Origin of the sequence: Streptomyces sp. NA02950, from assembly GCF_013364155.1 — a bacterium.
In the GTDB taxonomy this organism is placed as follows: domain Bacteria; phylum Actinomycetota; class Actinomycetes; order Streptomycetales; family Streptomycetaceae; genus Streptomyces.
The window spans coordinates 2450654-2508324 of the sequence record NZ_CP054916.1 but is presented as its reverse complement, the minus strand read 5'-3'; the positions used below and the strand labels follow the sequence as shown (position 1 = coordinate 2508324).

Annotated in this window: 39 protein-coding genes and 1 pseudogene (1 of these 40 cut by a window edge); 34 read left to right on the top strand and 6 right to left on the bottom strand. The window is 71.5% G+C overall.

Translation table 11 applies throughout. From position 1 onward, the window contains the following. Positions 1-420: 420 nt before the first annotated feature. The 11 genes from HUT19_RS10480 to HUT19_RS10435 all read left to right on the top strand — a co-directional run bounded on the left by HUT19_RS10480 (position 421) and on the right by HUT19_RS10435 (position 19538). Positions 421-1899, top strand: a complete 1479-nt coding sequence (locus HUT19_RS10480; RefSeq protein ID WP_176180204.1) for an ATP-binding protein — start codon at positions 421-423, stop codon at positions 1897-1899. Then, positions 1896-2324: a roadblock/LC7 domain-containing protein gene (locus HUT19_RS10475; RefSeq protein ID WP_176180203.1), complete on the top strand. Its 429-nt coding sequence runs from the start codon at positions 1896-1898 to the stop codon at positions 2322-2324. The genes HUT19_RS10480 and HUT19_RS10475 overlap by 4 nt, the downstream gene beginning before the upstream one ends. Further along, positions 2321-2677 carry a DUF742 domain-containing protein gene (locus HUT19_RS10470; RefSeq protein ID WP_176180202.1) on the top strand — a complete coding sequence of 119 codons (357 nt, stop codon included), beginning with the start codon at positions 2321-2323 and terminating at the stop codon, positions 2675-2677. The genes HUT19_RS10475 and HUT19_RS10470 overlap by 4 nt, the downstream gene beginning before the upstream one ends. Continuing rightward, positions 2655-3260, top strand: coding sequence for an ATP/GTP-binding protein (locus tag HUT19_RS10465; RefSeq protein ID WP_176180201.1), 606 nt, complete (start codon positions 2655-2657; stop codon positions 3258-3260). Before HUT19_RS10470 ends, HUT19_RS10465 begins: the two co-directional genes overlap by 23 nt. A 2-nt stretch (positions 3261-3262) precedes the next feature. Continuing rightward, complete coding sequence (locus tag HUT19_RS42920) at positions 3263-4756, top strand: cytochrome P450 (protein WP_254885521.1); 1494 nt, start codon at positions 3263-3265, stop codon at positions 4754-4756. Beyond that, positions 4738-5856, top strand: coding sequence for a cytochrome P450 (locus tag HUT19_RS10460; RefSeq protein ID WP_254885520.1), 1119 nt, complete (start codon positions 4738-4740; stop codon positions 5854-5856). Before HUT19_RS42920 ends, HUT19_RS10460 begins: the two co-directional genes overlap by 19 nt. An 88-nt stretch (positions 5857-5944) precedes the next feature. After that, a complete protein-coding gene (locus HUT19_RS10455) occupies positions 5945-8014 on the top strand; it encodes an APC family permease (protein ID WP_176180199.1) in 2070 nt (689 codons plus the stop codon). A gap of 171 nt (positions 8015-8185) precedes the next feature. Then, positions 8186-9556 carry a class I SAM-dependent RNA methyltransferase gene (locus HUT19_RS10450; RefSeq protein ID WP_176180198.1) on the top strand — a complete coding sequence of 457 codons (1371 nt, stop codon included), beginning with the start codon at positions 8186-8188 and terminating at the stop codon, positions 9554-9556. A gap of 87 nt (positions 9557-9643) precedes the next feature. Beyond that, positions 9644-10822 carry a serine/threonine-protein kinase gene (locus tag HUT19_RS10445; RefSeq protein WP_176180197.1) on the top strand — a complete coding sequence of 393 codons (1179 nt, stop codon included), beginning with the start codon at positions 9644-9646 and terminating at the stop codon, positions 10820-10822. A gap of 141 nt (positions 10823-10963) precedes the next feature. Beyond that, the gene (locus tag HUT19_RS10440; protein WP_176180196.1) at positions 10964-13948 is read left to right on the top strand and encodes a helicase-related protein; all 2985 of its coding nucleotides are present in this window, start codon (positions 10964-10966) and stop codon (positions 13946-13948) included. Position 13949: 1 nt separating this feature from the next. After that, complete coding sequence (locus HUT19_RS10435) at positions 13950-19538, top strand: DNA methyltransferase (RefSeq protein ID WP_176180195.1); 5589 nt, start codon at positions 13950-13952, stop codon at positions 19536-19538. A gap of 48 nt (positions 19539-19586) precedes the next feature. Here the strand turns inward: HUT19_RS10435 and HUT19_RS10430 are convergent, their stop codons facing one another. Both HUT19_RS10430 and HUT19_RS10425 read right to left on the bottom strand, forming a co-directional pair. Then, complete coding sequence (locus tag HUT19_RS10430) at positions 19587-19772, bottom strand: DUF397 domain-containing protein (RefSeq protein WP_176180194.1); 186 nt, start codon at positions 19770-19772, stop codon at positions 19587-19589. Continuing rightward, positions 19769-20656 (bottom strand): helix-turn-helix transcriptional regulator, encoded by an 888-nt coding sequence (locus HUT19_RS10425; protein ID WP_176180193.1) that lies wholly within the window; start codon positions 20654-20656, stop codon positions 19769-19771. The genes HUT19_RS10430 and HUT19_RS10425 overlap by 4 nt, the downstream gene beginning before the upstream one ends. 207 nt (positions 20657-20863) lie before the next feature. Between HUT19_RS10425 and HUT19_RS10420 the strand changes: the two genes are divergently transcribed. From HUT19_RS10420 to HUT19_RS10385, 8 genes and pseudogenes are all read left to right on the top strand, one after another. Beyond that, positions 20864-21268: an ATP-binding protein gene (locus tag HUT19_RS10420; protein WP_176180192.1), complete on the top strand. Its 405-nt coding sequence runs from the start codon at positions 20864-20866 to the stop codon at positions 21266-21268. A 79-nt stretch (positions 21269-21347) separates the two neighbouring features. Further along, on the top strand, positions 21348-22664 hold the full coding sequence (locus tag HUT19_RS10415) for a DUF262 domain-containing protein (RefSeq protein WP_176180191.1): 1317 nt from the start codon (positions 21348-21350) through the stop codon (positions 22662-22664). Further along, on the top strand, positions 22657-23850 hold the full coding sequence (locus tag HUT19_RS10410; protein WP_176180190.1) for a DUF3696 domain-containing protein: 1194 nt from the start codon (positions 22657-22659) through the stop codon (positions 23848-23850). Before HUT19_RS10415 ends, HUT19_RS10410 begins: the two co-directional genes overlap by 8 nt. 179 nt (positions 23851-24029) lie before the next feature. Then, the gene (locus HUT19_RS10405; protein ID WP_176180189.1) at positions 24030-24905 is read left to right on the top strand and encodes a hypothetical protein; all 876 of its coding nucleotides are present in this window, start codon (positions 24030-24032) and stop codon (positions 24903-24905) included. 184 nt (positions 24906-25089) lie between these two features. Continuing rightward, a complete protein-coding gene (locus tag HUT19_RS10400; RefSeq protein ID WP_176180188.1) occupies positions 25090-31875 on the top strand; it encodes a DEAD/DEAH box helicase in 6786 nt (2261 codons plus the stop codon). Further along, positions 31872-34169 (top strand): UvrD-helicase domain-containing protein, encoded by a 2298-nt coding sequence (locus HUT19_RS10395; RefSeq protein ID WP_176180187.1) that lies wholly within the window; start codon positions 31872-31874, stop codon positions 34167-34169. Before HUT19_RS10400 ends, HUT19_RS10395 begins: the two co-directional genes overlap by 4 nt. A gap of 76 nt (positions 34170-34245) precedes the next feature. Continuing rightward, positions 34246-34566, top strand: a pseudogene (locus tag HUT19_RS10390) (RNA methyltransferase); the annotation flags it as partial. A gap of 177 nt (positions 34567-34743) precedes the next feature. Beyond that, positions 34744-35694 (top strand): CPBP family glutamic-type intramembrane protease, encoded by a 951-nt coding sequence (locus HUT19_RS10385; RefSeq protein ID WP_176180186.1) that lies wholly within the window; start codon positions 34744-34746, stop codon positions 35692-35694. 12 nt (positions 35695-35706) lie between these two features. Here HUT19_RS10385 and HUT19_RS10380 read toward each other — a convergent pair whose 3' ends face one another. Then, positions 35707-36381, bottom strand: coding sequence for a GntR family transcriptional regulator (locus HUT19_RS10380; RefSeq protein WP_254885519.1), 675 nt, complete (start codon positions 36379-36381; stop codon positions 35707-35709). 146 nt (positions 36382-36527) lie between these two features. On the opposite strand from HUT19_RS10380, the gene HUT19_RS10375 reads away from it, so the two are divergent. Beyond that, the gene (locus HUT19_RS10375) at positions 36528-37484 is read left to right on the top strand and encodes an ornithine cyclodeaminase family protein (protein ID WP_176180185.1); all 957 of its coding nucleotides are present in this window, start codon (positions 36528-36530) and stop codon (positions 37482-37484) included. A 7-nt stretch (positions 37485-37491) separates the two neighbouring features. Here HUT19_RS10375 and HUT19_RS10370 read toward each other — a convergent pair whose 3' ends face one another. Together HUT19_RS10370 and HUT19_RS10365 are read right to left on the bottom strand one after the other, a co-directional pair. Beyond that, the gene (locus HUT19_RS10370) at positions 37492-38016 is read right to left on the bottom strand and encodes a hypothetical protein (protein WP_176180184.1); all 525 of its coding nucleotides are present in this window, start codon (positions 38014-38016) and stop codon (positions 37492-37494) included. Continuing rightward, entirely contained in the window at positions 38009-38557 is a 549-nt protein-coding gene (locus tag HUT19_RS10365; protein ID WP_176180183.1) for a DUF402 domain-containing protein, read from the bottom strand. The genes HUT19_RS10370 and HUT19_RS10365 overlap by 8 nt, the downstream gene beginning before the upstream one ends. A 211-nt stretch (positions 38558-38768) precedes the next feature. Here HUT19_RS10365 and HUT19_RS10360 point away from each other — a divergent pair, with 211 nt between their 5' ends. The 12 genes from HUT19_RS10360 (at position 38769) to argF (ending at position 54102) form a co-directional block, all read left to right on the top strand. Next, positions 38769-39923: an ATP-binding protein gene (locus HUT19_RS10360; protein WP_176180182.1), complete on the top strand. Its 1155-nt coding sequence runs from the start codon at positions 38769-38771 to the stop codon at positions 39921-39923. Continuing rightward, the gene (locus HUT19_RS10355; RefSeq protein ID WP_368661684.1) at positions 39907-40365 is read left to right on the top strand and encodes a nucleotide pyrophosphohydrolase; all 459 of its coding nucleotides are present in this window, start codon (positions 39907-39909) and stop codon (positions 40363-40365) included. Before HUT19_RS10360 ends, HUT19_RS10355 begins: the two co-directional genes overlap by 17 nt. A gap of 132 nt (positions 40366-40497) precedes the next feature. Next, positions 40498-40983, top strand: a complete 486-nt coding sequence (locus tag HUT19_RS10350; RefSeq protein ID WP_176180181.1) for a DUF6099 family protein — start codon at positions 40498-40500, stop codon at positions 40981-40983. Between the two features lie 18 nt (positions 40984-41001). Further along, positions 41002-41925: an LLM class F420-dependent oxidoreductase gene (locus HUT19_RS10345; protein ID WP_176180180.1), complete on the top strand. Its 924-nt coding sequence runs from the start codon at positions 41002-41004 to the stop codon at positions 41923-41925. A 43-nt stretch (positions 41926-41968) separates the two neighbouring features. Further along, the gene (gene mmuM / locus HUT19_RS10340; protein WP_176180179.1) at positions 41969-42931 is read left to right on the top strand and encodes a homocysteine S-methyltransferase; all 963 of its coding nucleotides are present in this window, start codon (positions 41969-41971) and stop codon (positions 42929-42931) included. A 125-nt stretch (positions 42932-43056) separates the two neighbouring features. Beyond that, a complete protein-coding gene (locus tag HUT19_RS10335) occupies positions 43057-44643 on the top strand; it encodes a 3' terminal RNA ribose 2'-O-methyltransferase Hen1 (protein WP_176180178.1) in 1587 nt (528 codons plus the stop codon). Then, complete coding sequence (locus HUT19_RS10330) at positions 44640-47258, top strand: polynucleotide kinase-phosphatase (RefSeq protein WP_176180177.1); 2619 nt, start codon at positions 44640-44642, stop codon at positions 47256-47258. Before HUT19_RS10335 ends, HUT19_RS10330 begins: the two co-directional genes overlap by 4 nt. A 416-nt stretch (positions 47259-47674) precedes the next feature. Beyond that, complete coding sequence (locus tag HUT19_RS10325; RefSeq protein WP_176180176.1) at positions 47675-48394, top strand: Crp/Fnr family transcriptional regulator; 720 nt, start codon at positions 47675-47677, stop codon at positions 48392-48394. A gap of 285 nt (positions 48395-48679) precedes the next feature. Beyond that, a complete protein-coding gene (locus HUT19_RS10320) occupies positions 48680-50749 on the top strand; it encodes a hypothetical protein (protein WP_176180175.1) in 2070 nt (689 codons plus the stop codon). Between the two features lie 14 nt (positions 50750-50763). Beyond that, positions 50764-51573 (top strand): hypothetical protein, encoded by an 810-nt coding sequence (locus HUT19_RS10315; protein ID WP_254885518.1) that lies wholly within the window; start codon positions 50764-50766, stop codon positions 51571-51573. A gap of 160 nt (positions 51574-51733) precedes the next feature. Continuing rightward, positions 51734-52963, top strand: coding sequence for an arginine deiminase (locus HUT19_RS10310; protein WP_176180174.1), 1230 nt, complete (start codon positions 51734-51736; stop codon positions 52961-52963). A gap of 134 nt (positions 52964-53097) precedes the next feature. Further along, positions 53098-54102, top strand: coding sequence for an ornithine carbamoyltransferase (gene argF, locus HUT19_RS10305; RefSeq protein ID WP_176180173.1), 1005 nt, complete (start codon positions 53098-53100; stop codon positions 54100-54102). Positions 54103-54177: 75 nt separating this feature from the next. Here argF and HUT19_RS10300 read toward each other — a convergent pair whose 3' ends face one another. Then, complete coding sequence (locus HUT19_RS10300) at positions 54178-54651, bottom strand: ATP-binding protein (protein ID WP_176180172.1); 474 nt, start codon at positions 54649-54651, stop codon at positions 54178-54180. Positions 54652-54918: 267 nt separating this feature from the next. Here HUT19_RS10300 and HUT19_RS10295 point away from each other — a divergent pair, with 267 nt between their 5' ends. Together HUT19_RS10295 and HUT19_RS10290 are read left to right on the top strand one after the other, a co-directional pair. Further along, on the top strand, positions 54919-55746 hold the full coding sequence (locus tag HUT19_RS10295) for an enoyl-CoA hydratase family protein (RefSeq protein WP_176180171.1): 828 nt from the start codon (positions 54919-54921) through the stop codon (positions 55744-55746). Then, positions 55743-57671: the 5' portion of a bifunctional salicylyl-CoA 5-hydroxylase/oxidoreductase gene (locus HUT19_RS10290; protein WP_254885517.1), read on the top strand. 417 nt of this gene lie beyond the right edge of the window; 1929 of the gene's 2346 nt are visible here — the first part of the coding sequence; the start codon lies at positions 55743-55745; its stop codon lies off the right edge, out of view. The genes HUT19_RS10295 and HUT19_RS10290 overlap by 4 nt, the downstream gene beginning before the upstream one ends.

Sequence of the window (57671 nt, the reverse complement as noted above, 5' to 3'; positions counted from 1 at the left end):
CGCCGGTGCTCCAGCGGGGACGGACTGTCGTCGCCGCGGCGCTAGTCCCCACCGTATCCGTACCGATGGGAAAGTTCCCCGGGGCGGTGGAGAGGGCGTCGGGCCCACGTGGAATACTGATCATTTCCGATAGGGGCGAACTCGTGGAAATGCGGTGGACGATCACATCGGCCCCCATGGTGAGAAGTGGACCGGGGGTTCTTTCCGAGTCGCATTCGCGTCATCTTCGCCCCGCGTCCAGGACCTTCACTGAACCATCACGGCAAATGGCAATAGAGTCCCCTGCGTTCGAACCGTGTTCCGGGCGTCGGACGCTCGGTCATGGCGTGGCTAAGATGATCGCCGTATGCCGTTTCCGGACGGGACATCGGGGCTCTGAATCGTTCCTTCCGCGCCCGCGTTCTCTGTACGAGGTTCCTGATGACTGATCACATAACGGAGGCGGTGAGCTGGTGTCTGGCCGTCGTCGCCCTTGTCGTTCTGGTGCTGTTGATGCGCCAGCGGCAGATCACCGCGGGTGTGCGCAGGCGCAACGCCACACTCGAGGAAGGTCTGCGGGCCCGGGACGAGGAGGTGCGCCATCTGGTCGATATCCGGCTTCCCGCCGTCGCGGACGGGGTGAACCTGCCCACCCCGCTGCCGGGGCTGAAGGACGAGAAACTGGCGGGCACCACCTTCGCACAGGGCCTGCACGCCGTCATGGAGCAGTTCACCCGGGCGGTGGACAAGGCACAGGCGCGGGCCGACGCCTCGGCCAAGTCCGCGCTCAAGGCGTCGATGCGCGCCCTCCAGGGGCTCGCCAATGAGCAGCAGGTGGCCATCTCGCAGATGCAGGACCGGCACGACAACCCCGATGTGCTGCGGGACCTGCTGGAGATCGATCACGCCAACTCCCAGTTCGGCCGCCGTGCCCAGGCCATCGCCGTGCTCTGCGGCTCCTGGCCGGGACGCCAGCGGCTGGCCTCCTCGCTGACCGATGTCGTCCGCGGTTCGAAGTCGCGCATCCGCGACTACCAGCGGGTGCAGGTGCACAGCCTGATCGACGTCGCCGTGGTGAGCCGGGCGGTGGAGCCGGTGGTGCTCGCCGTCGCCGAGCTGCTGGACAACGCGGCCCGCCACTCGCAGCCCAACACCAGCGTCGAGGTCAGCCTGCAACCGGTGCACAACGGCGCCTGCATCGTGATCGACGACGCGGGTGTCGGCATGGACGGCCTGGAGGTGCAGCGCGCGGCCACCCTGCTGTCCGGACAGCGCGCCGTGGACGTCTCCCGGCTCGGCGACCCGCCGCAGTTCGGCTTCGCCGTCGTCGGGCTGCTCGCGGCCCGGTACGGCTTCAGCGTCTCGGTGGACACCCGGTCGCCGTACGGCGGCGTGCGCGCCGTGTTGTTCCTTCCCTCCGCGCTGCTCACCCATATCGAGACCGGCACTCAGAGCGCGGCCGCGGCGCCGGAGGCGCAGCAGGCCGCCCCGCCGCGCACCCTCCCCTCCCGCCCGAGCCGCCGCCGTGCCGAGCCCCGGACCCCGGCGCCCGGATCCGCACCGGCCTCCGCAGGCACACCGGCCCAGGCCCGGCCCGCCGCTCCCGTCGCCACCCCCGATCCCGCGCCCGCGACGGCCCCACCCGCCGCGGACGACGAGGCAGCGGCCAGTTTCGGTGTGACGGCCGGCGGTCTGCCCAAGCGCCGCCGCCGTCAGGCCTCCGCCGCGTCCGGACCGCAGCCGGTCGGCCAGACCGAGCCGGACACCGGCTCGCACCGGGTCCGCTCGGCCGAGGAGACCGCCCATCGGATGGGTGCCTTCGCCCGGGGCACCCGCTCCGGCCGAGCGGCCCATCAGGAAACCGCCCCCCACCCCGAGGACGCCGCCCCCCACAGTGAAGAAGGGAATCGCCAGGCATGAACGACCACATGAACAACGAGTTGGGCTGGATGCTCGACGAGGTCGTCAAGATGCCGGACGCGCGGCATGCGATCCTGCTGTCCGCGGACGGGATGCTGCGGGCGCACTCCGCGGGCATCCCCCGCGACGAGGCGGAGCGTCAGGCCGCCGCGCTCTCCGGGCTGCAGTCCATCAGCCGCAGCACCTCCGAGTTCTGCGATCCGTACGAGACCCCGTGGCAGCAGACCCTGGTGGAGTTCGTCGGGGGCTATGTCTTCCTGATCGCCGCCGGACCCGGCGCCTATCTCGCGGTCTCCGCCACCGAGGCGGTGGACATGGAGGCGGTCAGCTACCGGATGCAGAAGGTGGTAGACCGGCTCGGCAAGGAACTCACCAGTCCGCCGCGGCAGGACTTCGGGCGGCAGGGCCTCGGCAGCTCCGCATGAGCCCCGGCCGGCGCGAACGAGGACTGGTACGGCCGTATGTCGTGACCGACGGCCGTGCCTACCCGACCCGCAACACCTTCGACCTGGTGACCCTGGTCATGGCCCACACCGACCGTCCGCTCACCGGGCTCAGCCCGGAGAAGCGGCGGGTGATGGAGCTCTGTCTCGGTGGCGCGCTCTCCGTCGCCGAGGTCGCCGGCTATCTGGAGCTGCCGGTGAGCGTCACCAAGGTCCTGCTCGGCGACCTCGTGGACAGCGGCCACATCACCACCCGGTCCCCGATTCCCCCCGCCGAACTTCCCGAGACACAGCTGCTGCAGGAGGTGCTCGATGGACTCCGCGCTCGCCTCTGAGCAGGCGGTCTATCTGCCCGGAACCGTGCGAACGGCCGTCAAGCTGCTGGTGGTGGGTCATTTCGCGGTCGGCAAGACCACGTTCGTGGGCTCGCTCTCCGAAATCCGCCCGCTGCGCACCGAGGAGACGATGACGCAGGCCGGAGCGGAGGTCGACGACCTCGCCGGCACCGAGCGGAAGACCACCACCACGGTCGCCATGGACTTCGGGCGGCTCACCCTCAGCGATTCCCTGGTGCTGTATCTGTTCGGTGCCCCCGGACAGCACCGGTTCACCCGGCTGTGGAAGGACATGACCCAGGGCGCGCTGGGCGCGCTCGTCCTCGCCGACACCCGGCGGCTGGAGCAGTCCTTCCCGGTGATGGCCGTACTGGAGGAGCGGGGCCTGCCGTACGCGGTGGCCGTCAACCGCTTCGAGGGGTCCCCGGTCTTCGCCGAGGAGGAGATCAGGGAGGCGCTCGACCTGCTCCCCGAGACTCCCCTGGTGATCTGTGACGCCCGCAACCGGATCTCCTCCACCCGCGCTCTGATCGCCCTCGTCCAGTACCTCCAGTCCCTCCACACCCGTACCCCGCAGGAGTAAGCGTGACCTACAGCTCAGACGTCGGGGCCCGCTCGGGAGCCGTACCGCCGCCGGGGTGCCCCGCGCACCCCGGCGGCGGTACGGCCCAGGGGAGCTCCGCCGGTGGCCACGGCGTGTCCGTGCCGCTGTACGGAGCCGACTTCGTCGCCGATCCGCACGCCTTCTACGCGCGGCTGCGGGCCATGGGGCCGATCGCGCCGGTCGAGCTCTCGCCGGGTGTGTTCGCCTCGCTCGTCACCAGCTATTCGCTCGGTCTGGAGATCCTGCGCGACACCGAGCGGTTCGCCAAGGACCCGCGCGGCTGGCGAGCGATGAACGACGGGACCATCCCGCCGGACAGCCCGGTGGTCCCCATGATGGGGTACCGGCCGAACGCCCTGTTCTCCGACGGTGAGGCGCATGCCCGGCTGCGCGGGGCGATCACCGACAGCCTGGACCGGGTGGATCCGCACGCGCTGAGCGAGTACGTGGAGCGCAGCGCGGAGACCCTGATCGACGCCTTCGCCTCCAAAGGTGAGGCCGACCTGCTGAGCGAGTATGCCTCGGTCCTCCCGCTGCTCGTCTTCAACCAGCTCTTCGGCGCGCTCGCCGCGGACGGGCCGAAGCTGGTCGAGACCATGGGGAAGGTCTTCGACAGCGGGGAGGATGCCGTCCAGGCCAACGAGGACCTGCTCCGCTGGATCGCGGGCCTGGTGGCGGGCAAACGGCAGCAGCCCGCTGCCGACGTCACCTCCTGGCTGATCGCCCACCCCGCGCAGCTGGCCGACGACGAGATGATGCAGCAGATCATCCTGCTGATGGCCGCCGGCATGGACCCTCAGCAGAACCTGATCGCCAACGCGCTGCGGCTGCTGCTGTCGGACGACCGCTTCGCCGGTGAGCTGTCCGGGGGAAGCATGCCCGTCCAGGACGCCCTCGACGAGGTCCTGTGGAACGACCCCCCGATGGCCAACTACGGCACTCGTTTCCCCCGGTACGACTTCGACTTCGGCGGCGTACGGCTGCGCAAGGGCGAGCCGGTGCTCATCAGTTATGCCGCCGCCAACCACGAGGCCGCCCTCGCCTCCGACCGCCGTTCCGGCAACCGCGCCCATCTGGCGTGGAGCGCGGGCGCCCACCGCTGCCCCGCGGACCGTCCCGCCCGCGTCATCGCCTCCGTCGCCATCGAGCGGCTCCTCGACCGTCTTCCGGACATGGAGCTGGCCGTCCCCGCCGACCGGCTGACCTGGCGGACCGGTCCCTTCCACCGCGCCCTGGCCTCGCTGCCGGTGCGCTTCCCCGCCCAATTGGCAAGTCCCACCGAACAGTCTGCAGCGTCCGTACCCGGAACCCCCCGTTTCGCCGAGACCCAGGGAGACAGCCAGTGGAACCCAGCCAGTGCCCCATCGTCATCGACCCTGCCGGACACGACATCCACGCCGAGGCAACCCGAATCCGCGAGCGGGGGGAAGCGACGCTTGTTGAGCTCCCTGACGGCGTGGTGGCGTGGGCTGTAAGCCGCCAGAGCCTGCTCAAACAGCTTCTGACCGACCCCCGCGTCTCCAAGGACCCGCGGCAGCACTGGCCCGTGTGGATCAACGGTGAGATCTCGCCCGAGTGGCCGCTGTTCACCTGGGTCGCGGTGGAGAACATGTTCACCGCCTACGGCGCCGACCACCGCCGGCTGCGCACCCTGGTCTCCAAGGCGTTCACCGCGCGGCGCAGCGCAGCCCTGCGGCCGCGTATCGAGGAGATCTGCGACGAGCTCCTCGACGGGCTGGCCGCCACCGCGCCGGGCGGGACGGTCGATCTGCGGGAGGGGTACGCGTACCCGCTTCCCATCAAGGTGATCTCCGAGCTGTTCGGGCTCGAGGACGAAAGCCTGCGGGAGCGGATGCGCAGGGTCGTCGACAGCGTCTTCCACACCTCCGCCGAGCCCGAGGAGGTCACCGCCACCTACGCCGAGATGTACGACGTCCTGGGCACGCTGGTCGCCATCAAGCGGGAGCAGCCGGGCGACGACCTGACCAGCAGCCTGATCACCGTGCGGGAGGAGGAGAGCGACTCCCGGCTGAGCGAGAAGGAACTGGTCGACACCCTCGCGCTGATGCTCAGCGCCGGTCACGAGACCACCGTGAACCTTCTGGACAACGCCATCCACCTGCTGCTCACCCACCCCGAGCAGCTGGAGCATGTGCGGTCCGGCCGCGCTTCGTGGGACGACGTCATCGAGGAGACGCTGCGGCACTCCGCCCCCGTCGCCAGCCTGCCCCTGCGCTACGCCGTCGAGGACATCGAGCTCGGGGACGGCGTGGTGCTGCGCAAGGGCGACGCCATCCTGGCCGCGTACGCGGCCGCCGGACGGGATCCGCAGGTGCACGGCGAGAGCGCCGAGCGCTTCGACGTCACCCGGCGCCTGAAGAGCCATCTCGCCTTCGGCCACGGCGTCCATCTGTGCCTCGGAGCGCCGCTCGCGCGCCTGGAGGCCGCTATCGCGCTCCCCGCCCTCTTCGAGCGCTTCCCCGGGCTCTCGCTCGCCGCCGGAGAGGATGAGCTGGAGCCCGTGGAGTCGTTCATCTCCAACGGTCACCGGACCCTGCCCGCCCGGCTGTCCTGACCGCTGCAAGGAGCGGGTCCCCGCCCGTTCACCGCCCGAAGGGTGGGCGGGTGGGCGGGGCTCGCGCCGACCCCTTACGATCCTCTGCGTGTCCAAACTGACCGACGTCCCGAAACGGATCCTGATCGGGCGTGCGCTGCGCAGCGACAAACTGGGGGAGACCCTCCTCCCCAAGCGCATCGCGCTCCCCGTCTTCGCTTCCGACCCGCTGTCCTCCGTCGCGTACGCGCCGGGGCAGGTGATGATCGTTCTGTCCGTGGCGGGGGCGTCGGCCTACAGCTACAGCCCGTGGATCACGATCGCGATCATCGTGCTGATGTTCACCGTGGTCGCCTCGTACCGCCAGAACGTGCACGCGTATCCCAGCGGAGGCGGCGACTACGAGGTCGCCACCACCAACCTCGGCCCCAAGGCCGGTCTCACCGTCGCCAGTGCCCTGCTGGTCGACTACGTCCTGACGGTGGCGGTGTCGATCTCCTCCGGAGTGGAGAACCTCGGCTCGGCCGTCCCTTTCGTCGTCGAGCACAAGACGCTGTGCGCGGTCGGCATCATCCTGCTGCTGACGCTGATGAACCTGCGCGGGGTACGGGAGTCGGGCAAGCTCTTCGCGGTCCCCACCTACGTCTTCGTCGGCGGCGTCTTCGCGATGATCATCTGGGGCGCCTACCGGGGGCTGGTCCTCGGTGACGACATGAAGGCCCCCACCGCCGGTTACGAGGTCCACGCCGAGCACACCGGGCTGGCCGGTTTCGCGCTGATCTTCCTGCTGCTGCGGGCCTTCTCCGACGGCTGTGCCGCGCTGACCGGTGTCGAGGCGATCAGCAACGGCGTACCCGCCTTCCGCAAGCCCAAGAGCCGGAACGCGGCGACGACGCTGGCGCTGATGGGCGGACTGGCCGTCACCATGTTCGTCGGCATCATCTCGCTGGCCCTGGTCACCGACGTCAAGATGGCCGAGGACCCGGCCCGGGACCTGCTGGACAAGGGGGTCGCGCTCGGCTCCGACTACACCCAGAACCCGGTGATCTCGCAGGTCGCCGCCGCCGTCTTCGGCGACGGCTCGATCCTGTTCGTGGTGCTGGCAGCGGCCACCGCGCTGGTGCTGTTCCTGGCCGCCAACACCGCGTACAACGGCTTCCCGCTGCTCGGCTCGATCCTGGCCCAGGACCGCTATCTGCCCCGCCAGCTGCACACCCGCGGCGACCGGCTCGCGTTCTCCAACGGCATCGTGCTGCTGGCCTCGGCCGCGGCGGTCCTGGTCTACCTCTACGGCGCCGACTCGACCCGGCTGATCCAGCTCTACATCGTCGGCGTCTTCGTCTCCTTCACCCTCAGCCAGACCGGCATGGTGCGGCACTGGAACCGCCATCTGGCCACCGAGCGCGATCCGGCGGCGCGCCGCCGGATGGTCCGTGCCCGCGCCATCAACACCTTCGGTGCCTTCTTCACCGGTCTGGTGCTGGTCGTGGTGCTGCTGACCAAGTTCACCCACGGCGCCTGGGTCGCCCTGCTGGGCATGTTCATCTTCTACGTCACCATGACGGCGATCCGGCGCCACTACGACGGGGTCTCCGAGGAACTCGCCGCCGCCACCGAGCAGCTCGACGAGGAGGAGGTGCGCCCCTCCCGGGTGCATTCCATCGTCCTGGTCTCCAAGATCCACAAGCCGACGCTGCGTGCCCTGGCCTACGCCAAGCTGATGCGCTCCCACCGGCTGGAGGCGCTGAGCATCGGCGTCGATCCCGCCGAGACCAAGGCCCTCAGGGCGGAGTGGCACGAGCGCGGCATCGATGTCCCGCTGAAGATCCTCGACTCCCCGTACCGCGAGATCACCCGGCCGGTCATCGACTACGTCAAGAGCCTGCGCCGGGAGAGCCCGCGCGACGTGGTCTCGGTCTACATCCCCGAGTACGTGGTCGGCCACTGGTACGAGCATCTGCTGCACAACCAGAGCGCACTGCGGCTCAAGGGGCGGCTGCTGTTCACCCCGGGCGTCATGGTGACCTCCGTGCCCTGGCAGCTGGACTCCTCGGAGCTGGCCCGCAAGCGGGCGCGCAAGCGGGCCGAGTGGAACGCGCCGGGCGCGGTGCGACGCGGTCCGGTGGTCCCGCCGAAGGGCGAGCGGACCGGCGCCAAGTCGCAGACTCCGGGGCGCTGAGCGGAGTCGCTGACGTCCGGGGGACCGGGGAACCGGTGCGGCACCGGCGGCCGGACCGGGGGAGGGGCGGCGGCACGTAGACTGGTGGGCTGTTGTCCCCCCGCCGGGCCGCGCCCCGCGGCCGGGGGGTGTCCCGCCCGCCCCCTCACCCCTTCAGGAGCCGAGCCCGCCATGCACCGTGAACCCGAGGCGTCGCTGGTCGGCGAGGAGTACGAGGTCGAGGTCGGCCCGGTGGCCCACGGCGGCCACTGCATCGCCCGCACCGAGGAGGGCCAGGTCCTCTTCGTCCGGCACGCACTGCCCGGTGAGCGGGTCGTCGTCCGGGTGACCGAGGGCGAGACCGGCGCACGCTTCCTGCGCGCCGACGCGGTGCGGGTGCTGGACGCCTCCAAGGACCGGGTCGAGGCGCCGTGCCCGTTCTCCGGGCCGGGCCGGTGCGGTGGCTGCGACTGGCAGCACGCCGCCCCCGGCGCCCAGCGCCGGCTGAAGGCCGAAGTGATCACCGAGCAGCTGCGCCGGCTCGCCGGGCTCACCCCCGAGCAAGCGGGCTGGGACGGCACGGTCGAGCCCGCACCGGGCGACAAGGTGGCCCGCGGTGAGGTCCCCGCCTGGCGCACCCGGGTGCAGTACGCCGTCGACGAGCAGGGTCGGCCCGGACTGCGCCGCCACCGCTCGCACGAGGTGGAGCCGGTGGACCACTGTCTGATCGCCGCCCCCGGCGTCACCGAACTCGGTATCGAGAAGCGCGAGTGGCCGCAGATCGAGACGGTGGAGGCGATCGCCGCCACCGGCTCCTCCGACCGTCAGGTCGTCCTCACCCCGCGCCCCGGCGGCCGGCTGCCCATCGTCGAACTGGACCGGCCGGTCTCGGTGCTGCGCACCGCCGAGTCGCGCGGCCGGGACCGGGTCCGGCTGGTGCACCGCGTCCATGGCCGTCCCTTCGTCCGTGAGCGCGCCGCGGGCCGCACCTGGCGGGTCGGCGAGGGCGGCTTCTGGCAGGTCCACCCCAAGGCGGCGGATCTGCTGGTCGAGGCCGTGATGCAGGGCCTGATGCCGCGCAAGGGACAGACCGCGCTCGATCTGTACTGCGGTGTGGGGCTGTTCGCGGGCGCGCTCGCCGAGCGGGTCGGGGACGAAGGCGCGGTGCTCGGCATCGAGTCCTCCAAGCGCGCGGTCGAGGACGCCCGCCACAACCTCCAGGACTTCGACCGGGTCCGGATCGAACACGGCAAGGTCGAGCAGGTGCTGCCGCGCACCGGGATCACCGAGGCCGATCTGATCGTCCTGGACCCGCCCCGCTCGGGCGCGGGCAAGGAGACCGTGACCCGGCTCGCGGGCATGGGCGCGCGCCGGATCGCCTACGTCGCCTGCGACCCCGCGGCACTCGCCCGCGATCTGACGTACTTCGCCGCCGCGGGCTACACCCCGCGCCGGATGCGGGCGTTCGACCTCTTCCCGGTCACCCACCACGTGGAGTGCGTGATGATCCTGGAGCCGCAGCGCGAGAACGGCTCACCCGGCGGCCCGGAGCTGCTCGCATAAACTAGTGGCTCGTTACCCCGGGGGACGGCAGCGCAGGGCGCACGTCGGCACCGGTTCCATCGCCGCACAGGGGGAGGCCACACACCCGTGGAGCCACTGAGGGACGACGACCCGCGGACCGTCGGCGGATTCACCCTGGTGTGCCGTATCGGGGCCGGCGGAATGGGGCAGGTCTACCTCGGCGAGTCCGCTGCGGGACAGCAGGTCGCCGTCAAGGTGATCAAACCCTCTGTGCTGGACGAGGACAGCCGGGCACGCTTCCTGCTCGAAGTGGACAGCCTCAAGACGGTGTACGGGCCGTTCATCGCCTCCTTCGTCGCGGCGGACGCGGACGCGGAACGACCTTGGCTGGCCGTCGAATTCGTCGCCGGTCAGGACCTGCTGACCATCGTCGACGAGCGGGGGCCGCTGCCACTGGTGGAGACGGCCAGCCTCGGCGCCCTGCTCGCTGAAGGGCTCGGCACCGTACACGAGGCCGGGTTGCTCCACCGCGACCTCAAACCGCAGAACATCCTGCTCGCCCCCTACGGCCCCAAGGTGATCGACTTCGGCCTCGCCGTCCTTGCCGAGCGGCGGACCACGCTGACCGCGACCGGAGTGGTGGTCGGCTCTGTGCTGTGCATGCCGCCGGAGCAGGCCCGGGGCGAGCATGAGCTTGATCGGCCCGCGGATGTCTACGCTCTGGGCGCCGTCCTGCTCTACGCCGCCACCGGCCACTACCCCTACAACGGCCCGAGCTGGCAGGCGGTCGCCCTCAAGATCGAGGACCCGGGCACCCCGCCCGACCTGAGTGATCTGCCGCCCGAGCTCCAGCCGCTGATCTCCGCCATGCTCGCCCTGGACCCGGCCGCCCGACCGACCCTGGCGCAAGTCACCGACCAGCTCGTCGACGTACTGTCGGCACACGGGCTCACGGCCGCGCAGGCCAAGCGCAGACTCACGGACCATGTCCCGGCCATCACGGTCCCCGAGGCGCCCGCCCCGCCCGCGAGCGAGACCGCCGCGTTTCAGGAGGGATGGACCGGCTACACACCGACCGTCGTGGACGTGGCCGCGCGGGAGGACGACGACGCGCCCCACGACCGGCGGCCGGCCACCGAACCCGAGGAGGACGGGCCCGAGCCCGCCGCCGATATCCCCGACAACGCGCCGGAGCCGTCGACGCCCCGGCGGCCGGACCCCACCGGAGCGGGTGTCCGTCTCATCGCGCCGCTGCGGATCGCGGAGCGGATGAGAGCGTCGTACGCCCGCGACGCCCGCTTCTGAGCGACACGGTTCGCGGCGGCCGAGGGTGGCGCCTACGGCGGGGGCCTGACCTGCGGTTGCTCTGGCCATTCCGGCACAACCCGCCCACATCCCGTGAAACACTTGTCGCGCGCGGAACGCGACACACTCTCGGCACGATCGATGGAGGGACGACGGGTGGCAGAGCAGGGGGAGACTCGGTACCCGCCAGGCGCACAGATCCTCGTACGGGACGAGGAATGGCTGGTGCGGACCGCGACCCGGACCGACCACGACGGCGACAGGATCGAAGCGATAGGCGTCTCGGAGTTCGTCCGGGACGAGGAGGCCGTCTTCTTCACCGGCATCGACACGGTCGAGCTGCTGGAGCCGGAGAAGACGCGCCTGGTCCCCGACACCTCCTCGTACTTCCGCCGCGGCCGGCTCTTCCTGGAGGCGGTCCTGCGCAAGACGCCCCTCCCGCAGTCCGAGCGCGGTCTCGCCCTCGCCGACCGCTTCCTCCTCAATCCGCTCGCCTATCAGCAACGTCCCGCGGAACTCGCGCTGTCCATGCGCAACCTCCGCCCCCGCATCCTGATCGCCGACGTCGTCGGCCTCGGCAAGACGTTGGAGATCGGCCTCACCCTCGCCGAGCTGATCCGCCGCGGGCGGGGCGAGCGCATCCTCGTCGTCACCCCGCAGAGCATCCTCGAACAGTTCCAGCACGAGCTGTGGACCCGCTTCTCCATTCCGCTGGTGCGGCTGGACTCCCTCGGGATCCAGCGCATCCAGCGCGAGATCCCCGCCGGGCGCAACCCCTTCACCCACTACAAGCGGGTCATCATCTCCGTCGACACGCTCAAGAACATCGGCCAGTACCGGCACCACCTGGAACGCATCCAGTGGGACGCCGTCGTCATCGACGAGTCCCACAACCTGATCAACCAGGGCAGCCAGCGCCGCGCCCTCGCCGAAACCCTCGCCCCGCGCACCGACGCCCTGCTGCTCGCCAGCGCCACCCCGCACAACGGGGACAAGCGGTCTTTCGCCGACCTCATCTCACTCCTCGACCCCGCCGCCATCGCCGACCGCGATCACTACGACCCGGCCGAAGACCTCGGGCACCTCTTCATACGCCGGACGAAGATCAGCCCCGAGGTCCGCAACGGTATCGGGACCGAGTGGGCGGACCGGGGGCCCACGCTGTCCCTGCACTGCCCTGCCAACGACGACGAGGAGCGTGTCTTCGCGGAGCTGACCGAGTACTGGCTGCCCGCGCCCGCGAGCAGCGCCGAGTTCGGCACGGCGGATCAGGACCGGACCTCGGTCAGCACCGACCGGCTGTTCCCCTACACCCTCCTGAAGACGTTCCTGTCGTCCCATGTGGCGCTCGCCGAGACGGTCAACCGCCGCAGTACCGAGCTGGCGAAGAAGGCGCGCAAGGCCGAGGACGAGGGCAGGAGCCCGGACCCCGCGATCGACACGGAACAGGCCGCGCTCGCGCGGCTGCGCGAGATCACCGACTCCATGGGCGACGGCACCGCACCCGGCGACTCCGCGAAACTGGACAAGCTCATCGAGCAGTTGACATCGGATGAGATCAATGCGGGCCCGCACAGCGACACCCGTGTCGTCATCTTCTCCGAGCGGGTCCGCACCCTCACGTGGCTGGCGAAAGTGGTCCCTGCCCGTCTGGGCTTCCCGGTGGACAAGGACGGGAACCACAAGGCCGTGCGCGTCATGCACGGCGGCCTCAGCGACGAGGAACAGCGCAAAGTCGTGGAGGCCTTCGGCCTCGCCGACAATCCGGTGCGCCTGCTGTTCACCGGCGATGTCGCCTCCGAGGGCGTCAACCTGCACCGCCAGTGCCATCACCTCATCCACTACGACATCCCCTGGTCCCTCATCCGCATCGAGCAGCGCAACGGCCGTATCGACCGCTACGGACAGGAATACGAGCCGCAGTTCCGGGCGCTGATCCTCACCTCCGCCCACCCGGGCGCCAAGGACGACCGCACCGTCGCCGAGAAGCTCCTCGCTCGCGAGGAGGAGGCCCACAAGCTGAACGGCACGGCGGAGGCGGAGACCGGCTACTACCGGGCCGACGAGGAGGAGCGGCGGCTCATCCGTGAACTGGTCGAGGGCGGCAGCGTCGAGGACTTCCTCAACCCCGCGCCCGCCACGGCGGACGACGACCTCGCCGACCTCTTCGGCCAGGTGGACACCATCACCGACGAGGAACTCCCGCCGCGCGCCGAAATCCCCTCGCTCTTCGACGGGGACACGGCGGCCTTCGTGGACACCGCGCTGGCCGAGGTGTACGAGGAGCGAGCCGAGGATGCCATCGGCCTGTCGCGGGGTGAGGACGCCCAGAAGCGCCCCTACCTCTCCCTCTCCCCGGCCAAGGCCCCCGACCTGCTGCGCCGGCTCAAGGCCCTGCCGCCCTCGTACCTCAAGGAACAGGGCGTGGCCGAGCGCATGATCATGACCTTCGACCGCGACCTCGCGCAGGACAAGCTCGACCAGGCCCGGACGAGTTCGGACACCCTGTGGCCCGGCGTCTCGTTCCTCACCGACATCCACCCCGTGGTGGAGTGGCTCACCGACAAGGTCCTCGTCCAGTTCGGGCGGCAGGAAGCCCCGGTCATCACCTCGCCCCATGTCACCCACCCCACCTTCCTCATCCAGGGCATCTACTCCAACGCCCTCGGCCGCCCCACCGTCGTGCGGTGGATGGCCGTCAGCACCGAGCCCGGCGCCCCCGTCGCGTCCCTGACGGACGCGCTGCGCGCGGCGAAGGTCGGCCCGGACCTGGCCCGCACCGGCGGCCCGCGCGACCTCGGCCACCTCCAGTCGCTGGTCCCGGCGGCGGTGGCCACGGCACGCGAGCACCTGGAGACGTACAAGGACCAGTGGGCGGAACAGATCAGCGGACCGCTCACCACGTACCGCGACCGCCTCAAGGACTGGCGCCAGGACTCGCTGCCGGGCGCCGGCGCCCGGCGCCAGCGGCAGATCGAGGAGACCGCCGACGAACAGGCGCACCTCCTGGACCAGCTCACCACCACCGGCCGCCCCCTGCTGCGGGTGCTGGCCGTCCTGGACCGACCCGCTCCGGACGAGACCTCCGGCAGCGCCTTCGACCCGTTCGACCCGGCGGAGAACTGACGTGACGTACGACTCGCTGGTCAACCACGGCGACTACCTCTCGGCGCACTACCTCGCCGAAGTCCTGCCCAAGGACCTCAAGGCCAAGGACGGACTCCTCGCCCGCTGGGCCGAGGCCGAGGAGGAGGCGCGGCGCGCCCACGCCACCGCCGTCGCCGAGGCCAGGCGCACCGGCGCCGACCCCGATTCCGTGCCGCCGCGCCCCCGTACCCCGCGCGAGGGCCTGCGCGCCCTGCACGGCCCTTACTTCGCCTCCCGCGCCGACTTCGTGCAGGACGCGGAAGCGCTCGCCGTACCCGACGCGCCGGTCCCCGCCGACTGGGGCAAGCGGCTCACCGATCTCCACCTGGCCACCCTCCGGGCGCTGGGCTACGACACCGCCCACGAGCAGACCGTGACGGTCCACCGGGCCGACCGAGAGTACGCCGTCCAGGTCGCGCACGCCGAACGCGGCCTGCTCGCCGTCTCCTGTGGCTGGACCGCCCAGCCCGACGCGGCCCTCGACCCCGACGGCGCGGGCCGACTGCTGCATCCGGTCACCCTGGAGGCGTCCGGGAGCCTCACCGACGCCAAGGCCGTCACCGACTTCCTTTTCGCATGCGACGAGCCGCCCAGGTACGTCCTGCTGCTGGTCGGCGGCGTCATCGTCCTCGCGGACCGGCTCGCCTGGCACGAGGGCCGCTACCTCGCCGCCGACCTCGACGCCGCCCTCAGCCGCCGCGACGACCGCAACGGCGGCGAACTCGACACGCTGGCCGCGCTCTTCGGCGCGGACTCGCTCCGCCTCCCGGCGGAGGGTGGCGCCGCTCCGCTCGCCGCGTTCGTCGACAAGTCCGGCAAGCACGCCGTCGGCGTCTCCACGGAGCTGCGGGAGGGGCTGCGGCTTTCGGTCGAGTGGATCGCCAACGAGGTGCTGGAGCGGCTGCGCGAGCCCGAGAACGGCGTCACCCCGCAGCGACTCGACGACCCGGCCCGCCTCGCCAAGCAACTCAGCCGCGAGGCGCTGCGCTACCTCTACCGCGTCCTGTTCCTGCTGTACGCCGAGGCGCAGCCCGCGCTCGGCATCCTGCCCGCCGACTATCCCGAATACGCGCGCGGCTACGGCCTCCAGCGCCTCGGTGACCTCGTCGTACGCGACCTGGTCGGCGAGCGGTCCCGGCGCGGCTTCCACCTGTACGAATCGCTCGACCTGCTCTTCCGCAAGGTCGAGGAGGGCCACCGGGAGTACGGCAGCGAACCGGAGGACCTGGCCGCCGAGGCCGCCGACCGCGCGGCCACCCAGGCCGAGCACGAGGCCGCCGACCTGCTCGCCTCCGGCGCCATCACCCGCGACGAATACACCGACCGCATGCGCGAGGCCGACCGCTCGCGCCGAGCCGCCCGCCGGAGCGCCGATGTGGGCCTGCGCTTCGAGCCGTTGCGTTCCGACCTGTTCAAGAAGGACGCGGTCCGCCTCATCTCGGCCGACCAGATCGAGAACCCGGCGTACGAGGACACGGAGGACTCCGGGGAGTCGTCGTCGGGCGAACGACCGGCGCGCCGTGAGTTCCTGGACACCCGGCTGCGCAACGAGACGCTGCACAAGGTGCTGCGCCGCCTGATGCTCACCAAGGGCAAGGGGCGCGAGCGCGGCGGCTTCATCTCATACGCCCAGCTCGGCATCAACCAGCTCGGCGCGGTGTACGAGGGCCTGATGTCGTACACCGGCTTCATCGCCGAGGAGGACCTGTACGAGGTCGCCAAGGGCGGCGACGCGTCGGGTGGCAGCTGGATGATCCCGGCCTCGCGCGTGCACGACTACCCGGACGAGGTGTTCGTCGTACGGCCCGACGAGGAGACCGGCCGACCGGTGCGGGTGGTCCACCCGAAGGGCTCGTTCGTCTACCGCCTGGCGGGCCGCGACCGTCAGACGTCCGCCTCGTACTACACGCCGAAGTCCCTGACCGAGGTCACCGTCGAGCTGGCCCTCAAGCACCGCCTGGACCAGGACGGCGAGACGACGACGGCCCGCGAGCTGCTGGAGTGGAAGATCTGCGAGCCCGCGCTGGGCTCGGGAGCGTTCCTCAACGAGGCGATCGACCAGGTGGCGTCCGAGTACCTGCGGCGGCGCGAGCGGGAGCTGGGGCGCCGGGTCGACACCGAACAGCGCCAGATCGAGTTGCAGAAGGTCAAGGCGTACGTCGCGCTGCACAACGCGTACGGAGTGGACCTGAACGCCACCGCTGTGGAGCTGGCCGAGGTGTCGCTGTGGCTCAACTCCATGCACCCGGGCATGCGCGCCCCCTGGTTCGGCCTGCACCTGCGGCGCGGCAACTCGCTGATCGGCGCGGGGCGGAAGGTCTACGCGGCGGATGCGTTGCCGCACGGCAAGTGGCTGGCGAAGAAGAAGGAGGACGCCCTTCCGCCGACCGAGCTTCCGTTCCGGGACGGCGACCTGCCGGAGGGCGCGGTCCACCACTTCCTGCTCCCGGCGGTGGGGTGGGGCGCGGTCGCGGGGGAGAGCGAGGCGAAGAAGCTCGCGGAGGAGCAGGCCAAGGCGCTGGGGCAATGGCGCAGGGGCATCCAGAAGGCGCCGAAGGGCCCGAAGCCGTTCGAGGAGCGTGGCGATGAGTCGCCAGAGAAGCGGCAGAAGCGCTACGAGCGGTGGGCGAAGGCGGCGGCGAAGACCGAGCAGTGGCGGCTGCAACGTGTCGCGCGGCGGGTGGAGTTCCTGTGGTCTCTGGTCGCCAAGCGTCTGGAGCTGTCGGAGCGGAAGGTGTCCCGGCGCATCGACGTCTGGGGCGCGGACTGGCTGACGCCGTCGGAGGAGGCGGCGGACAAGCAGAAGATCCTGGACGACCTGACCGTGGTCGGCACGCCGTACTGGCGGCTCAAGACCGTCATGGACACCTGGTGCGCGCTGTGGTTCTGGCCGCTGGACAAGGTGGCCGAGCTGGACGGCTCGGGCTGGCTGTACGAGGAGGGCCGCGGGGTGATCCGCGAGGCGGACCTCGCCGCGGGGCGCGCTTCGGGTGCGTCGTCGGTTGTTCCGTCTGCCGCTGTGGTTACGGCTCCCGCCCCGGCGCCCGAGCCGAGCGGCCCCGCACCAGGTGAGGTCGCCTGGCAGGCGGCCGGTCTCTTCGACGACCCGGACGGCGAGCAGGGCGAGCTGACCGTTGGCGCCGCTGACAGCGGAGCGGGCCTGCGGACCAAGGCGGCGTTGGCGGGCGGTGGCGGTGGCCGCAAGCACGAGATCGCCGAGGACAAGTGGCGGCCGATCATCCCGCTCAAGACGTTCGGCGACTGGCTGGACTTCCTGGAGGCGACCCTCGGCACCCAGGACACCCCGGACGGCTCGTTCCTGGACGGCTTGGACGACCTCCCGGTGGACGAGGCGCTTCCGGTGCTGGAGGCGTACGAGCGGGACCTCGACGGCACGCTGGGCATGGACCGGGCGTTCAATCTCCCGACCCGGTTCCCGTGGCTCAACACGGTCGAGGACCTGGCGGGTACGACGGAGCGGGACATAAGGCCGGAGGACGGCCACGGCTTCTTCCACTGGGAGCTGCACTTCGCGCATGTCTTCCGGGGGAGGGGTGGGGGATTCGACCTCCAGGTGGGGAATCCGCCGTGGGTGCAGCCGCGTTGGAAAGAGGATGTCGTCCTCGCCGAGAAGGAACCGTGGTTCAAGCTCGCTGAGAAGCCGAGTGTGGAGGCGTGGCGTAAGCGGAAGGAAGAGGTGCTGGGGAAGGCGGGGGCAACCTCATACTTCTTGGAAGAGCTTGCGTCGAACACGGCGATGGCGGATTGGCTCGCGTCGCCCCTGACATATCCGGTGCTGACGGGTACACAGCCGGACTTGTACCGGGCGTTCATGTGCCGGGTGTGGGGGAACCTTGGTGTGCAGGGAATGGCCGGGCTTGTGCATCCGGACACGCATTTGGGTGGTACGAAGGATGGCCGAATCCGGGAAGCGGTGTACCTCAGACTTCGGCTTCATGCGGGTTTTGTGAACGTAGGAAACTGGGCCTTCGAAGCCAGTAGAAATACTGAATTTGGTGTCCACATCTACGGCAGTCGCCAGCGCTCCATTTGCTTTGACAACCTGAGCCGGTTGTACGGAGTGGAACCTCTGGTGGCATCTCTCGACCATGATGGCAAGGGCGAGGTGCCCGGCATGAAGCGGGATGGACACTGGGATCTGCGCCCCCATCGTGCGCGGGTCGTCACGGTTGACGACGATGTACTTGCGGAGTGGCAACGGTTGACAGGAGAGACCGATGCGCCGAAACAGCAGACGGCGCTTCTTCAACTTGCTACAAGTGAGGAGCAGGGAGCAATTGCTGCTCTGTCGGCCGTTCAGGCGCGACTGAAACAGCGTAAACCTCGGATCAGTAGTGGCTATCACGAGAAGATGGGAAGGGAGAACGGCTATATCGGCTGGAACACAAGGCAGCCTGCGTTGCTGGCCGAAGTTGTCCTCCAAGGCCCCCACTTTGGTATCGCAACGCCAATGAGTAAACAGCCGAAAATCCCGTGTCGAGGTAATCACGACTGGACGACTGTCGATCTCACGAGTCTACCCAGCGATGCAGTGCCTCGGACCAACTATGTGCGCCCGAAGTCCTGCTCGCTGGAGCGGTACGAGGAAGAGCAGGACCGCTGGCTGGACCACTCGCGGCTTGATGTTGACTGGGAGCCCAGTGCCGAGGAGTGGACAGGCCGTGCTGAGGTCTTGACCGAGGAGGAGTTGGAACTCTCCGAGGATGAGCAGCGAGAGTTGCTGCGGCGACGGCTGTGGTGCTTTCAGCCTTACACGCAGTTTTACCGGTTGGCGTGGCGGGTGATGATTCCCTTCAACACTGAGCGTAGCTTGTTCGCTGCGCTGATTACCCCGGGGCCAGCACACATCCATGGCGTTCAATCATTGGCGATGGCAGACGATCGAGCAACTGTACTCAACTCGGGGTTTTGGGCGTCGTTGCCGCTCGACTACATGTTGCGCATCGCAGGGAAGGCGAATTTCCAACGGGCCGAAGCAGAGAGGATGCCCTACGCCGACCCCGGCCATCCCCTTGCCGCTCCTCTCCTCATCCGCACCCTCCGTCTCAATTGCCTCACCGAGGCGTACGCGCCGCTCTGGACCGAGCTGTACGACATGACGTGGCCCGGATACGAGGACTGGGTCGTGGAATGGCCCGAACTGGCGCCCCTTGCTGGGCACCTCAAGAAGACCTGGGATTACAGCACTCCGCTCCGGACCGAGTACGAGCGGCGTGCAACTCTCGTGGAGATCGACGCCCTGGTTGCCGTGTGGCTGGGTATGAGCGCCGATGAACTCGTGGCCATTCACAAGGCCCGGTATGCGATCCTCGCTGACCGCGAATCGCAGATGTGGTTTGATGCGGAGGGCCGCCAGTTGGCCAAGGACCCGTATGCCCATGGGTATGGCCAGACCAAGGAACACTACGAGCAGTTCGTCGCTTTTGAGAAGGGCGAACGGTCGGAGCCGCCGGAGGGCTATGCCGAGCCTTTCTATAAGGCGAACCGCGAAGAGGAAATGCGCGCCGCGCACGCCCACTTCGAGGCCCGGCTCAAGAACGCGCAGTGAACGCCCGCCCTGCACCGGAGCGATCCGGTACGGGGCGGGCTGCGAAGCTCAGTACTCGGCGACGTACGCGACGAAGCTGGCCCACTCCGTGGGAGAGAAGGCGAGCTGTGCGCCCGCCTTGTCCTTGGAGTCGCGCACATGGACGGTGCCGGGGCAGGTGGCCACCTCGACGCAGTCACCTTCACTGCCGCTGCTGTAGCTGGACTTGCGCCAGACGAGTTCGGGCGTGCTCATAGGTCTCCTCGCATCCGCTCCAGCAGGCTCCTGGAGTCCTCCGGGGTGAGGGCTTGCGAGCGCAGTTTGGCATACCGCTGGTGCAGGACGCTGATCTCTTTCGAGTCGGAGATGAGGCGACCGTTCTTCTGCCCCTCCGAGTACCCGAACCATCGATGCTTGGGTGTCTCCAGCAACTGCATAGGACCGTCCAACCCAGCATGCACCGGCTTCCGCAACGGCATGATCTGCAACTCCACGTTCCAGTGCCGCTCGTCCACGCCCAGCAGATGGTCCAGCAGCTCCCGCGTAACGTCCTCGCCGCCCGTGTACCGTTCCAGCACCGCCTGTTCGATGATGAAGCTGAACGCCGTCGGCGGCTTGCGGCTGGTGGACAGCAGATCTTGTCGTGCGAGCCGGGCGGCGATGCGCTCGGCCAGCTCCGTCTCGTCTGGCACGGGCGGGACGTTCAGCGACACCGCCTGCGCGTACGCCTCCGTCTGCAACAGGCCCGGCACCACCCGGCATTCGTACGTGCACAGGCTGATCGCCACCCTCTCCAACCGCGCCCACTGCCGGAACCAGGCCGCCAGTCCCGGCTGTCGGCACAGGTGCCGGGCAGCCTGCCGCAAGGCGCCGGTGTTCCCCAACGCCTCCTCCGCCCGTTCCACGAGCGAGGGGTCCGGCATGCGCCGCCCCTGTTCCACCGACGCGACCGTGTGCTTGGAGAACCGCACCAGGTCTGCGAACTCCGCCCTGCTCAGACCGGCATGTTCCCGCAGGGCCTGGACGACGGCCCCGAACGTCCGCAAACTGTCGGAGGATTCCGGTTCCCCGCCGCACAGCGACGCGGGCACCTCACCCGATTCCGCCCCACCATCCGCACTGCCACTTTCCTCGGCCATCGCTGGCCACCTCCTGTGCAACCCCGCCCCGCCGTGCCCCTCCTGATCGCACCCATGCTTACGGTCGTTCACGAGTACCGTCCACCATCTGTGTGCGTACGTTGACTCAGCGTACGCAATATCATCCTGGTGCACGGGTGAATCCGCAGGCCACAGTGGCCGCATGACACCACCCCCCCCACGCGCCAAGGGTCCGTCACCGTACGTGTGTTCACGCAGCGGTTCAGCTCAACCCCGCTCGGCGCGCGCCTCGCCCGGCGGCTCACGCTGCACCAGCTCCATGGCTGGGGCATCCCGCACGGCACGCGGATCTCGGACAGCGCCGCCTTGATCGTCGCCGAGTTGTGCGCCAACGCGGCCACACATGGCCGCGTCCCGGGCCGGGACTCCGAACTGCGCCTCACTCTCGGCGAAGACGTACTCCGCATCGAGGTGTCGGACACCCGTGGCGAGAAGCGGCCCCCGGGCCCCGGCGAGGTCACCGCCCCGCCGACCCTCTCCGAGACCCGACGGGGGCTGCTCCTGGTCGACACCCTCGCCGACCGCTGGGCCGTCCTGGACCGCGCACCCGTCGGAGAAACCGTCCGCGCCGAACTCGACCTGCCGCACTGACGGTGTCGGTCTCCGTCTATAGGGTGACGGGAGGAAAGGTCACGTACGGCGGCGACGAGCGACGGTGACGGGGAGATACATGGCGGGGCTGGAGGACAGCGGCAGCGGGCGGGCCGCCGGACGTGAGCGGGACCGTGGCTATCGGCGGTATCTGCCACAGGACGAGCCGGACGATCTGCTGACCAGCCTTTTCTCACCCCGTTACGCCCCCGTCGAGGTGGGGGACGACGGTCGGCCGACCGGGGTGGAGCTGGAGGAGCCCGCCGACGAGGAGGGGTTGGACGGCGAAGAGGGGTTGGACGACGGGGGCGCGGACGACCCCGGAGCCATTTCCGCGCCGTTCCGGCCCGAGAGCATCAAGATCGAGACCCAGGCGACCACCGTCGATCTGCTGCTGTCGCGGCTGAGGGAAGGGATGATCGACCTCGCCCCGGACTTCCAGCGCAGGGCCGGGATCTGGAGCGACGTCCAGCAGAGCCGCCTCATCGAGTCGCTGCTGCTGCGTATCCCGATCTCGTCGTTCCACATGGCGCAGGACGAGCAGGACAACTGGGCCGTCGTGGACGGGATCCAGCGGCTGACCGCGATCGCCCGGTTCATGGCGCCGGAGGCCGTGGGCATGCGGCCGCTGAGCCTGCGCGGGCTGGACTATCTGCGGCAGTTCCACGGCAGCGGCTATCAGGACCTCACCGGGCGGCTGCGGATCAGGCTGCGCGAGACGCAGCTCGTGGTGCACATCATCCAGCAGGGGACGCCGGAGACCGTCAAGTTCAACGTGTTCTCGCGGATCAACACCGGCGGCATGCCGCTGAAGCCGCAGGAGATCCGGCACGCCATGATCAACGGACCGGCCAGGGGGTTCCTCGCCGACCTGGCCGAGGACCCGGCGTTCCTCACCGCGACCGGGGACAGCGTGTCGAATGAGCGGATGGCGGACCGGGAGATGGTCCTGCGGTTCGCCGCCTTCCGCATCACCGATCCCTCCTTGCACATGCAGCGGGACTTCGATCAGTTCCTCGTCGGCTCCATGCACCGCATCAACCGGCTCGACGTCGCCGATCGGGACTGGCTGGCGCTGGAGTTCCGCAAGGCGATGCGGTGCGCCACCGACCTCTTCGGGGACCATGCCTTCCGGAAGTGGAAGGGCGGGAAGGCGAAATCACCCATCAACAAGGCCCTGTTCGAGACCGTCGCGGTCAATCTGTCCCTGCTGGGTGATCACGAGCGTGAGGCGCTGGTAGCGTTCCGTGACAAGGTGCTCGAAGGGTTCTTCGGGCTGATGAAGGACTGGGACTTCGACCGTTCCATCTCCGTGGCCACCGGTGATCCGAAGAAGGTGCGGACCCGGTTCATGATGATGGGCGAGCTCTTCCGGGGGGTACTGAGCGGTGATTGACCGACTGGCGCTGACGAACTTCAAGGCGTTCCAACAGGTGGATCTGCCCTTAGGCCCGCTCACCCTGCTGACCGGTCTGAACTCCTCAGGCAAGAGCAGCGTGTTGCAGGCGCTCGCCCTGCTCCATCAGTCGTACGCCGCCGGCGACCTTGACTGGGCAGGCCAGATGGCTGAGGTCATCGCGCAGGGGGGCCGCGCGCCCGCCCACGACAGCGGCTTGCTCCTCAACGGCGAACTGGTCAGGCTGGGCACCGGCCGGGACGTTCTCCACGAGGACTTCACGGGCGATGACCCGGAGATCATGCTCGCGGTGAGCGAGGGCCCGCACCGTTACTGCTGGTACGTCCGTTACGAGGCCGAGCAGAATCTGCTGCCGCTGAGCGATGTCGCACTTCCGCTCACTTCGGAGAGCGTGGCCGCTCGCCCGGCCGGGGACGCGGCCGTGATCCCGAACTACTTCACGGCCGGATTCCAGTATCTGCACGCCGACCGCATCTCCCCGGCCGAGTTCTACCCCCGCGACCACCAAGTGGCCATCGGACGCCGCTTCCTCGGCGTGCGCGGGGAGCACACTGTCAACTTCCTGCGGCAGCACGCCCGGGACGAGGTTCCCGCCGGGCCGCTGCGCCATCCGCGTGCCCAGTCGTCGCTGCTCCTCGCCCAGGCCGCCGCCTGGATGGGGGAGCTGTGCCCGGGGGTGGACATCCGGGCCGACGCCATCGCGAACACGGACTCGGTGCGGCTGTCGTACGGGTTCGGAGAGGGCGCGCTCACCTCGACGCAGCGTCGGCGGCCGACCAACGTCGGATTCGGGCTGACCTACGCCCTGCCGATCGTCGTGGCCTGCTTGACCGCGCGGCCCGGGTCGCTCGTCCTGCTGGAGAACCCCGAGGCGCATCTGCACCCGCAGGGCCAGACCCGGATGGCCAAACTCGCCGCCGCGGCCGCCGCGCAGGGGGCGCAGCTCATCGTGGAGACCCACAGTGACCACGTGCTCAACGGGGTGCGGCTCTCCGTCAAGGAGGGGCTGCTGGCTCCGGATCAGGCGGTCCTGCACTACTTCCGGGGCGATGGCACGGGCGTCGACGTCATCAGTCCACACATCGACCGGGACGGGATGCTTGACCAGTGGCCCGAGGGGTTCTTCGACGAGCTGGAGAACACGCTGGAGAAGCTTCTCGACTGACTGCCGGCCCTCGGCCGAGCCGCCGGGGACCGACCAGCCGGGGACGGACCGGCCGGGCCCGATCCGAGTCGGCCCGGCCACGGTTCGTACATCATCGCGGAGGGGGAGACGTGCCGCTGTTATTCCTGAACGAGAGATCCTGTGAGTCGTCGTGCGAACCGGCGCGGGCCGACCGGGCCATGACGGAGTTCGCACAGGCGGTGCTGAAGACCTGGCGGGCCGACCGGAAGGGCACGGTGCTGGTGGCGCGGGAGCCGATCACCGGGCTCCAGCTCGCCGCGGGCCACCCCATCGGGAAGTGGCACGGCAATCCCAGGAACCGGGATTCCTGGATGCTCATGCTGAAGATGCAGAACAAGTGGCCGCACCGTGCCGTCTTCCCGGACGGTGAGGGCCACTACGACGTCGAGTACCGGCATCAGGGCGACCCGGTGGAAGGGCTCGGCGCGGCCCACTTGATGGACGGGCTCGGGGTCTCGCTGCCGGTCGAGTCCCGCTGGCATGCCGACCGGCTGACCCTGGAGCGCGAGCAGCTCGTCGAGGGCGAGGAAGGCGAGTCCGGTTGGCGGACCAGCGAGGTCCAGATCCGGCACATGTCGGCCCGGGACCATTACGAGACGCACCACGCGTGGATCCGGGACGGTGCCGAGGCGGCGCGCAGAGGCGGCCTGGGCGCCGTACGGCGGGGGGACGAGCTCTGGGAGCGGCGGGCGGAGTTCTTTCCCCGTCTCCAGTTCCTCCCACGCGTCGAGGGTGACCTGCGCGACCTGCCCGAGGTCTGGGTCCGGCCGGTCCGTGACCGCCTGATCGAGCTGGAGGCGGCGGTGGCCGAGTGGAACCCGGACACGCAGCCCATCGCCCCGCAGTGGCGGTCGGACGTGCGGACCGAATTCGAGTCGCGCAGGCGGCTGTGCTGGTTCGAGGACGGGGGCGCCGAGGAGCTCTTCGACTGGCACTGCGAGTTCCTGCCGAAGCCGGGACGGATGCACTTTCGGCTGCTGCACGCCGAACGCACCCTGCGGATCGCCTACGTGGGGCGCAAGCTCGGCGTCTGATCCCGCCGCCCAGCCTGCCGGGCCGTACCGGCAACGCCGCAGGTCGCGTCCTGCCCGCGCGTGCCGGGCACCGCCGGGTCCCGGTTACCGTATCCGCGTGGCCGGCCACGATCCGCACACAGACGAAACCGGGCACACCGCAGCACCGGGAGCAGACCGGGAGCAGAAGAAGAGGAGGAGGCGCGTGCGACCGACCCTCGCCGCCGAGCAGGTGCGCGACAGCTTGAGCCAGTACCTGTCGACGACGTACGCGCTGGCGGACGAATCCACCCGGCGCGCCCTGGAGCGGTTTCTCGGCGACCCCGAGGACGGTATCTTCCGCGGCCCCTACCTCCGCATCCGCACCCCCTTCCGGCCCGCCGAAGGGGACGGCTGGCAGCGGCACCTCGCCTGGTGGCCGCGCGGCTTCCGGCCGCACCGGCACCAGGAGCTCGCGTGGGAGCGGCTGTCCACGCTCCACGGCCCGGCCAGGCCCACCCTGGTGACCACCGGCACCGGCTCCGGCAAGACCGAGTCGTTCCTCGTGCCGCTGCTCGATCACTGCCGCCGGGAGCGGGAGGCCGGCCGGGAAGGGGTCAAGGCGGTCCTGCTCTATCCGATGAACGCCCTGGCCACCGACCAGGCCCAGCGCCTCAACGACCACCTGGACAGCCCGCGCGACGCGCGGCTCAGGGACGCGGGCGTGCGGGCCGGGCTGTACATCGGCGACAAGGCGTCGAAGGAGTTCAAGCAGGCCAACCCGCGCGTGGCCGTCGACCGGGACGAGATCCGGCGCACCCGCCCGGACATCCTGATCACCAACTACAAGATGCTGGACCTGCTGCTTCAGCGGCCCGAGGACCAGCGGCTGTGGCAGGCCCCCGACGGGGCCGAGCGTTCCGCGCTGACCTATGTCGTCCTGGACGAGTTCCACACCTACGACGGGGCCCAGGGCACGGACGTGGCGATGCTGCTGCGCAGGCTCGGCGCGGTCACCGGGCTGGCCGAGCCGGGGCGGCCGCTCGGCCCGGTCTGCCCGGTCGCCACCTCGGCCACCCTGGGGGAGAACGGGCCCGGCGGGGCGGGCACCTCCATGCTGGACGTGGCGGAGCAGGTGTTCGGCGTGCCGTTCCCACCGGAGGCGGTGGTGGCGGAAGACCGGCGCTCGGTGCAGGAGTTCGCGGGGGCGAGCGACTTCGCGCTGCCCTTCCCGCCGCCGCAGGAGGTGGCCGCCCTCGGCGACCCCACCCGGGACCGTGATGCCCTGGACCAGTTGGCCGCGGCGTTCACCGGCAAGAGCGGGCTGAGCCCCGAACAGCTCGGCCGGCAGCTGCGCCGTCACCGGCTGACCGCCGCGGTCCTGGAGATCCTCGACGGCCGCCCGCGCACCCTCGGCGAGGTCATGGAGGTCCTGCCGCGGTACGCCTACCACTGGGGCATGGCCGTCCAGCAGAACCCGGCCGTCGCCGCCCAAGCGCTCGCCCGCTACGTCGCCCTGCTGTCGACCGCCCGCGACCCGGATCACCCCGGGCGGCCGCTGCTGTCCATCGAGATCCACCACTGGGTGCGGTCGGTCTCCCGCGTGCTGCGCGGGATCAGCGCGGCGCGGGCGGAGTTCCGGTGGGACGACGAGCGGGTGGCCTCGGGCGGGACACTGGCCCGCACTTCCGGCGACGATCCCGGGGGCGGTCCGGCGGACGGCGCGGCTCTCGCCATGCCCGCTGATGACAGCGCGGCGCCGCCCGCCCAGGTGTTCCTGCCCGCCGTCTTCTGCCGCGAGTGCGGCCGCTCGGGCTGGGCGGCGCTCTCCCCGGAGGTGGACCCGGCGACCCTCGACATGAACGCCTCGAAGATCCGCCGCGCCTCCGTGGGACGCGACAAGCGCCGTGTACGCAACATGATCGCGGCCACCCCGCAGCAGGCCTACGAGGCGGCCCTGGTCACCGAACGGCCACGCAGCGGGCCGACCGTGATGGTGCTCGACGGGCTGAGCGGCCGTCTGCGCCCGCTGTCGCCCGAGTCGGACTTCGAGGCGCCGCGCGACGGCGACGGGCCACGGGTGCCCAGGCCGCTGCACGACGCCGCGTTCGTGCTGACGGACCTGGCCGACGACCGGGCGGGGCAGGGCGACCAGTGCCCGGCCTGCCGTACCTTCAACGCCATCCGCTACCTCGGTACCGGGCTCGCAGCACTCGCCGCCGCCTCCATCACCCAGCTCTTCACCGGCGGAGAGTTGGACAAGAACCTCAAGGAGGACAAGACCCTCCTGTTCAACGACTCGGTCCAGGACGCCGCCCACCGCGCCGGATACGTCGCCAGCCGCTCGTACACTTTCTCCTTTCGCTCGCTGCTCGCCAGCCGCATCGACGAGGAGCAACCGATCGCGCTCAGCGACCTCGCGGCGGACCTCATCGCGGACGTCGTCGACAGCAAGGCCGTGCAGGCCGCTGTGATTCCGCCGGACCTGCACGTCGTGCCGGGCGTCGACACGCTGCTCTCCGGACGAAGCCGCGGCTCCAAGGCCACCTGGGAACTCATCGCCCAGCGCCTCGCCTTCGCGGCCGTCCTGGAGTTCGGCCTCCGCTCCCGGCAGGGCCGCACCCTGGAGCTGACGCGTACCGTCGCGGCGGACGTCCCCCTCACCGACCCGGACGGCATCGCGGGGATCGTCCGCGAACTCCTGCACACCACCCCCGGCGACATCGCCCTGCCGGACGGCTCCGTGCCCGGCCCGGAACGGTGGGTCGGCCATGTCCGCGGCCTGCTGGAACGGCTGCGCATCCGCGGCGCCATCCGGCACGCCTGGCTCGACGGCTGGATCGGCCAGGCAGGGGTGCGGCGCTGGGCGATCTGGGGCGGACGTACGACCGGTATGCCGGCCTTCCCGCCCGGGGTCTCGGCCCCCGCCTTCCTGCTGGGCGGCCCCAAACAGGGCAGCGACGACTTCGACGTCCTGACCGGACGGCTCGGCTGGTACCAGGACTGGACCCGGCGCAGTCTCGGGCTGAGCCCGGACGCCGCCAACGCCTTCCTCGTACGGCTGCTGCCCGCCCTCGTCGACACCGGGGTCCTTTCGGCCCGTACCGCCAAGGACGGCGCCACCCGGGTGTTCGGGCTCCAGCCCGGCCACGTCCAGGTGCGCAAGCTCGCGGACGACACCGTGGCCGACGCCTCGGCCCACTGCCCGGTCTGCTCCTGGGAACAGACCATCCACCCCGACCTGGCCGACCAGTGGCACGGACTGCCCTGCCCGCGCTACCGCTGCGGCGGCACGCTGCGCACCGGCCACGACCTGGAAAGCGGTGTGCGGCGACGGGACTTCACCGAGGACTTCTACCGGCGGATGTACCGGGAGGCCGGGGTGTTCACCATCAACACCGCCGAGCACACCGGCACCCTCAGCCGCCCCAAGCGGGAGGCCGTGGAGAAGGCGTTCCGTGCGGGAACCGACGCCCACTACGCCAACCCACAGGTCCTCTCCTGCACCCCGACCCTGGAACTGGGCATCGACATCGGCGACCTGTCCGCGGTGGTCCTCGCCTCGCTGCCCAAGGGACCGGCCAACTACGTCCAGCGGGTGGGCAGGGCCGGCCGCGCCACCGGCAACGCCTACCTGCTGACCATGGTCGACCGGGGGCCCCGGGACCGCTACTACCTGGACGACCCGCGGCAGATGATCGCCGGGGACATCCAGCCGCCCGGATGCTTCCTGTCCGCCATCGAGATCCTGCGCCGCCAGTACCTCGCCTTTCTCCTCGACCGTGCCGGTGCGGGAGGCCTGACCACCCCGGACGGCGACCGGACCCCGGTCATGCCACTGCCGCGCCTGGCCACCGAGCTGTTCGGCCCGTCGGGCTGGGCAGCCGAATTCCGTCAGGCCGCGCTCGCCGACGGCGCGCGGCTGGCCGAGGAGTTCCTCGCGCTCTTCCCCCCGTACGACGAGGAGAAGGGGACGGGCGTGAGCCCGCAAGCGGCCGACGAGCTGCGCGGGTACGCGACCGGAGGGCTCGCCCGGGCCCTGGACCGGGCCCGCGAGCAGTGGGAGGGCCGGCGAGCCGAGATGCGGGGCCGCATCGAGGCCATCGACCGGGCGCACGAGGCGCTGGTGGCCGGCGACCCCGAACACGACCGACAGCGCCGCGAACTGCGCGCCGAACGGCGGGCCGTGGCCAGGCGCGCGGGCCAGATCAGCCGCACCACCGCGCACGGCGCCCTCGTCGACCTCGGGCTGCTGCCCAACTACAGCCTCGTCGACTCCCTCACCGAGCTGGAGGCCACCCTCCTGTGGCGGGAGGACAACGGGGGCGAGCGCCCCGAATACCGCAGCAAGCCGTTCAGTTACGAACGCTCGGCACGCCTGGCCCTGGAGGACTTCGCGCCCGGCAACCACTACTACGTCCAGGGCTATAAGCACCGGATCACCGGCCTCGACATCGGCAGCCCCCGCCGCCCGGCCTGGATCTGGTGGCGGATCTGCCCCGACTGCGGATACGTCCGCGACCACCAGGCGCAAGCGGACTCCTCCGCCTGCCCGCGCTGCCGCTCCGCCGCCATCGGCGACGTGGGCTGTCTGCACAAGGTGCTGGTGCCGCACCGCGTCACGTCCAGGGACCAGCGGGACGACGTACGCGTACGGGACGACACCGACGAGCGCGAACGCCGCCACTACACGGTCGTACCGGCCGTGGACATCCCGCACGAAGGGATCGAGGTGGCGCGGCGGCACACGAAGGCCACGTTCGGCTGGGAGTTCACCCGCCAGGCCGTGATCCGGCACATCAACGTGGGCGCGTCCCGGGTGGACGGCGGAGCGGACGACGCCTTCGCCGGGCGCCGGGCGCGGCTCAACCCCTTCTGGGTCTGCGATGCGTGCGGATACGCCGACCCCGACGGCGGACCCACCACCGAAGCGCAAGAGGCGTTCGTACCGGCGCGGCCCACGAAGTACCACCGGCCCTGGTGTCCCCGGTTGCGTGAACGGGCCGCCGACGGAACCCGGGCCGATGGGAGCGGGGACGCGGAGCGGGGCGTCAAGCTGCTGCTCGCCCACGAGCTGCGCAGTGAGGCGCTGCGCGTCCTCATCCCCGCCGTCACCGCCCACACCCAGGAACGGCTCGCCTCGTTCAAGGCGGTGCTCCTCGCGGGCATCGCGCGGAGCTACGGCGGCGACCCCGATCACCTGGCCGTCGTCACCGACTCGATGCCCGAGCCCGGTGGTGACGCGGACGTGCGCAGGCACTTCCTCGTGCTCTACGACACCCTGCCCGGCGGCACCGGCTATCTGCACCGTCTCGCGGCCCCCGGTGGGCTGTACGACGTGCTGACCCGGGCCCGGGAGGTCATCGAAACCTGTGTGTGCGTCGGGGAGAAGCGCCCCGCCTGCCACCGCTGCCTGCTGCGGCATGTCGCCGACAGCGAGTACGAGCTCGTCTCCCGCGAACACGCCCTCGACATGCTCGGCGAAATCCTCGGCCCCACCGGGGAGGGCTGGGACATCGAGGAAGCCACCACGACCGGGGACATCACCCTGGTGCGCCAGGTGGAGAGCGAGCTGGAAGGGCTGTTCCGGCGCGGGCTGCTCGCGTGGGCGGAGGGTGTCGACGAGGTCAGCGTGCGCACCGCGCTCACCCCGGACGGCGAGCGCGACATCACGCTGCGGTTCAGGGCGCCCGGCGGCAAGGTCAGCGGCTGGCGCATGGAGACGCAAGTCCACCTCGGGTTCACCGTGCCAGACGTGGTCTTCCGGAGCCTGGATGACGACCGGCGTGTCGCCGTCTACCTCGACGGCTACCGCTACCACGCGAGCCCCGCGCACAACCGTGTCGCCGACGACGCGGCCAAACGCACCCGGCTGCGCTCCGAACGCGGCTGGCAGGTCTTCCAGCTCACCTGGGACGACGTACGGGCCTGGACGGGTCAGTCGAAGCCATCCGCCGAGCCGGTGTGGGTGCCCTACCAGAACACGGCGCAGAAGACCGCGTCCGACATCCACCGGCGCATGCACGGGGGCGACCCCCGCGACCTGCCGCGCTTCGTCTGGGCCAACCCGGTGGAGACCCTGATCGGCTATCTGACCAGCCCGGACCTCGACCTGTGGCGGCGGCGGACCCAGAGCGCCCTCGCCGGGTTCGCCGCGGTGTCCGCGACCAGCCGGGCCCTCGCGGACGGCCCCGAGACCGGACTGCGCGTCGGCGAGGCGCTGGCGGGGAAGCGGCTGTCCGGGGGGCGAGGGGCCGTCCAGGTCATGGCGACGTGGGATCGCAGTGGCTGCCCCCTGACCGTCGCACTCGATCTACGCAAGGGACAGGCCGGGGCGGTATGGACAGCGCTGACCGTGCTCGACGACCGTCCGGAAGCGGTCGGTGGCGACGAGAACGCCCACCGCAGGCGCTGGCAGGCCTGGCTGTACTGGACCAACCTCCTCCAGTTCCTCGGCGACGGCGAGGGGGACGGCGTACAGCTCACGTCGAGTCAGCTTCCCGGCTTCGACCCGGCCGAGCTGGCCGTGACCGGCGGCGCGGGCTGGCTGGAGTCGCACCGGCGGGTACACGAACCGGCTACCAGCCCCGGCGCGGGTGCCGCGCGACAGGAGGCCCGGAAGGCCGAGCCGCACGCTGAAGCCGTACGCGATCCCGCGTGGGACGAGGTGATCGCCTACCTCGTGGAGGAGCCCGGACTTGCCGAACTGGCCGAGGAACTGGCCGCCATGGGCGTGCTGGTGCCCGAGGCGGGCTTCGAGCTGGGGGAAGCGGCCTGGCCCGCCGAACTGGCCTGGCCCGGCCACCGCATCGGCGTGGTCCTGGCCCACCAGCGGGGCGCCGACGGCACCCCGGACGCCGACGCCGAGGATCGCGACCGGGCCTACGCCGCCGAGGGCTGGCACGTCCGGCCCGCCACCGAGTGGGACGTCCGGGAACTCGCGGACGCACTCGCGCGGCCCGCCGCGGACCACGGTCCTGACGACAACCACGACGAGGAGCACGACCGATGACCAGCACCGGTGCACCGACCACGGGTGCGACCCTGCGTCTGCTGGACAAGGCGGACAAGGAGATCGTCAAGCTGGACCGGGCGATCGTCGGAGCGGTCTACAAATTCCAGCACGAATTCCGCAAGAACCCCGAGGCGGGCGGCTTCGACCTCAAGCCCCTCAAGGGGCACGAGCGGCTGTGGTCCGCGCGCGTCAACCGGGAGTACCGGGCCCTGCTGCTCCGGCTCGGCGGCAACGACTGGCTGCTGGTATCGGTCAAGCACCGCGGACACGTCCACCGGAACCTGGACCGTCTGGCCTACGGCATCAACCAGGTCACCGGTGCGATCGAGTACGTGGACCTCCACGTGGTCGAGGAAGACGTGCTGCGCCGGGAGGCGCCCGCACCACAGGCCACGCCGGAGCCGGAGGCCCGGCCGGAAGCGGCGTCTCAGGAGGAGGCGGCGCCTCAAACGGAGACCGGCAAGCCGCTGTTCGCCGAGTACAGCGCACAGCAGCTGGCCGACCTCGGTGTGACCGAGCCGCTCATCCCGATCGCCCTGAAGCTGACCACGGACGATGAACTCCTCGGCCTCGCCGAGTACGCGCCCCGGCATACCGGCGAGGTGCTGCTCAGGCTGCGTGACGGCATTCCGTATGAGCAGGTCATGGAGCAGGTCACCGAGCCGGTCGCGGTCGAGCCCGACGCGGAGTTCGACGCCGGGGACTGGCGGGCGGCCATCGAACGCTCGGCCGCCGTGGTGATCACCGACGACGACGCGATCCAGAGCATCCTGGAAGAGGGCGACTTCGGCCGGTGGAAGGTCTTCCTCCACCCCACGCAGGAGAAACTGGTGCAGCGCACCTACTCGGGCCCCGCCCGGGTCGGCGGCGGGCCCGGCACCGGAAAGACGATCGTCGCCCTGCACCGGGTGAAGCATCTCGTCGATCAGCTGCCCCCGGGTCACAACAAGCCGGTCCTGCTCACCACGTTCAACAAGAACCTGGCCGCCGACCTGCGCACACGTCTGATCTCACTCGGCGGCCCCAGGACGCTGGCCCGCGTCGACATCATGCACGTCGACCAGTTGGCGACACGTGTCGTCAGCGAATCCGACCCAGGCAGCAGCAAGCGGAGGATCGACGACACCCAGGCCCTGGGCCGGTGGCGGCAACTCCTGGTCGAGGCCGGCGAGAACCGGTGGGACGCCGAATTCCTGAGCGACGAGTGGAACCAGGTGATCCTGGGCCAAGCGGTGGCTTCCCGCGCCGACTACTTCCGGGCCCGCCGGGCGGGCCGGGGCCGCAGCGTCTCCCGGGCAGACCGGGCCGAAATCTGGCAGCTCGCCGAGCGCTTCACCCAGCGGCTCGACGCCGACGGACTGGAGACTCACCGGCAGGTGGCCGAACGCGCGGCCCAGATGGAGATCGCCCGCAAGGCCAGGATCGAGGAGCGCCGACGGCAGGAGGATGAGCGCGGAGGGCCGGGCAACATTCACGTGGAGTCCGGGACCGGTGCGTGGCTGCGATATCGCTACCAGCACATCGTCGTCGATGAGGCCCAGGACCTCAGCGCCGCGCACTGGAAGATGCTGCGCGCGATGGTGCCGCAGCAGCCGAACGACATCTTTCTCGCCGGTGACACGCACCAGAGGATTTACGACAATCAGGTCACCCTCGGCAGTCTGGGCATCAACATCCGGGGCCGCTCGGCCAAACTGACCCTCAGCTACCGCACGACGCGGGAGATTCTGGGGTCGGCGCTCGGTGTCCTCGAAGGCACCGACTACGACGACCTCGACGGGAGTTCCGAAGACCTGGCCGGATACCGGTCCGTGTTGCACGGTCTGCGGCCGGCACTGCGATGCGCCGAGAGCTGGGACCAGGAGCTGGACCTGGTGGTGGAGCAGCTCCAGGCATGGCACGACATCCCGCGAGAGTCCGTCGCGATCTGTGTCCCCACGAACGGCATGGTGGACGATGTCGTCTTCCGGCTCGGCCGCAGGGGCATCCTGGCCACGCCCATCACTCCGGAGGGGCCCAGGCGCGATGAGGGCGTGCATGTCGGCACCATGTACCGCTTCAAGGGGCTCGAATACCGTCGCATGATCATCGCCGGGGTCTCCGAGGGGCTGGTCCCCCGCTCGTCCGTGGACGCGTGGGAACGGACCGACCGTTCGCGTCACAAGCGTGAGCTGCAGCGGGCCCGCTCGCTGCTGTTCGTCGCGGCGACCCGGGCCCGTGACGCTCTCACCATCACATGGAACGGGAAGCCGAGCCGATTCCTCCGTCCTCTGGGGGCTCAGCCCGGATAGGGATGACCCAGGCTGCGATCGGCCGGGGGGCTCGACGTCCACCCCTCGTTCCCTCGTTCCGGCATCGCCGGACTCGGTCGAGACGGTGGAGGCGATTGCCGCCACCGGCTCCTCGGACCGTCAGGTCGTGCTCACTCCGAGCCCCGGTGGCAGGCTGCCGATCGTCGAGCCGGACCGGCCGGTCTTGGTCATGCGGGCCGCCGAGTCGCGCGGCCGGGACCGGGTCAGGCTGGTGCACCGGGTCCACGGCTGCCCCTTCGTCCGTGAGTGCGCCGCGGGCCGCACCTGGCGGGTCGGGGAGAGCGGCGCGGTGCTCGGTATCGAGTCCTCCAAGCGCGCGGTCGAGGACGCCCGCCACAACCTCCAGGACTTCGACCGGGTCCGCATCGAGCACGGCTGGAGCCGCAGCGCGAGAACGGCTGACCCGGCGGCCCGCCGTGGTGGGCCGAAGGATGTAGCGCGCTTTCCCCCTTGGGCAGGAGATCGCGCCCCCGACTGCCGGTGAGGATGGGGGCGTAGGCGCGGCGCCCGGTGCCGGGCGCCGCGTTCGGCTCGATCTCGGGGGAGTGGACAGATGGCGGAATTCCTGCGGGGGATGCCCGGCGTCGCATGGGCCGGGGCGCTGGGCCGGGCGCTGACCGGCGGGCTCATCATGGCGACGGCGCTGGGCGCCGGTACCGGGCTGGGCCCGGCCGTCGCCGACGCCGTGGGAGCGTCGGGGCTCGCGGCGCGTCTGATACCGGCCGCGCTCGTCACGGCCACCGCCCTTCCGCTGGTGGCCGTGGCGCACCGGGGCCGGTCACCGCGGCGGCTCGGGTTCGGCGGGCCGTGGGCGAGCGTGGGCGCTTTCCTGGCCGGGGTGGGCGTGACGGCTGCAGCGGCGACGCTCGTCCTGGGCGCGGCGACGGCCGGGGGCCTGCTGCACTGGTCGGATCCGGATCCCGGTGCGCTGGCCGGGTTCCTCGTCTCGAACGCGGTGGTCGCCTTGCTGCTGGAGGCCCTGCCGGAGGAGACGACCCTGCGCGGCTACACCTGGACCTCGCTGCGCGGGCGGTTCGGCGGTACGGTCACCGCGCTGGCCACCACGGCGGTGTTCCTGCTGGTCCCGGGGGCGTCGACGGTCGTGGCCGCCGGGGCGGCACGGTTGGCCGGGGAGGACGCGGGGCCGATCGGCATCGCGCCCGACGGGCAGAACCCGGTGGACTACCTGATCCTGATCGTGGTGTTCGGGCTGACCCTGGTCGCGGCGCGGACGGCCCTGGCCCGGGCTCCGCTGTGGACCTCCATCGGCGTCCATCTGACCTTTCTGACCGTCAACCGGATCGCCCTGGAGGGCGACAGGCGCCACGCGGGCTGGTACGTCGAGCACGGCGCGGGGGACGCGGGCCTGCTGGTGCCGGTGTATCTACTGCTCGTCGCGACCGGGTTCGCGCTGTGGGGACGGGGGTTGCGGCGGCGCCGCCGGGAGGGGACGGCGTACGCGACGGCCTTGCGTGGCTCGCGGGAGGCCGGCGCGATGCGCTGACGGGCCGGGGGGTCAGCCGGAGTCGGGTGCCTCCGGGCGCGCCCAGTCGGCGCGGACATGGTGCAGATGCTCACGGAGCAGGCCTTCCAGCCGGCCGGTGTCCCGCTCGGCGACGGCCGCCAGGATGGCGCGGTGCTCACCGGCGGCGCCGCCGAGCGACCCGCGTGCGGCGAGCGCCTCCAGGCCGTACAACCGGGTCCGGTCGCGCAGCGCGGCGACCGTGTCGACAAGGCGACCGTTGCCGCCGAGCGCCAGCAGTTCGAGATGGAAGCGCCGGTCGGCGTCGAGGAGACGGGGGACGTCGCGCGCCTCGGCGGCGGCCTCGATGTCCTCCGCGATCGCCTCCAGACGGCGCAGATCCTCCGGTCCGGCGAGGGCGGCCGCCTTCAGGGTGCCGGGGATCTCCAGGAACAGCCGTATCTCGTGGATCTCGTCGAGGTCGTGCTCGCTCATCGGGACGACGCGGTAGCCGCGGTTGCGGACGGGCTCCATCAGGCCCTGGTTGACCAGGGTCAGCATGGCCTCGCGCACCGGGCTGCTGGAGACGCCGAGCCGGGTCGCCAGGGCCGCCGCCGAGTAGATGTCACCCGGGCGGATCTCACCGGAGACCAGGGCCTGCCGGACCATCGCGAGGATCTGGTCGCGCAGGCTGGTGCGGTGCAGCGGTGCGGATTCCGGCTCGGTCACCTCTGCCCCTCCCATGGCTGTCATCTGCCCGTGCGCCCTCGGCCCTTGACGTCGGGGCGAGAGGGTTGCATCGTACCCGGAACGGTAGCCGGTAACCGGTTACTCAACCGTAACAGGATCTCCCTCGCTCACGCCCCAAGGACGCCATGCTGCACTTCACCCCCGAGAACACCGTCCGGGCGCTGCCGTTCGACGCGCTGATCCCCGCGCTGCGCCGGGGTTTCGCCCGCGGCGCGCACACCCCGCCCCGGCACCACCACACCCTCGACGAGGCGAGCAACGCCACCCTGCTCCTCATGCCGTCCTGGACCCGAGGGACCTGGGACGAGGGCGACTTCGTGGGCGTCAAGCTGGTCAACGTCTTCCCCGGCAACGCCGACCAGGGGCGCCCGGCGCTGTCCTCCGCCTACCTCCTCGCCGACGCCGCCACCGGTGAGCACCTCGCGCTGATCGACGGCAACGAGCTGACCCGGCGCCGTACGGTGGCCACCTCCGCGCTCGCCGCCTCCTTTCTCGCCCGCCCGGACAGCACGACCCATCTGGTCATCGGCGCGGGCCATGTCGGCAGCCTCGCGGCGGCCGCGTACCGCAGTGTGCTCGGCATCCGCACCGTGCTCGTCCACGACCGCACTCCCGCACGCGCCGAGCGGCTGGCCGAGGGTCTGCGCGCGGAGGGGATGGACGCACGGGTGGCCCCGGACCGGGCCGAGGCCGTGGCCTCGGCCGATGTCATCACCTGCGCGACGCTCGCCACCGAACCGGTGGTGCGCGGCGAGTGGCTGCGGCCCGGCACTCACCTCGATCTGATCGGCAGCTTCCAGCCCACCATGCGGGAGGCGGACGACACCTGCGTTCGGCGCGGCTCGGTCTACATCGACACCCCCGTCGCCCTGGAGGAGTCCGGCGATCTGACCCAGCCGATCGCCTCCGGTGCCCTCGACCGGGACGGTGTGGTGGGCACACTGCCGCAGCTGTGCCGCGGGGAGGTGCCAGGCCGCCGCGACAGCGAGCAGATCACCGTGTTCAAGACCGTCGGCAGCGGACTCGCCGACCTCGCGGCGGCGGCACTGGTCTACCGCGGGGCAGGGGCGCCGGCCGCGTGAGGCGCCGCTACACCTCGTGCAGCGCGGTCCGCGCGGCGTCGACGAACGCCGTGAGGGTCTCCCAGAACGGCCGGTAGGCGTCGTCGAAGCGGCCCGCCGCCTCCGCGTCACCGGAGCGCATCGCGCCCAGGGCCCGGTGGAAGGGACCGGTCGCCTTCTGCAACGCGTTCGCCGCGGTGGCCGCCGCGGGCGGACCTTCCAGCTCCACCACACGGACGCAGCGGCGCATCTTGCCGTACTCGTCGCGTTCGCGCTCGGCCAGTTCGTCGAGGACCTCGGGGCGGCGCCGGGCCTCGCCGGTCCGGTCGGCCGCGGACACCTCCCAGTACAACTCACAGATGCCGTGGGCCTGTTCGATGAGATCGAGATAGGCCGTGCGCCTGCTGTCCCGCAGCCGCTCCGCCCGCTGGGCGATGGCCGCGGTGTCCGCCTGTATCCGGGCCGCCCTGGTGTTGCCGCGGCTGGTGACCCAACTGGCCACGACCGCGGTGCCACCGGTGAGGGCGGCGATCCAGAAGGTGTTGTCAGCCACGGCCGTCCCGCGCCGCGCCCCCGCTGAGCAGGGCGTCGAACCCGCCCTCGCGGGCGAGCCGTTCGAGGTCGTCCAGGGCGGCGCGGGCCCGTTCGGCGGCGGCCGGGTCACGCTCGGCGAGCCCGCTCTCCAGGAACTCGTCCTCGTCCAGCCGCAGGACGGCCGTCCGGTCCGCCGAGACCCACAGGTCCAGGTCGAGGTCGGTGACGACGAGGGTGTCCGGCTCGACGACGGTGGGCCGGGTGATGTCGCAGTACCAGCCCTTGAGCGCGCCGGAGGCCGACCGGACCTCCTTGACCGCGTACCAGCGGTCGCGCCAGTAGTGCTCGGTGAAGACGTCGCCGTGCTCGAAGCGGACGAAGCCGAAGTCGCGGACCGCCGCACCGGCCCAGGGGGCGCGCACGGTCAGCCGCTTTCCGTCGTCGGTGACCACGGTCGCGGGGTAACGGACGTCGGGGCGGGGTTGTTTGACGAGCCTGACCGTGATCTCGCGGTCCGGTGCCAGGGTGCCGGGTGTCGCCGTGGTGTCCGCGCCGCTCATGGTGTGCTCGCTCTCCCCGTGTCGCTGTTGCTGTTGCTGTTGCTGTTGCTGTTCCCGAGCCTTCCGTACGTGTGGTCACACCGGCCACTCCATTTTCTTCGGCCCTCTGCGTGCTCAGAGTCATCTTTGGTAACCGCCCTTATCCCCCGATGGTAGGAAGATACGGAAGGCGTAACGGTTCGCCGGTATATTCCAGGGATATGTTCCAGGCATGAGCGCATCGGGGCTGCTGCCCAGGACCGAACTGCGGCCCATCGTCTCCGAGTTGAGACTTTCGGCCTTCAAAAGGCACCGCCGTGCCGCCTTCTCGCTGGGCCCGCTGACCCTGATCTCCGGTCCGAGCGGCAGCGGCAAGTCCGGTGTGCTGGAGGCGTACGCGGCGCTCGCGCGGCTCGCGGGCGGTGCCCGGCTCCCGGAGGTGTTCCGCGATCCGGCGGCGTACATCCCGCGCTGGGCACGGCCGGACCGGCAGGGGCGGCGGGGCTTCCGGATCGGCTGCACGGTGGACGGTCCGGTCGGGCCGGTGCGGCTGGACGTGGCCGTGCAGGCCGAGCCCGAGCTGCGGATCGTGGGCGAGCGGCTGACCGGCGCGGGGGAGACCCTGCTGGAGACGGCGCTGCGCGACCCCGGGCGGCGCTGTGTCCAGGCGGCCTGGCACACCGCCGGGGCGGTCGCGGTCACCCGCGCTCCGCTGCCCGACGACCGGCTGGCCACCTCACTGCTGCCGCTGCGGGTGGCGGGCACCACGGAGGGGCAGCGGCTGGCGCTGTCCGCCGCCGAGCAGGTTGTCATCGCGCTGCGCTCGGTCTTCCCCTGCGATCCGCGGCCGGAGCGGATGCGGGCACCGGCGCCGCCGCGCGACGGCCGGTTACGCGGCGGCTGCGAGAACCTGGCGGCGGTGCTGCGACGGACCAGCCGGGAGTGCGGCAGCCGCCACGCGGCGCTGGTCGCGGCGGTCCGGGCGGGGTGCGCGGGGCCGGTCGAGGGCCTGGTGACGGAGGGGCGCGCGGACGGGGTGGTGCGCGCCCTGCTGGAACAGGGGCCGCTGGGGGCCATGCCGGTGGAGCGGCTGGGGGACGGTGAGCTGCGCTACATCGCGCTCGCGCTGGTGCTGCTGACCGGGCCGGGGGTGCTGGCGGTGGACCCGGCGGCCGATGTGCTGCCCGCGCGTCAGGTGCTGACGGTGCTGGCCGACGGGTTCGACCGGTGTCTGGACCGGCGGCAGGCCCGGGAACTGCTGGGGGTGGCGGCCCGGATGTGCGCACGGGGGCACATCCGGCTCGTGGGGACGGTGGGGGACGTGACGGGGGCGATGGGGGGCGCCCCCGTCACGGTGGTAGACCTGGGGCGTGAGCGAGTCCCCTGAGCACGACGTTCCTGAGAACGAGTTCCCTGAGCACGCGTCCCCCACGAGCGAGGCGGTCGAGGGCGGGTCGTCCGAGTCCGGGCGGCGGTCCGACGGCCTCGATGTGGCGGGGCTGCAGCGCAGGCTGGCCACCTTCGCGGCGGTGCGCGACTGGCAGCGATACCACACCCCCAAGAACCTCGCGGCGGCGCTGAGCGTCGAGGCCTCGGAGCTGGTGGAGATCTTCCAGTGGCTGACGCCGGAGCAGTCGGCGCGGGTGATGGAGGACGCGGGGCAGGCGGCCCGGGTGGAGGACGAGGTCGCCGATGTACTCGCCTATCTGCTCCAGTTCTGCGAAGTGTTGGGGATCGACGCGCTCGCCGCGCTCTCCGCGAAGATCGACCGCAATGAGGGACGGTTCCCGGCGGCGGCCCCCACGGACTCTGATCATCACTCTCGGTAGTGATTGAGTTATCCACAACGCAACTGTTGTCAACAGATTCCTGAATTCCCCTAGCTTTTCGGCCTGTTAGTCATCACTCTGGGTAGTGGAGGAGTGACGGGTGCGGGAAATCCGTTGAGAGGGGAACGGGGCATGGACGCGATGCGGCTGATCGGTGTCACGCGGCACGCCCTGGCAAAGGCCGGGAGCGTGCACGACATCGTGGCCGAAGCCTGGCAGGTCCAGGCACTGGCAGAGGCGGTAGGCGGATATTTCGTGGTCAGCGGCCCGGCGGCGGCGCGGGCCGAGGCGCGAGGGCTGTGTGAGGCGGGTGGCAGGGCGCGGGGTGCCCTCTTCCACCCCGCATTGCACCACCCCGCGCTGCACAGCGGCGGTTTACGGGCCGCGCAGCTGTCGGAGGTGCGAGATCCCAAAGAGGTGCTGCTCGCGCTGGGGGATCTGCTCGCGGAGGCGGGGTTCGCCCTGGTCGGGGTGGCCTCCAACACCGAGGAGGAGGCGCTGTACTGGCAGTGCGTGGAAGCGATCGACGCGGCTGACGAGGCGAGAGACCGGGTGCACGGCATGCTCAGGCACCTCACGGTGCGCGAATGGAGTGGAGAGTGGGGTGGCGCGGCATGACGAGGCAGGATGGAGTGCATGGATCTTCGCATCTTCACCGAGCCCCAGCAGGGGGCGAGCTACGACACCCTGCTGACCGTCGCCAAGGCCACCGAAGCCCTGGGCTTCGACGCCTTCTTCCGCTCGGACCACTATCTCCACATGGGCGGTGTCGAGGGGCTGCCGGGCCCGTCCGACGCGTGGATCACCCTGGCCGGGCTGGCCCGCGAGACCCGGCGGATCCGGCTGGGCACCCTGATGACCGCCGCCACCTTCCGGTTGCCGGGCGTGCTCGCGATCCAGGTGGCGCAGGTCGACCAGATGTCCGGCGGACGGGTCGAGCTGGGGCTGGGCGCGGGCTGGTTCGAGGAGGAGCACCGGGCCTACGGGATCCCGTTCCCGAAGGAGAAGTTCGCCCGGCTGGAAGAGCAGCTGGAGATCGTCACCGGTCTGTGGGAGACACCGGTCGGCGAGACCTACAGCTACGACGGGACCCACTACCAGCTGGTCGACTCGCCCGCGCTGCCCAAGCCCGCCCAGTCCAGGCTGCCGGTGCTGGTCGGCGGTCATGGGGCGACCCGCACCCCGCGGCTGGCCGCGCGGTTCGCGGCTGAGTTCAACATGCCCTTCGCCTCGGTCGAGGACAGTGTGCGGCAGTTCGGGCGGGTGCGGGAGGCGGCCGAGGCCGCCGGGCGCAAGGGGGACGACCTGGTGTACTCCAACGCGCTGGTGGCCTGCGTAGGCAAGGACAACACCGAGGTCGCACGGCGGGCCGGGGCGATCGGCAGGGAGGTCGAGGAGCTGAAGGAGAACGGTCTGGCGGGCTCCCCGGCCGAGGTTGTGGACAAGATCGGTCGCTATACGGAGGCCGGAGCGTCCCGGATCTACCTCCAGATCCTGGACCTCGACGACCTCGACCACCTGGAGCTGATCTCCTCCCAGGTCCAGGCCCAGCTGGGCTGACCGGCCGACCGGCCGACCGGCCGAACCACCAGGAGCACCTGTGATGTCCGCTCGTTCGACGTCCTTCACCGCCGCACTGGTGGAAGGCCCACCGCTCGTCCTCGACGGTGGGCTGTCCAACCAGTTGGAGGCGCAGGGCAACGATCTGGCCGACGACCTCTGGTCGGCCCGGCTGCTCGCCGACGACCCGGGACAGATCGAGGCCGCGCACACGGCGTATGCGCGGGCGGGCGCACAGGTGCTGATCACCAGCAGCTATCAGGCGACCTATGAGGGGTTCGCCCGCCGGGGGGTGGGCCGGGAGGAGGCGACGGAGCTGCTGCGGCGCAGTGTGCGGCTGGCCCGGAGCGCCGCCGAGGAGGCGGGCGGTGGGGAGGCGGGCGGCGGGGAGCCGGGTCCGGCCGGGGCCCCCGGGGCCGGTCCGGGATGGGTGGCCGCCTCCGTCGGTCCGTACGGCGCGATGCTGGCGGACGGCAGCGAGTACCGCGGGCGCTATGGGCTGAGCGCGGAGGAGTTGGAGCGGTTCCACCGGCCGCGGATCGAGGCCCTGGCCGGTGCCGGACCGGATGTGCTGGCGCTGGAGACCGTGCCGGACATCGACGAGGCGGTGGCGCTGCTGCGGGCCGCCGAGGGGTGCGGGGTGCCGGTCTGGCTGTCGTACACCGTCGCGGGGGAGGCCACCCGGGCCGGGCAGCCCCTGAGCGAGGCGTTCGCCCTGGCCGCCGGGAACGACCAGGTGATCGCCGTCGGGGTCAACTGCTGTGCGCCGGACGACGCCGACCGGGCCGTGGAGATCGCGGCCGACACCACCGGAAAGCCGGTGGTGGTCTATCCGAACAGCGGAGAGGAGTGGGATGCCGGAGCACGTGGCTGGCGGGGGCGGCCGACGTTCGGCGCGCCCCGGGTGCGGGCATGGCGGGACGCCGGGGCGCGGCTCATCGGAGGTTGCTGCCGGGTGGGACCGGACCGGATCGCCGAACTGAGCGCCGTGCTGCGCACATCGTGACGGCCGTGCTGGGCGAGCGGTGACCGCCGTACCCGGCACGTGGTGATCGTCGTTCCGGGCGAGTGGTGACCGCCGTGCTGAGAAAGTATTAGGAGCCCGGCCGGCGCGCGACGATACTCGGACGGGTGTTCTTGACGATAACAACCACCGGCACCGATGAGCGCCCCGCGACCGATCTCGGGTTCCTGCTGCACAAGCACCCCGACAAGGCGCAGCGGTTCTCCACCTCCCACGGCACCGCCCATGTCCTCTACCCCGAGGCGACCGCCCAGCGCTGCACCACGGCGCTGATGCTGGAGGTGGACCCCGTGGCGCTGGTGCGGCGGGGCCGCGGCAAGGGCCGGGGCGGCGCGCCCGACTCCGCGCTGGCCCAGTACGTCAACGACCGTCCGTACGCCGCCTCCTCGCTGCTGGCCGTGGCGTTGAGCACTGTCTTCTCCAGCGCGCTGCGGGGGCAGTGCAAGGCGCGGCCCGAGCTGCCGGAGCGGCCGCTGCCGCTGCGGATCGAGGTGCCCGCGCTGCCCGCCCGCGGTGGGGCCGAGTTGGTCGAGCGGCTCTTCACACCGCTCGGGTGGGCGGTGACGGCCGAACCGGTGGCGCTGGACGAGGAGTTCCCGGAGTGGGGGGACTCCCGGTATGTCCGGCTGGTGCTGGAGGGCGAACTGCGGCTGGCCGACGCACTGCGTCATCTGTATGTGCTGCTGCCGGTGCTGGACGACGCCAAGCACTACTGGGTCGCCCCGGACGAGGTGGACAAGCTGCTGCGGTCCGGCGAGGGCTGGCTGGAGGGCCACCCCGAGCAGCGGCTGATCACCAGCCGCTATCTGGCCCGCCGCTGGTCGCTGACGCGCAGCGCGCTGGAGCGGCTGGAGCTGGCCCGGCTCGCCGAGGCGGACGACACCGAGGTGGAGGAGATCGACAACGCGGTCGCCGAGACCACGGCCGAGTCCACGGAAGAGGACGAAGGGACACAGAAGACCGAGGGAGGTGCGAGCGGGGAGGAGACGGCGGACACCGGGAAGCCGGTGCCGCTGGCGGTACGGCGGCGCGAGGCGATCCTCGACGCCCTGCGCGGGACCGAGTCCGCCCGGGTGCTCGATCTCGGCTGCGGCCAGGGCCAGTTGCTGGCCGCCCTGCTGAAGGACGCGAGGTTCACCGAGATCGTGGGTGTCGATGTCTCGATGCGCGCGCTGAACGAGACGGCGCGGCGGCTGCGGCTGGACCGGATGTCCGAGCGGCAGTCGGCCCGGCTGAAGCTGATGCAGGGGTCTCTCGCGTACACCGACAGCAGGCTGCGCGGCTACGACGCGGCGGTGCTCTGCGAAGTGATCGAGCATGTGGATCCGCCGCGGCTGCCCGCCCTGGAGTACGCCGTGTTCGGCGCCGCGCGGCCCCGGGCCGTCGTGGTGACCACGCCCAACGTCGAGTACAACGTGCGCTGGGAGACCCTGCCCGCCGGGAAGACGCGCCACCCCGATCACCGCTTCGAGTGGACCCGGGAGGAGTTCCGGGGCTGGGCCGGGGAGGTCGCCGAACGACACGGCTACACCGTGGAGTTCCGTCCCGTCGGCCCCGACGACCCCGAGGTGGGGCCGCCCACCCAGCTCGCCCTGTTCCGTCTCGGCGCCGACGGCACCGGCCGTGCCGACAGCACCACCGTCGACGCCACCGACACCACCAGCACCACGACCGCGAAGGAGGCGGCCGCATGACCGACGCCGATGTCACCACCGTCAAGCGCAGCCTCAGCGTGCCCGACCTGTCCCTCGTGGTCCTCGTCGGCACCACCGGCTCCGGCAAGTCCACCTTCGCCCGGCGCCACTTCCTGCCCACCCAGGTGGTCTCCTCCGACGTCTGCCGCGGCCTGGTCGCCGACGACGAGAACGACCAGAGCGCCACCCCCGACGCCTTCGACCTCCTCCACTACATCGCGGGCAAGCGGCTCGCGGCCGGGCGGTTGACCGTCGTGGACGCCACCAACGTCCAGTCCGAGGCCCGGCGCAGCCTGATCAAGCTCGCGCGCGAGCACGACGTCCTCCCCGTCGCCATCGTCCTCGACATCCCCGAGGGCGAATGCGCCCGGCGTAACGCGGCGCGGCCCGACCGCGCCGACATGCCCACCCATGTCATTCCGCGCCAGCGGCGTGAGCTGCGCCGCTCCCTGAAGTCCCTGGAACGCGAGGGTTTCCGCAAGGTGCACGTCCTGCGCGGCGCCGAGGAGGTCGAGGCCGCGGAGATCACCACCGAGCGCCGCTACAACGATCTGCGCCACCTCACCGGTCCCTTCGACATCATCGGCGACATCCACGGCTGCCGTTCCGAGCTGGAGACCCTGCTCGGCAGGCTGGGCTACGCCCTGCGCCGCGACGAGCGCGGCCGACCGGTCGGCGCCACCCACTCCGAGGGCCGTACCGCGGTCTTCGTCGGCGACCTCGTCGACCGCGGGCCCGACAGCCCGGGTGTGCTGCGGCTGGTGATGGGGATGGTGGCCTCCGGAGCGGCGCTGTGCGTGCCCGGCAACCACGAGAACAAGCTCGGCCGTTACCTCAAGGGCCGCAAGGTCCAGGTCACCCACGGCCTCGCCGAGACCGTGGAGCAGCTGGAGCGGGAGCACACCGAGGACCCGGAGTTCGGCGACCGCGTCCGTGTCTTCATCGAGTCGCTGATCAGCCACTACGTACTGGACGGCGGAGCGCTGGTGGTGTGCCACGCCGGGCTGCCCGAGAAGTACCACGGCCGCACCTCGGGCCGGGTCCGCTCGCACGCGCTGTACGGGGACACCACCGGTGAGACCGACGAGTTCGGCCTGCCCGTGCGCTATCCGTGGGCCCAGGACTACCGGGGCCGCGCCGCCGTCGTCTACGGTCACACCCCCTCCCCCGTGGCCTCCTGGCTGAACAACACCATCTGCCTGGACACCGGCTGTGTCTTCGGCGGCCGGATGACCGCGCTGCGGTGGCCGGAGCGGGAGCTGGTGGACGTCCCCGCCGAGCGGATCTGGTACGAGCCGGTCAAACCGCTGGCCAACGAGGCTCCGGGCGGCGCCGAGGGCCGTCCGCTGGACCTGGGCGATGTGCAGGGCCGCCGGGTGGTGGAGACCCGGCACATGGGCCGGATCGCGGTCAAGGAGGAGAACGCGGCGGCGGCGCTGGAGGTCATGAGCCGCTTCGCGGTCGACCCGCGGCTGCTCGGCTATCTCCCGCCCACCATGGCGCCGTGCGCCACCTCCACCGAGGACGGCTATCTCGAGCACCCGGCCGAGGCGTTCGCCGCCTACCACGCCGACGGGGTGCGCGAGGTGATCTGCGAGGAGAAGCACATGGGCTCCCGCGCGGTGGCCCTGGTCTGCCGTGACGAGGAGGTCGCGCGGAAGCGCTTCGACGTGCCGGACGGGGTGTCGGGCATGGTGTACACCCGCACCGGACGGCCGTTCTTCGACGACCCGGCGCTGACCGAGACCGTGCTGCGCAGAGTGGGCCGGGCCGTGGAGGGCGCCGGGCTCTGGGAGGAGCTGGACACCGACTGGCTGCTGCTGGACGCCGAGTTGATGCCGTGGTCGCTGAAGGCGGCGGGGCTGTTGCGCAGCCAGTACGCGGCGGTCGGCGCCGCCTCGCGCGCGGTCCTCCCCGGTGTGCTCACCGCGCTGGAGGGCGCGGCGGCGCGCGGGGTGGAGGTGTCCGGGCTCCTCGACAAGCACCGGGGGCGGGCCGAGGACGCGGCGGCGTTCACCGACGCCTACCGGCGCTACTGCTGGTCCGTCGACGGGCTGGAGGGTGTCCGGATGGCGCCGTTCCAGATCCTTGCCGTCCAGGGCCGCAGCCTCGCCGCGCTCGCGCACGACCGGCAACTCGCGCTGATCGACCGGATGGTCGAGGCCGATGAGCCGGGCGACGGCGCTCCGGAGCGGGGGAAGCGGCTGCTGGCCCCCACCCGCCGGCTGGTCGTCGACACCGAGGACGACGCGTCCCGCGCCGCCGGTGTCCAGTGGTGGCTGGACCTGACGGCGGCGGGCGGCGAGGGCATGGTCGTCAAGCCGCTCCAGGGCTTTGTGCGCAAGGGCGACGGCCGACTGGTCCAGCCGGGCGTCAAATGCCGTGGCCGCGAGTATCTGCGCATCATCTACGGTCCGGAGTACACCCGCCCGGAGAACCTGGAGCGGCTGCGGGTGCGCCACCTCGGCCACAAGCGTTCCCTCGCGCTGCGGGAGTACGCGCTCGGCCTCGAGGCGCTGGACCGGCTGGCCGACGACGAGCCGCTGTGGCGCGTCCACGAGGCGGTCTTCGCGGTGCTCGCCCTGGAGTCCGAGCCGGTGGACCCCCGTCTCTGAGCGCTCCGCGGGAACGGGGGAAGTGCCGCGAGGCGCGGTCGTTCGGCCGCGGCTGCGTCGTGGCCGGTCGCGTCCACGCGGCGGAGCCGCACATCGCCACGGGCCCGCGCCCCTGCGGGGCGCAACCGAACCGCGCCGGACTTCAGCGAGGGGCTGTTCAGGCGGGTCCGCAAGGCCTCAAGGCGCCGCCGTCCCCGCGCCCAGCCCGGGGCCGCCGGAGTTCGCCCCCGCCGCGGACTCCGGCGGCACCGGTGGCCTGGCAGTCCCGCCGGGCCTCCGGGCGCGGGCCCGAGACCATTGACGTGACCGTGCCAGCTGCCTAGCGTGCTGCTCAATCCCGTCGTTTCCCAACCATCGGTGCCAACCCATCGGTTCTCCGCGATCGTGACGACCAACGAGCAGAGCGGGGAGGGCGGATGAGTCTCTTCGAGGACGGACGGCCGTTCCTCCACGCGCTTCCCGCCGACGACCGGCGTGCGCTGCTCGCCCTCGGCAGCCCCCGGGCCTACGCCCCCTCCCAGGTCGTGCTGCGGGAACACGACCGCACGACCTTCGTCGTCGCCATCACCTCCGGCTGGGCCACCGTCTCGGTGGAGACCGAGCGCGGTGTCCGGCTGATCCTGGCCCTGCGCGGGGCGGGCGAAGTCGTCGGCGACCAGGCCGCGGTGGACCACGGCTCGCGCAGTGCCACCGTCACCGCGCTCGGCAGGATGGAGGCGGTCGTGGTCTCCGGCGACCGGTTCCGCGCCTATCTGGCCGCCCGTCCGGTCGCCACCATGCTGATCATGCGTCAGTTCAGCTCCCGGCTGCGCAGCTCCGACGGCGAACGGCGCTCACTGGCCTCCGAGAAGGTGCTCCAGCGGCTCGCCGCCCGACTGGTCGAACTCGCCGAGCGCACCGGCCACCCCGGCCCCGGCGGTGCCATCACCGTCGATCTCCCGCTGCCCCAGCACGACATCGCCGCCGCCGTGGGCTCGACCCGGGAGGCGGTCGCCAAGGCGCTGCGTCTGCTGCGCGACCAGGGCGTGGTGCGGACAGCCTCGCGCCGCTTCGAGGTGATGGACCTCGGGCTGCTGCGGCTGCTGGCCGAGGGGCGCGCGACGGGCGAGCAGATCCCGGCGCGCCCCCGCGACTGAGCGCGGGCGCGTACGCCCCGCCCGTTTCCGCGACTGTGTAAACGGCTACAGCCCCCGCACCGCTCCCCGGGCACGCTGGACGGGCACGGGGAGCGGGACCGTGTGCGACGGGGGTGCACACGGCCCAGCGCCCGGCACCGGAGAGGGGCGGCGGGACGGGCAGGGGGAGAGAAAGCCCCGCCGCCCGCTTCGGGCCCCGGCGCTCAGACACCCCGGCGCTCCGGTGAGAAGACGGCAAGCCCGCTCCCGGCCAGACGGGGGCCACGGCGTGAAGGACGGCGGGCGATGAGCGGAACCGAGAACATCAACGTCACGAACGTCACGGCGGACACCGGCATTCGGCGGCTGGACATCCCGAAGGGCGGCCCGCTGGACGGCGTGGGGGAGCCGGGCGGTGCCCGCACCGCCCGCGAGGCCCGCGCCCATCTGCACATCACCGACTGTCCGGCGCCGCTCCCCGCCGGGGAACCGTGCCCCATCCACACCGGCTCCGAAGGGCCCGTTCCCCGCGCGGAGTTGGAGTGGCTGCGCCGGGTCCACCAAGCGGCCCCCGGCCACCGCGCCCTGCGCGAGCAGCTGCGGCGCACCCGCCTGCTCGCGCTCTGCGGCGAACCCGGCACCGGCCGCGCCTGGACCGGGCTCGCGCTCCTGGCCGAACACGCCGAACGCGCCGGAAGCGGTGTCATACGCCTCGGCCCCGGAGTCCTCCTCGGCGCCTCCGCCGGACAGGAGCTCCAACGCGGCCACGGCTATCTCCTCGAACTGCCCGCCGCGGCCACCGGCACCACGCCCGACACCCTGCTGGACCGGCTGCGCGACCAGGCCGTCGAGCGGGGGGCGTTCGCCGTTGTCCTCGTCCCCGGCGGACCGGTGGCCGAACGACTGCTGGGCGCCCGCCGTCATGCGCTGCCCCATGAACCGCCCGCCGCCGCCGACGTCCTCGACGGCCATCTCGCCGATCTGCTCGCGGACGGCCCCGCCGAACTGCTGGAGCTGGCCCGGGCCACCGCCGCCCGGCCCGAGGTGGCCGAGGCGCTCGGCCTGGACGAGCTGCGTCCCGGTGAGGCGGCCCGGCTCGCGGGCCATCTCGCCGCCCACGCGCAGGGCCGGATGTCCGACGAACGGCTGCTGGAGCACTGCCGGTCGTTCGCCCCGCGCCAGGCCCGCGCGTGGTTCACGGCCCCCGGCCGTCCGGACACCCTGCCCGCTGCCCTGCCCGAACTGCGCGCCGCCGCGCTGCGGATCGCGCTCGCCGTCTTCAACGGCTCGGCGCACAGCCTCACGGCGGAGGCCGCCGAGCTGCTGACCTGGGAGCTGGCCGTCACGCTCGACCCCCAGTACGCTCCGGGCCGCCCGCTGTTCACCGCCCGCCCGGGGGCCGCGCCCGCCACGGCGCGCGCGGTGTGCGGGGACGGTGTGGAGGACCTCGGCGAGGCGTCCGTACCGGTCCGCGCCATGTGGTTCCGGGGGCGGCGGCTGGCGCCCGCGGTGCTGTACGAGGTGTGGGACGGCCACCACAACCTCCGGGGACCAGTGGCCCGTTGGCTGCGCGGGCTGTGCGACGACCCCCGCCCGCAGGTGTGGGTGCGGGCCGCGGTCGCCGCGGGGGTGCTGTGCTCCCGCGACTATCTCTACGGTCTGGCCGAGCTGTTGCTGCCGCTGGTGCGCACCGACAGCCCGGTGCAGCGGATGGCGGCCGCCACCGCGCTCGCCGAGGCGTCCCGCGCCCCCGAGGTGCGCCCCGCCGTCGACGGTCTGCTGCGCGCCTGGGCGCGCGGCGACGACGAACGCGAGCGCGAGACCGCGGCGCTCGCCCACGGCTACGGCCTGGCGGCGGGCTCGGTCCCGGCGTCGCTGGCGGAGCTCGGCCGGATCGCCTGCGCCGACGGCGGCGTCACGACCTCGTACGGCGTACTGCGGCTGCTGGCCGGGACCGAGCCGGAGGCGGTGCTGGACGGGCTCACCCACTGGCTGCGCGACAACCGGCGGCCCCGCCGCGACCTGGCCCTGCTGACGGCGCTGCGCGCCGTCAGCACCCGCACCTCGCATCTGTGGGGGCTGCGGGAGGTGCCGGAGCTGGAGCCGTACGCCGCCTGGCCGTTGGCCACGGCGCTGCTGGCCGCCCGGCCCGGCTGCGCACCCCAGCTGTCCGGGCTGCTGCGCGCCGCGCTGACCTGGGCCCGGTCCGCCGGAGCCGCCGAGGACGCGCTCGTCGGCTGGATCCGGCGGGCGGCCCGCGACAAACGGCAGCTGGCGGTCTTGTGCGGCTTTCTGCCCCGGCTGGCACAGGACGGTGACGAACCGCTCGACGTCGGGGCGGCCACCCGGATACGGGAGGTGCTGGAAGCGCTGTGAGGAGAGGAACGGGGATGGTGGAGGAGACGGACCGCACGACCGGTGCGGAGGAGGAGACCGGCCACGTCGGTGGCACGCCCGACGACACGTACGACGCCGCGCACCGCAACACCCCGGCCCGCCGGTTCTCGGTGACCGGCGCGCGCCGGCTGCGCGAGGCGCTGCGCCACGGCGGGGACGCCCTCGGCGCCGCGCTGCGCGAGGCCGACGACGGAGTGCTGCTGAGCGCGCTCGACGAGGGGCTGCCCGCCGAGCGGGTCACCCGGGTCGTGGTCGAGCTGGTGCGCCGGGCGCCGGAGCGGGGACCGGCGCTGGCGGACGCGATCTGCGAGAAGGTGCTGCTGGCCCATCTCTATCTCGACGCCCCGGCCGGTCCCGCGACCACCGACGGCAGTCCGGGGGATCCGGACGCCCGGCTGCGGGTGCGCAACGCGCTGATGCTCTACGAGGGTCTGGTGCGCCCGTACGCGCACCGCGGGGCCGTGCCCGAGCTGATGGCATGCGTCCTGCCCGGTCTGTGGAGCGCGGGCGGCGGCGCGGGCCGCGAGGTGGTGCGCCGGGTCATCGGCACCCGGCAGCCCACCGGCTTCGGCGAGAAAGGCTGGAAGGCGCTGTTCGGCGGGGTGGCCGAGGAGTGCCGGGAACTCCAGGAGGCGGCGCACCGGGCCGCCCGGCGGGAAGCGCGGCGGCGCCGCTGGTGGTCGCGGAGCGGGGCCGACGACGGCGGCCGGATCGATCTGCAACCGGGCCAGCTGTGGGTCTCGGCCCTGCTGGGCCTCATCGCCGTCGCACTGGTGCTGATCGTGGTCCTCGCCGCGGGCTGAGCCCGGCTGCCGCCGGCCGCCGCCGGCCGGTTCCGGTCGGCTCCGCCCATCGCCGGCCGGCCCCCGGCCGACCCGTTCGCCAAGACAGGTACCGGACATCCTCCGAGATACGTGTGTCGCCGGACGTTCACCGTGGGCCCGCAGCGGCGAAGATGGGTGCATGGGATTCCACGTGGACTCCGAGGCCGGGCGGCTGCGCCGTGTCATTCTGCACCGCCCCGACCTGGAGCTGAAGCGGCTCACTCCGTCCAACAAGGACGCTCTGCTCTTCGATGACGTGCTGTGGGTGCGGCGGGCCCGCCAGGAGCACGACGGCTTCGCGGATGTGCTGCGCGACCGCGGCGTCGAGGTCCATCTCTTCGGTGATCTGCTGACCGACAGCCTCACGGTTCCGGCAGCGCGGTCGCTGGTGCTGGACCGGGTCTTCGACGAGAAGGAGTACGGCCCGCTCGTCACCGACCACCTGCGTGCCTCCTTCGACGAGCTGACCGCCCCCGAGCTGACCGAGGCGCTGATCGGCGGTATGACCAAACGGGAGTACCTGGCCCGGTACCCCGAGCCGGTTTCCGTCCGCTTCCACGCCATGGAGCCCGACGACTTCCTCGTCAATCCGCTGCCGAACCACCTCTTCACCCGGGACGCCTCCGCGTGGGTCTACGACGGTGTCTCGATCAACGCGATGCGCTGGCCCGCCCGCTGGCACGAGACGGTGCACTACGAGGCCGTCTACCGCCATCACCCGCTCTTCGCCGACGAGGACTTCCACGTCTGGTCGGAGGGGCAGGCGGCCTACCCCTCGACGATCGAGGGCGGCGATGTGCTGGTGATCGGCAAGGGCGCGGTGCTGATCGGCATGAGCGAGCGGACCACCCCGCAGGCGGTGGAGATGATCGCGCACCGGCTCTTCGCGGCCGGTTCGGCCCGCACCATCGTGGCCCTGGACATGCCCAAGGGTCGGGCCTTCATGCATCTGGACACGGTGATGACGATGGTCGACGGGGACACCTTCACCCAGTACGCGGGGCTCGGGATGCTCCGCTCGTACACCATCGAGCCGGGTGCGAGCAGCCATGAGCTCAAGGTCACCGACCATCCGCCGGAGCATATGCACCGCGCGATAGCCGCCGCCCTCGGGCTGGATTCCATCCGGGTGCTCACCGCCACCCAGGACGTCCACGCGGCGGAGCGCGAGCAGTGGGACGACGGCTGCAACGTGCTCGCGGTCGAGCCGGGCGTGGTGGTCGCCTACGAGCGGAACGCGACGACCAACACCTTCCTGCGCAAGCGCGGGATCGAGGTCATCGACATCCCGGGCAGTGAGCTGGGGCGGGGCCGGGGCGGGCCGCGGTGCATGAGCTGTCCGGTCGAGCGGGACCCCGTGGCGGGGTAGACGCGCGGACCGGCCCCCGGATCGACGAGGCACCCCCTCCGTATATTATACGGTGCTTCGTATATGCTTCCATGGTTCCTGGTCGCGGCACCGCCGCCGCGGCCGTGATCCACCGTGACCGAGGAGCCCACCCCATGGCGATTGACCTCACCGGCCGCCATTTTCTCAAGGAGCTGGACTTCACCGCCGACGAGTTCCGCCGACTGGTCGGCCTGGCCGCCGAGCTGAAGGCGGCCAAGCGCGCGGGCGCGGAGGTGCGGCGGCTCCAGGGCAAGAACATCGCCCTGGTCTTCGAGAAGACCTCGACCCGCACCCGCTGCGCCTTCGAGGTCGCCGCCGCCGACCAGGGAGCCTCGACGACCTATCTGGATCCGGTCGGCTCACAGATCGGGCACAAGGAGTCGGTCAAGGACACGGCGCGGGTGCTGGGCCGGATGTTCGACGCCATCCAGTACCGGGGCCACGGCCAGGGTGTCGTCGAGGAGCTGGCCGCCCACGCCGGGGTGCCGGTCTACAACGGCCTCACCGACGAGTGGCACCCCACCCAGATGCTGGCCGATGTGCTCACCATGACCGAGCACAGCGACAAGCCGCCGGCCGAGATCGCCTACGCCTACCTCGGCGACGCCCGCTACAACATGGGCAACTCCTACCTTGTCACCGGCGCCCTGCTGGGCATGGACGTCCGGATCGTGGGGCCCCGGCTGCTCTGGCCGGACAACACCATCGTGGAGCTGGCCCGTCAGCTGGCCGCCGCCTCCGGGGCCCGGGTCTCGCTCACCGAGGACGTCGAGGAGGGCGTGCGCGGGGCGGACTTCGTCGCCACCGATGTGTGGGTGTCGATGGGGGAGCCCAAGGAGGTGTGGGACGAGCGGATAGCGCTGCTGGGCCCGTACGCGGTGACGATGGACGTGCTGCGCGCGACCGGCAATGACGCGGTGAAGTTCCTGCACTGCCTCCCGGCCTTCCACGACCTCGGCACCGACGTGGGCCGGGAGATCTACGAGCGGCACGGGCTGACCTCGCTGGAGGTCACCGAGGAGGTCTTCGAGTCCGGGCACTCCGTCGTCTTCGACGAGGCGGAGAACCGGATGCACACCATCAAGGCGGTGCTGGTCGCCACCCTCGGCGCGCCCTGACGGCCGCGGCCAGGGGCGGTCGGCAGGCCAGGGGGGCGGGCCGGTGGGCCCGGGTGGTTCAGCGGGTCAGGGTGGTCAGTGGGTCCGGGGCGGGAGGGTGAACCAGACGGCCTTGCCGAAGTCGGTGGGCCGGTAGCCCGCGTCCGCGCTGAGGGTGCGGATCAGCAGCAGTCCGCGGCCGCGCTCGGCCAGGGTCGGTGAGCCGTCGGGGTGGTGGTCGGGGCGCTCGGGGCCGTTGGGTCTCCTGGGGCCCTCGGGGCGGCCCGGCCCGTCGAATCCGCCGGGCGGGGTCGGGTCCTGGTCGTGCACCTCGACCTGCCAGCCGCCGGTCGGTACCAGCTCCACCACCAGCTCTATCGGTTCGTCGCCGTCGGTGTGCTGCACGGCGTTGGCGACCAGCTCGGCCGTCAGCAGCTCCGCGGTGTCCCCGTCCACGGGGGCGCCGATGTCCGCCAGGGTGTTACGGATCAGCGCACGGGCCAGTGGAACGGCGGCCGTCGTGTGCGGCAGTGCGAACCGCCACGTGGCGGCACGGAGGGGTTCGGGCAACGTCCTGGTCCAGTCGTCAGCGGAGCCTTGCGGCCGGGCTCACGGCAGTCCCCCCGGGTGAGTCCGGGGGGAGATACCGCAGCCCTTGACGGTATGAAGCGGACGATAGTGCCGGAAGGGACCGTGGACCACTCTTGCCGGGACTTATGACCTGACGGCAGGCGGCCGTGCGATGTTGTCTTATCGCGTACTCGTGACGACAGTCACGGTGTGGTGATAACTTCAACTGGCAGGCAGCAGCCGTCCGGCCGAAGGAGACCACGGCCCATGAGTCCGTTCACCGGCTCCGCGTCCCGCACCGAGAACTGGCGCCATCTACGCCTCACGCTCGACGACGGCGTGGCGAACGTCACCCTCGCCCGTCCCGACAAGCTCAACGCGCTCACCTTCGGCGCCTACGCCGATCTCCGCGACCTCCTCGCCGAGCTGGCCCGCGACGGATCCGTACGGGCCATGGTGCTCGGCGGCGAGGGGCGCGGCTTCTGCTCCGGCGGCGATGTCGACGACATCATCGGCGCCACCCTCGCCATGGACACCCGCCGGCTCCTGGACTTCAACCGGATGACCGGACAGGTGGTGCGTGCCCTGCGGGAGTGCCCCTTCCCCGTGGTGGCCGCGGTCCACGGCGCCGCGGCGGGTGCCGGGGCCGTCCTCGCGCTGGCCGCCGACTTCCGGGTCGCCGACCCCACGGCGCGCTTCTCCTTCCTCTTCACCAAGGTGGGACTGTCCGGCGGCGACATGGGCGCCGCCTATCTGCTGCCGCGTGTGGTCGGGCTCGGCCACGCCACCCGGCTGCTGATGCTCGGTGAGCCGGTGCGCGCCGCCGAGGCCGAGCGCATCGGGCTGATCAGCGTGCTGACGGACGAGGGAGAGGCACAGTCGAGTGCCGAGGCACTGGCCCGCCGGCTCGCCGACGGGCCCTCCCTCGCCCTCGCCCAGACCAAGGCGCTGCTCACCTCGGAGCTGGACATGCCGCTGTCCGCGTCGATCGAGATGGACGCCGCGACCCAGGCGCTGCTGATGAACGGCGCGGACTACGCCGAGTTCCACGCCGCGTTCACCGCCCGCCGCGAGCCCCGGTGGCAGGGCCGGTGACCGCCGGACGGCCGGGCCGGATCGCCGTTGTCGGCGGCGGGCCCGGCGGTCTGTACGCGGCGGTGCTGCTGGCCCGGCTGGACCCCCGGCGGGAGATCACCGTCTGGGAGCGCAACGCGCCCGACCGTACCTTCGGCTTCGGTGTGGTCCTCTCCGACGAGACCCTCGGCGGTATCGAGCACGCCGACCCGGCCGTCCACACCGCCCTGCGCCGTGAGTTCGTCCGCTGGGACGACATCGACATCGTGCACCGCGGCCGGGTGCTCACCTCCGGCGGCCACGGCTTCGCCGCGCTCGGCAGGCGGCGGCTGCTGGAGATCCTGCACCAGCGCTGCCGCGAGCTCGGCGTACGGCTCCGCTTCCGGACCGCGGCGCCGTCCGCCGCGTCCCTCGCCCGCACCCACGACCTGGTGATCGCCGCGGACGGCGTGCACAGCGCCACCCGACGGGCCCACGCCGACGCCTTCGGCCCGCGGATCACCACCCACCGCTGCCGCTACATCTGGCTCGCCGCCGACTTCGCCCTGGACGCCTTCCGCTTCGAGACCGCCGAGACCGAGCACGGTGTGCTGCAACTCCACGGCTACCCCTACTCCCGCCCGTCGGCTTCCGGGCCGCCCGGCTCCCCGGGCGCCAGCACCGTGATCGTCGAGGCCCGGGAGGAGGTGTGGCGCGGAGCCGGACTCGACCGCTGCACCGAGCAGGAGTCCACCGAAGCCTGCGCCAAGCTGTTCGCCGACGCCCTCGGCGGACGCCCGCTGCGCGGCAACGGCTCCCAGTGGACCGCGTTCCGCACCGTGGTCAACGACCGCTGGTCGCACGGCAATACGGTGCTGCTCGGCGACGCCGCCCACACCGCCCACTTCTCCATCGGCTCGGGCACCAAGCTGGCCGTCGAGGACGCCCTCGCGCTCGCCGCCTGTCTCCGGGAGCACCCGCAGCTGCCCGACGCGCTCGCCGCGTACGAGGCCGAGCGCCGCCCCGTCGTCGAGTCCACCCAGCGGGCGGCCCGCGCCAGTCTGGAGTGGTTCGAGAACCTGGCGCTCTATCTCGACCAGCCGCCGCGGCAGTTCGCCTTCAACCTGCTCACCCGCAGCCGCCGGGTCACCCATGACAACCTGCGGCTGCGCGACACCGGCTTCGTCTCGGCGGTCGAGCGCGAGGCGGCGGTGCCCGACGGCACACCGCCGATGTTCACCCCGTTCCGGCTGCGCGGACTCACCCTGCGCAACCGCGTGGTGGTGTCCCCCATGGACATGTACTCCGCGCGGGACGGCACCCCCGGCGACTTCCATCTCGTCCACCTCGGCGCACGGGCCCTGGGCGGCGCGGGCCTGGTCATGACCGAGATGGTGTGCGTGAGCCCCGAGGGGCGTATCACCCCCGGCTGCGCCGGACTCTACGCGGACACCCATGAGACGGCCTGGCGCCGGATCGTGGACTTCGCGCATGCGCAGTCCCCGGGAGTGGCCGTCGGCGTCCAGCTCGGCCACAGCGGCCGCAAGGGCTCCACCCGGCTGATGTGGGAGGGCATGGACGACCCGCTGCCGGACGGCAACTGGCCGCTGTTCGCCCCCTCGCCGCTGCCCTACCGCCCCGGCGTCAGCCGGACACCGGCCGCCCTGGACGCCGCCGGACTCGCCGCCGTCCGCGACCAGTTCGTGACGGCCGCCGAGCGGGCCGCCCGCGCCGGGTTCGACCTGCTCGAACTCCACTGCGCCCACGGCTATCTGCTCTCCGGTTTCCTCTCGCCGCTGACCAACCGGCGCACCGATGCCTACGGCGGTTCGCTCCGGGCCCGGCTGCGCTATCCGCTGGAGGTCTTCGACGCAGTCCGCGCCGTCTGGCCCCGCGAATCCCCCATGACGGTGCGCATCTCCGCCACCGACTGGGCCGAGGGCGGCACCACCGCCGAGGACGCGGTG

What these genes read in the sequence shown, in the direction of transcription:
- HUT19_RS10480 (WP_176180204.1), top strand. Translation starts at nt 421, where the DNA reads ATGACTGATCACATAACGGAGGCGGTGAGCTGGTGTCTGGCCGTCGTC.
- HUT19_RS10475 (WP_176180203.1), top strand. Translation starts at nt 1,896, where the DNA reads ATGAACGACCACATGAACAACGAGTTGGGCTGGATGCTCGACGAGGTC.
- HUT19_RS10470 (WP_176180202.1), top strand. Translation starts at nt 2,321, where the DNA reads ATGAGCCCCGGCCGGCGCGAACGAGGACTGGTACGGCCGTATGTCGTG.
- HUT19_RS10465 (WP_176180201.1), top strand. Translation starts at nt 2,655, where the DNA reads ATGGACTCCGCGCTCGCCTCTGAGCAGGCGGTCTATCTGCCCGGAACC.
- HUT19_RS10450 (WP_176180198.1), top strand. Translation starts at nt 8,186, where the DNA reads ATGCACCGTGAACCCGAGGCGTCGCTGGTCGGCGAGGAGTACGAGGTC.
- HUT19_RS10440 (WP_176180196.1), top strand. Translation starts at nt 10,964, where the DNA reads ATGGAGGGACGACGGGTGGCAGAGCAGGGGGAGACTCGGTACCCGCCA.
- HUT19_RS10430 (WP_176180194.1), bottom strand. Translation starts at nt 19,772, where the DNA reads ATGAGCACGCCCGAACTCGTCTGGCGCAAGTCCAGCTACAGCAGCGGC.
- HUT19_RS10425 (WP_176180193.1), bottom strand. Translation starts at nt 20,656, where the DNA reads ATGGCCGAGGAAAGTGGCAGTGCGGATGGTGGGGCGGAATCGGGTGAG.
- HUT19_RS10415 (WP_176180191.1), top strand. Translation starts at nt 21,348, where the DNA reads ATGGCGGGGCTGGAGGACAGCGGCAGCGGGCGGGCCGCCGGACGTGAG.
- HUT19_RS10405 (WP_176180189.1), top strand. Translation starts at nt 24,030, where the DNA reads ATGACGGAGTTCGCACAGGCGGTGCTGAAGACCTGGCGGGCCGACCGG.
- HUT19_RS10395 (WP_176180187.1), top strand. Translation starts at nt 31,872, where the DNA reads ATGACCAGCACCGGTGCACCGACCACGGGTGCGACCCTGCGTCTGCTG.
- HUT19_RS10385 (WP_176180186.1), top strand. Translation starts at nt 34,744, where the DNA reads ATGGCGGAATTCCTGCGGGGGATGCCCGGCGTCGCATGGGCCGGGGCG.
- HUT19_RS10375 (WP_176180185.1), top strand. Translation starts at nt 36,528, where the DNA reads ATGCTGCACTTCACCCCCGAGAACACCGTCCGGGCGCTGCCGTTCGAC.
- HUT19_RS10365 (WP_176180183.1), bottom strand. Translation starts at nt 38,557, where the DNA reads ATGAGCGGCGCGGACACCACGGCGACACCCGGCACCCTGGCACCGGAC.
- HUT19_RS10360 (WP_176180182.1), top strand. Translation starts at nt 38,769, where the DNA reads ATGAGCGCATCGGGGCTGCTGCCCAGGACCGAACTGCGGCCCATCGTC.
- HUT19_RS10350 (WP_176180181.1), top strand. Translation starts at nt 40,498, where the DNA reads ATGGACGCGATGCGGCTGATCGGTGTCACGCGGCACGCCCTGGCAAAG.
- HUT19_RS10345 (WP_176180180.1), top strand. Translation starts at nt 41,002, where the DNA reads ATGGATCTTCGCATCTTCACCGAGCCCCAGCAGGGGGCGAGCTACGAC.
- mmuM (WP_176180179.1), top strand. Translation starts at nt 41,969, where the DNA reads ATGTCCGCTCGTTCGACGTCCTTCACCGCCGCACTGGTGGAAGGCCCA.
- HUT19_RS10330 (WP_176180177.1), top strand. Translation starts at nt 44,640, where the DNA reads ATGACCGACGCCGATGTCACCACCGTCAAGCGCAGCCTCAGCGTGCCC.
- HUT19_RS10325 (WP_176180176.1), top strand. Translation starts at nt 47,675, where the DNA reads ATGAGTCTCTTCGAGGACGGACGGCCGTTCCTCCACGCGCTTCCCGCC.
- HUT19_RS10320 (WP_176180175.1), top strand. Translation starts at nt 48,680, where the DNA reads ATGAGCGGAACCGAGAACATCAACGTCACGAACGTCACGGCGGACACC.
- HUT19_RS10315 (WP_254885518.1), top strand. Translation starts at nt 50,764, where the DNA reads ATGGTGGAGGAGACGGACCGCACGACCGGTGCGGAGGAGGAGACCGGC.
- HUT19_RS10310 (WP_176180174.1), top strand. Translation starts at nt 51,734, where the DNA reads ATGGGATTCCACGTGGACTCCGAGGCCGGGCGGCTGCGCCGTGTCATT.
- argF (WP_176180173.1), top strand. Translation starts at nt 53,098, where the DNA reads ATGGCGATTGACCTCACCGGCCGCCATTTTCTCAAGGAGCTGGACTTC.
- HUT19_RS10295 (WP_176180171.1), top strand. Translation starts at nt 54,919, where the DNA reads ATGAGTCCGTTCACCGGCTCCGCGTCCCGCACCGAGAACTGGCGCCAT.